Source organism: Paenarthrobacter sp. PPS72 (assembly GCF_048537125.1).
In the GTDB taxonomy this organism is placed as follows: domain Bacteria; phylum Actinomycetota; class Actinomycetes; order Actinomycetales; family Micrococcaceae; genus Arthrobacter; species Arthrobacter nitroguajacolicus_E.
In genome coordinates this window covers 178586-234959 of sequence record NZ_JBLYIE010000004.1, presented here as the reverse complement: position 1 = coordinate 234959, position 56374 = coordinate 178586, and the positions used below count along the sequence as shown (strand labels likewise).

The 56374-nt window shown below is 63.0% G+C and carries 57 protein-coding genes and 1 pseudogene (1 of these 58 only partly in view); 42 read left to right on the top strand and 16 right to left on the bottom strand.

Going from position 1 to position 56374, the window contains the following annotated elements:
- The 15 genes from mmsA to ACLRGI_RS02430 all read left to right on the top strand — a co-directional run.
- On the top strand, positions 1-1509 hold the 3' portion of the coding sequence (mmsA, locus tag ACLRGI_RS02500; protein ID WP_105693694.1) for a multiple monosaccharide ABC transporter ATP-binding protein. The gene continues 21 nt to the left of window position 1, outside the view; 1509 of the gene's 1530 nt are visible here — the last part of the coding sequence; the start codon falls outside the window, past its left edge; the stop codon is at positions 1507-1509.
- Positions 1510-1514: 5 nt separating this feature from the next.
- Positions 1515-2798: a multiple monosaccharide ABC transporter permease gene (gene mmsB, locus ACLRGI_RS02495; protein ID WP_419200134.1), complete on the top strand. Its 1284-nt coding sequence runs from the start codon at positions 1515-1517 to the stop codon at positions 2796-2798.
- A gap of 39 nt (positions 2799-2837) precedes the next feature.
- Positions 2838-3821, top strand: a complete 984-nt coding sequence (locus ACLRGI_RS02490; protein WP_419200133.1) for a LacI family DNA-binding transcriptional regulator — start codon at positions 2838-2840, stop codon at positions 3819-3821.
- Positions 3822-3826: 5 nt separating this feature from the next.
- The gene (gene pyrE, locus ACLRGI_RS02485) at positions 3827-4399 is read left to right on the top strand and encodes an orotate phosphoribosyltransferase (RefSeq protein WP_419200132.1); all 573 of its coding nucleotides are present in this window, start codon (positions 3827-3829) and stop codon (positions 4397-4399) included.
- A gap of 15 nt (positions 4400-4414) precedes the next feature.
- Positions 4415-5539, top strand: coding sequence for a thioesterase domain-containing protein (locus tag ACLRGI_RS02480; protein WP_419200131.1), 1125 nt, complete (start codon positions 4415-4417; stop codon positions 5537-5539).
- A gap of 109 nt (positions 5540-5648) precedes the next feature.
- Positions 5649-6623: an ABC transporter ATP-binding protein gene (locus tag ACLRGI_RS02475; RefSeq protein WP_419200130.1), complete on the top strand. Its 975-nt coding sequence runs from the start codon at positions 5649-5651 to the stop codon at positions 6621-6623.
- Positions 6620-7534, top strand: coding sequence for an ABC transporter permease (locus tag ACLRGI_RS02470; protein WP_419200129.1), 915 nt, complete (start codon positions 6620-6622; stop codon positions 7532-7534). The genes ACLRGI_RS02475 and ACLRGI_RS02470 overlap by 4 nt, the downstream gene beginning before the upstream one ends.
- Positions 7535-7721: 187 nt before the next feature.
- On the top strand, positions 7722-8828 hold the full coding sequence (gene lxmK / locus ACLRGI_RS02465; RefSeq protein ID WP_419200128.1) for a class V lanthionine synthetase subunit LxmK: 1107 nt from the start codon (positions 7722-7724) through the stop codon (positions 8826-8828).
- Positions 8825-9799 (top strand): T3SS effector HopA1 family protein, encoded by a 975-nt coding sequence (locus tag ACLRGI_RS02460; RefSeq protein ID WP_419200127.1) that lies wholly within the window; start codon positions 8825-8827, stop codon positions 9797-9799. Before lxmK ends, ACLRGI_RS02460 begins: the two co-directional genes overlap by 4 nt.
- A 111-nt stretch (positions 9800-9910) precedes the next feature.
- Positions 9911-10084: a hypothetical protein gene (locus ACLRGI_RS02455; RefSeq protein WP_419200126.1), complete on the top strand. Its 174-nt coding sequence runs from the start codon at positions 9911-9913 to the stop codon at positions 10082-10084.
- 112 nt (positions 10085-10196) lie between these two features.
- On the top strand, positions 10197-10370 hold the full coding sequence (locus ACLRGI_RS02450) for a hypothetical protein (protein ID WP_419200125.1): 174 nt from the start codon (positions 10197-10199) through the stop codon (positions 10368-10370).
- Positions 10371-10479: 109 nt separating this feature from the next.
- On the top strand, positions 10480-11118 hold the full coding sequence (locus ACLRGI_RS02445) for a flavoprotein (RefSeq protein ID WP_419200124.1): 639 nt from the start codon (positions 10480-10482) through the stop codon (positions 11116-11118).
- Positions 11115-11981, top strand: a complete 867-nt coding sequence (locus ACLRGI_RS02440; protein ID WP_419200123.1) for a hypothetical protein — start codon at positions 11115-11117, stop codon at positions 11979-11981. Before ACLRGI_RS02445 ends, ACLRGI_RS02440 begins: the two co-directional genes overlap by 4 nt.
- Positions 11978-13231, top strand: coding sequence for a M16 family metallopeptidase (locus tag ACLRGI_RS02435; protein ID WP_419200122.1), 1254 nt, complete (start codon positions 11978-11980; stop codon positions 13229-13231). Before ACLRGI_RS02440 ends, ACLRGI_RS02435 begins: the two co-directional genes overlap by 4 nt.
- Positions 13228-14145: a hypothetical protein gene (locus ACLRGI_RS02430; protein ID WP_419200121.1), complete on the top strand. Its 918-nt coding sequence runs from the start codon at positions 13228-13230 to the stop codon at positions 14143-14145. Before ACLRGI_RS02435 ends, ACLRGI_RS02430 begins: the two co-directional genes overlap by 4 nt.
- Positions 14146-14158: 13 nt before the next feature.
- Here the strand turns inward: ACLRGI_RS02430 and ACLRGI_RS02425 are convergent, their stop codons facing one another.
- The 4 genes from ACLRGI_RS02425 to ACLRGI_RS02410 form a co-directional block, all read right to left on the bottom strand.
- A complete protein-coding gene (locus tag ACLRGI_RS02425) occupies positions 14159-14842 on the bottom strand; it encodes a response regulator (protein WP_419200120.1) in 684 nt (227 codons plus the stop codon).
- A 48-nt stretch (positions 14843-14890) separates the two neighbouring features.
- Positions 14891-16078: a sensor histidine kinase gene (locus ACLRGI_RS02420; RefSeq protein WP_419200119.1), complete on the bottom strand. Its 1188-nt coding sequence runs from the start codon at positions 16076-16078 to the stop codon at positions 14891-14893.
- A 63-nt stretch (positions 16079-16141) separates the two neighbouring features.
- Positions 16142-16855: a tyrosine-protein phosphatase gene (locus tag ACLRGI_RS02415; protein WP_419200118.1), complete on the bottom strand. Its 714-nt coding sequence runs from the start codon at positions 16853-16855 to the stop codon at positions 16142-16144.
- A gap of 13 nt (positions 16856-16868) precedes the next feature.
- On the bottom strand, positions 16869-17690 hold the full coding sequence (locus ACLRGI_RS02410; RefSeq protein ID WP_419200117.1) for an HAD-IIA family hydrolase: 822 nt from the start codon (positions 17688-17690) through the stop codon (positions 16869-16871).
- Between the two features lie 117 nt (positions 17691-17807).
- On the opposite strand from ACLRGI_RS02410, the gene ACLRGI_RS02405 reads away from it, so the two are divergent.
- From ACLRGI_RS02405 to ACLRGI_RS02370, 8 genes are all read left to right on the top strand, one after another.
- Positions 17808-18335: a PadR family transcriptional regulator gene (locus tag ACLRGI_RS02405; protein WP_419200116.1), complete on the top strand. Its 528-nt coding sequence runs from the start codon at positions 17808-17810 to the stop codon at positions 18333-18335.
- Positions 18332-19045 carry an ABC transporter ATP-binding protein gene (locus tag ACLRGI_RS02400; RefSeq protein WP_419200115.1) on the top strand — a complete coding sequence of 238 codons (714 nt, stop codon included), beginning with the start codon at positions 18332-18334 and terminating at the stop codon, positions 19043-19045. The genes ACLRGI_RS02405 and ACLRGI_RS02400 overlap by 4 nt, the downstream gene beginning before the upstream one ends.
- Before the next feature lie 26 nt (positions 19046-19071).
- Positions 19072-21261, top strand: coding sequence for an FtsX-like permease family protein (locus tag ACLRGI_RS02395; protein WP_419200114.1), 2190 nt, complete (start codon positions 19072-19074; stop codon positions 21259-21261).
- Positions 21262-21448: 187 nt separating this feature from the next.
- Positions 21449-22447 (top strand): hypothetical protein, encoded by a 999-nt coding sequence (locus ACLRGI_RS02390; RefSeq protein ID WP_419200113.1) that lies wholly within the window; start codon positions 21449-21451, stop codon positions 22445-22447.
- Positions 22448-22472: 25 nt separating this feature from the next.
- Complete coding sequence (locus ACLRGI_RS02385) at positions 22473-23171, top strand: TrmH family RNA methyltransferase (RefSeq protein ID WP_419200112.1); 699 nt, start codon at positions 22473-22475, stop codon at positions 23169-23171.
- A gap of 132 nt (positions 23172-23303) precedes the next feature.
- Positions 23304-24248 (top strand): putative endonuclease domain-containing protein, encoded by a 945-nt coding sequence (locus ACLRGI_RS02380; RefSeq protein WP_419200111.1) that lies wholly within the window; start codon positions 23304-23306, stop codon positions 24246-24248.
- A 172-nt stretch (positions 24249-24420) separates the two neighbouring features.
- Entirely contained in the window at positions 24421-25440 is a 1020-nt protein-coding gene (gene fbaA / locus ACLRGI_RS02375; protein ID WP_419200110.1) for a class II fructose-bisphosphate aldolase, read from the top strand.
- A complete protein-coding gene (locus ACLRGI_RS02370) occupies positions 25440-25862 on the top strand; it encodes a DUF3151 domain-containing protein (protein WP_011773312.1) in 423 nt (140 codons plus the stop codon). Before fbaA ends, ACLRGI_RS02370 begins: the two co-directional genes overlap by 1 nt.
- A gap of 62 nt (positions 25863-25924) precedes the next feature.
- On the opposite strand, the gene ACLRGI_RS02365 is transcribed toward ACLRGI_RS02370, so the two are convergent.
- The 3 genes from ACLRGI_RS02365 to ACLRGI_RS02355 are packed head-to-tail and all read right to left on the bottom strand — an operon-like array spanning position 25925 to position 28880.
- Positions 25925-26731 carry an ABC transporter ATP-binding protein gene (locus ACLRGI_RS02365; protein WP_419200109.1) on the bottom strand — a complete coding sequence of 269 codons (807 nt, stop codon included), beginning with the start codon at positions 26729-26731 and terminating at the stop codon, positions 25925-25927.
- Positions 26728-27792 (bottom strand): iron-enterobactin ABC transporter permease, encoded by a 1065-nt coding sequence (gene fepG, locus ACLRGI_RS02360; protein WP_419200108.1) that lies wholly within the window; start codon positions 27790-27792, stop codon positions 26728-26730. The genes ACLRGI_RS02365 and fepG overlap by 4 nt, the downstream gene beginning before the upstream one ends.
- On the bottom strand, positions 27789-28880 hold the full coding sequence (locus ACLRGI_RS02355) for an iron chelate uptake ABC transporter family permease subunit (protein ID WP_419200199.1): 1092 nt from the start codon (positions 28878-28880) through the stop codon (positions 27789-27791). Before ACLRGI_RS02355 ends, fepG begins: the two co-directional genes overlap by 4 nt.
- Positions 28881-28969: 89 nt before the next feature.
- Here ACLRGI_RS02355 and ACLRGI_RS02350 point away from each other — a divergent pair, with 89 nt between their 5' ends.
- The gene (locus ACLRGI_RS02350) at positions 28970-30022 is read left to right on the top strand and encodes an ABC transporter substrate-binding protein (protein ID WP_503409054.1); all 1053 of its coding nucleotides are present in this window, start codon (positions 28970-28972) and stop codon (positions 30020-30022) included.
- Positions 30023-30151: 129 nt separating this feature from the next.
- On the opposite strand, the gene ACLRGI_RS02345 is transcribed toward ACLRGI_RS02350, so the two are convergent.
- Complete coding sequence (locus ACLRGI_RS02345) at positions 30152-30784, bottom strand: uracil-DNA glycosylase (protein WP_419200107.1); 633 nt, start codon at positions 30782-30784, stop codon at positions 30152-30154.
- 363 nt (positions 30785-31147) lie between these two features.
- Between ACLRGI_RS02345 and ACLRGI_RS02340 the strand changes: the two genes are divergently transcribed.
- The 5 genes from ACLRGI_RS02340 (at position 31148) to ACLRGI_RS02320 (ending at position 36508) form a co-directional block, all read left to right on the top strand.
- Positions 31148-31867, top strand: coding sequence for a SipW-dependent-type signal peptide-containing protein (locus ACLRGI_RS02340; RefSeq protein ID WP_419200106.1), 720 nt, complete (start codon positions 31148-31150; stop codon positions 31865-31867).
- 9 nt (positions 31868-31876) lie between these two features.
- Positions 31877-32479 carry a signal peptidase I gene (locus ACLRGI_RS02335; protein WP_419200105.1) on the top strand — a complete coding sequence of 201 codons (603 nt, stop codon included), beginning with the start codon at positions 31877-31879 and terminating at the stop codon, positions 32477-32479.
- A 44-nt stretch (positions 32480-32523) separates the two neighbouring features.
- Positions 32524-33288, top strand: coding sequence for a hypothetical protein (locus ACLRGI_RS02330; protein WP_419200104.1), 765 nt, complete (start codon positions 32524-32526; stop codon positions 33286-33288).
- On the top strand, positions 33285-35012 hold the full coding sequence (locus ACLRGI_RS02325) for a choice-of-anchor G family protein (RefSeq protein ID WP_419200103.1): 1728 nt from the start codon (positions 33285-33287) through the stop codon (positions 35010-35012). Before ACLRGI_RS02330 ends, ACLRGI_RS02325 begins: the two co-directional genes overlap by 4 nt.
- 206 nt (positions 35013-35218) lie before the next feature.
- On the top strand, positions 35219-36508 hold the full coding sequence (locus ACLRGI_RS02320; RefSeq protein ID WP_419200102.1) for an adenylosuccinate synthase: 1290 nt from the start codon (positions 35219-35221) through the stop codon (positions 36506-36508).
- Between the two features lie 28 nt (positions 36509-36536).
- Here ACLRGI_RS02320 and ACLRGI_RS02315 read toward each other — a convergent pair whose 3' ends face one another.
- Positions 36537-37211 carry a DUF2306 domain-containing protein gene (locus tag ACLRGI_RS02315; protein WP_419200101.1) on the bottom strand — a complete coding sequence of 225 codons (675 nt, stop codon included), beginning with the start codon at positions 37209-37211 and terminating at the stop codon, positions 36537-36539.
- A gap of 126 nt (positions 37212-37337) precedes the next feature.
- Here ACLRGI_RS02315 and ACLRGI_RS02310 point away from each other — a divergent pair, with 126 nt between their 5' ends.
- Positions 37338-38069, top strand: coding sequence for a TetR/AcrR family transcriptional regulator (locus ACLRGI_RS02310; RefSeq protein WP_419200100.1), 732 nt, complete (start codon positions 37338-37340; stop codon positions 38067-38069).
- Here ACLRGI_RS02310 and ACLRGI_RS02305 read toward each other — a convergent pair.
- Positions 38054-38347 (bottom strand): type II toxin-antitoxin system RelE family toxin, encoded by a 294-nt coding sequence (locus ACLRGI_RS02305; protein WP_419200099.1) that lies wholly within the window; start codon positions 38345-38347, stop codon positions 38054-38056. The two genes, ACLRGI_RS02310 and ACLRGI_RS02305, sit on opposite strands and share 16 nt — an antisense overlap.
- On the bottom strand, positions 38344-38619 hold the full coding sequence (locus ACLRGI_RS02300) for a type II toxin-antitoxin system Phd/YefM family antitoxin (RefSeq protein WP_419200098.1): 276 nt from the start codon (positions 38617-38619) through the stop codon (positions 38344-38346). Before ACLRGI_RS02300 ends, ACLRGI_RS02305 begins: the two co-directional genes overlap by 4 nt.
- A 172-nt stretch (positions 38620-38791) precedes the next feature.
- Between ACLRGI_RS02300 and ACLRGI_RS02295 the strand changes: the two genes are divergently transcribed.
- The 3 genes from ACLRGI_RS02295 (at position 38792) to ACLRGI_RS02285 (ending at position 41469) form a co-directional block, all read left to right on the top strand.
- Positions 38792-40246, top strand: a complete 1455-nt coding sequence (locus ACLRGI_RS02295) for an MFS transporter (RefSeq protein ID WP_419200097.1) — start codon at positions 38792-38794, stop codon at positions 40244-40246.
- A gap of 10 nt (positions 40247-40256) precedes the next feature.
- Positions 40257-41138: an SMP-30/gluconolactonase/LRE family protein gene (locus ACLRGI_RS02290; protein WP_419200096.1), complete on the top strand. Its 882-nt coding sequence runs from the start codon at positions 40257-40259 to the stop codon at positions 41136-41138.
- Between the two features lie 97 nt (positions 41139-41235).
- Complete coding sequence (locus tag ACLRGI_RS02285; RefSeq protein WP_419200095.1) at positions 41236-41469, top strand: DUF6480 family protein; 234 nt, start codon at positions 41236-41238, stop codon at positions 41467-41469.
- Between the two features lie 64 nt (positions 41470-41533).
- Here ACLRGI_RS02285 and ACLRGI_RS02280 read toward each other — a convergent pair whose 3' ends face one another.
- On the bottom strand, positions 41534-43282 hold the full coding sequence (locus tag ACLRGI_RS02280; protein ID WP_419200094.1) for an L-aspartate oxidase: 1749 nt from the start codon (positions 43280-43282) through the stop codon (positions 41534-41536).
- Between the two features lie 71 nt (positions 43283-43353).
- On the opposite strand from ACLRGI_RS02280, the gene ACLRGI_RS02275 reads away from it, so the two are divergent.
- On the top strand, positions 43354-44295 hold the full coding sequence (locus ACLRGI_RS02275; RefSeq protein WP_419200093.1) for a LysR family transcriptional regulator: 942 nt from the start codon (positions 43354-43356) through the stop codon (positions 44293-44295).
- 6 nt (positions 44296-44301) lie between these two features.
- On the opposite strand, the gene ACLRGI_RS02270 is transcribed toward ACLRGI_RS02275, so the two are convergent.
- Both ACLRGI_RS02270 and ACLRGI_RS02265 read right to left on the bottom strand, forming a co-directional pair.
- Positions 44302-45288 carry a malate dehydrogenase gene (locus ACLRGI_RS02270; protein WP_419200092.1) on the bottom strand — a complete coding sequence of 329 codons (987 nt, stop codon included), beginning with the start codon at positions 45286-45288 and terminating at the stop codon, positions 44302-44304.
- A 193-nt stretch (positions 45289-45481) separates the two neighbouring features.
- Positions 45482-46831 carry an MFS transporter gene (locus ACLRGI_RS02265; protein ID WP_419200091.1) on the bottom strand — a complete coding sequence of 450 codons (1350 nt, stop codon included), beginning with the start codon at positions 46829-46831 and terminating at the stop codon, positions 45482-45484.
- A gap of 164 nt (positions 46832-46995) precedes the next feature.
- Between ACLRGI_RS02265 and ACLRGI_RS02260 the strand changes: the two are divergent.
- From ACLRGI_RS02260 to ACLRGI_RS02250, 3 genes and pseudogenes are all read left to right on the top strand, one after another.
- Positions 46996-47175 (top strand): annotated as a pseudogene (locus ACLRGI_RS02260) (TetR/AcrR family transcriptional regulator); the annotation flags it as partial.
- Positions 47176-47214: 39 nt separating this feature from the next.
- A complete protein-coding gene (locus ACLRGI_RS02255) occupies positions 47215-48516 on the top strand; it encodes a cation:proton antiporter (protein ID WP_419200090.1) in 1302 nt (433 codons plus the stop codon).
- A 44-nt stretch (positions 48517-48560) separates the two neighbouring features.
- Positions 48561-49697 (top strand): App1 family protein phosphatidate phosphatase, encoded by a 1137-nt coding sequence (locus ACLRGI_RS02250; protein ID WP_419200089.1) that lies wholly within the window; start codon positions 48561-48563, stop codon positions 49695-49697.
- A 39-nt stretch (positions 49698-49736) separates the two neighbouring features.
- Here ACLRGI_RS02250 and ACLRGI_RS02245 read toward each other — a convergent pair whose 3' ends face one another.
- Positions 49737-50858 carry a LacI family DNA-binding transcriptional regulator gene (locus ACLRGI_RS02245; RefSeq protein WP_419200088.1) on the bottom strand — a complete coding sequence of 374 codons (1122 nt, stop codon included), beginning with the start codon at positions 50856-50858 and terminating at the stop codon, positions 49737-49739.
- Between the two features lie 182 nt (positions 50859-51040).
- Between ACLRGI_RS02245 and ACLRGI_RS02240 the strand changes: the two genes are divergently transcribed.
- From ACLRGI_RS02240 to ACLRGI_RS02220, 5 genes are read left to right on the top strand one after another with little or no spacing between them, the layout of a single operon-like run.
- The gene (locus tag ACLRGI_RS02240; protein WP_419200087.1) at positions 51041-51907 is read left to right on the top strand and encodes an ABC transporter substrate-binding protein; all 867 of its coding nucleotides are present in this window, start codon (positions 51041-51043) and stop codon (positions 51905-51907) included.
- 33 nt (positions 51908-51940) lie between these two features.
- Positions 51941-52729, top strand: coding sequence for an amino acid ABC transporter permease (locus ACLRGI_RS02235; protein WP_172322657.1), 789 nt, complete (start codon positions 51941-51943; stop codon positions 52727-52729).
- Positions 52726-53541 carry an amino acid ABC transporter ATP-binding protein gene (locus ACLRGI_RS02230; protein ID WP_419200086.1) on the top strand — a complete coding sequence of 272 codons (816 nt, stop codon included), beginning with the start codon at positions 52726-52728 and terminating at the stop codon, positions 53539-53541. The genes ACLRGI_RS02235 and ACLRGI_RS02230 overlap by 4 nt, the downstream gene beginning before the upstream one ends.
- 17 nt (positions 53542-53558) lie before the next feature.
- Positions 53559-54602, top strand: a complete 1044-nt coding sequence (locus ACLRGI_RS02225; protein WP_419200085.1) for a Gfo/Idh/MocA family protein — start codon at positions 53559-53561, stop codon at positions 54600-54602.
- 39 nt (positions 54603-54641) lie between these two features.
- The gene (locus tag ACLRGI_RS02220; RefSeq protein WP_419200084.1) at positions 54642-55763 is read left to right on the top strand and encodes an NAD(P)/FAD-dependent oxidoreductase; all 1122 of its coding nucleotides are present in this window, start codon (positions 54642-54644) and stop codon (positions 55761-55763) included.
- A gap of 84 nt (positions 55764-55847) precedes the next feature.
- Here ACLRGI_RS02220 and ACLRGI_RS02215 read toward each other — a convergent pair whose 3' ends face one another.
- The gene (locus tag ACLRGI_RS02215; RefSeq protein WP_419200083.1) at positions 55848-56282 is read right to left on the bottom strand and encodes a hypothetical protein; all 435 of its coding nucleotides are present in this window, start codon (positions 56280-56282) and stop codon (positions 55848-55850) included.
- Positions 56283-56374: the final 92 nt, after the last annotated feature.

Sequence of the window (56374 nt, the reverse complement as noted above, 5' to 3'; positions counted from 1 at the left end):
ATGCGAGGAATCACCAAGACCTTCCCCGGGGTAAAAGCCCTTCAGGACGTCACCCTGGACGTCAACCGCGGTGAGGTTCACGCCATCTGTGGTGAAAACGGAGCAGGGAAGTCCACCCTCATGAAGGTGTTGTCCGGCGTCTACGCGCACAACACCTTCGACGGCGACATCCTCTTCGAGAACGAGCCCTGCGAGTTTTCCAGCATCACGGACAGCGAGAAGCGCGGCATCGTGATCATCCACCAGGAACTGGCGCTGAGCCCGTACCTGTCCATCGCGGAGAACATCTATCTCGGCAATGAACTGGCTAAGAACGGCTGGGTGGACTGGCGGAAAACCAATCTGGAAGCCGCCAAGCTGCTGGCACGCGTGGGCCTCAGCGAAAACCCGGTCACCCCCATCCAGCACATCAGTGTTGGGAAACAGCAACTGGTGGAAATCGCCAAGGCCCTGTCCAAAGAGGTGAAGCTCCTCATCCTGGACGAGCCCACGGCCGCTCTTAATGATGAAGACTCGGACCACTTGCTGGACCTCATCCTGCACCTCAAAGGCCAGGGCGTCACCAGCATTATCATCAGCCACAAGCTCAACGAAATCCGCAAAGTAGCTGACGCCGTCACCATCATCCGCGACGGCAAGTCCATTGAGACCCTTCGCCTGGACCAAGGCCAGATCACCCAGGAACGCATCATCCGGGGCATGGTGGGCCGCGACCTCGAAAGCCTCTACCCGGACCGGACCCCCAACATCGGCGAGGAAGTCCTCCGCATTGAGGACTGGACCGTTCAGCACCCTCAAGACCATTCCCGCATGGTGGTGAACAACGCCAGCCTCAACGTCCGCAAGGGTGAAGTAGTTGGCTTGGCAGGGCTCATGGGCGCCGGCCGTACCGAGCTGGCCATGAGCGTTTTCGGCCGGACGTACGGACGGGCCGTGTCCGGCAAGGTCTACAAATACGGGCAGGAAATCAACACCTCCACGGTCTCGGACGCCATCGACCACGGTATTGCCTACGCCACAGAAGACCGCAAGCACTATGGCCTGAACCTGATCGAAGACATCAAACGGAACATCTCCATGGCAGCACTGAACAAGCTCGCCAAACGGGGCTGGGTGGACGGTAACAAGGAGACCACCGTTGCCAACCACTACCGGAAGAGCATGAACATCAAGGCTCCGTCCGTTGCTGCGATCACCGGCAAGCTCTCGGGTGGAAACCAGCAAAAAGTGGTCCTGAGCAAATGGATGTTTTCCGACCCGGATGTCCTGATCCTTGACGAGCCAACCCGTGGAATCGACGTCGGCGCCAAATTTGAGATTTACACCATCATCGCGGAGCTCGCAGCGGCAGGAAAAGCCGTCATTGTGATCTCCTCTGAGCTTCCGGAGCTCCTGGGCATTTGCGACAGGATTTACACGCTGTCCGCGGGCCACATCACCGGCGAAGTCCCCATCGCCGAAGCCACCCAGGAAACCCTCATGCACTTCATGACCAAAGAGAAGGAATAGCGAACATGTCCGCCCTCAGAGAATCCCTTGGCTTCCTCACAAGCCGCCTCCGCCAGGTTGGCATCTTCGTCGCCCTGATCCTGATCGTCATCCTCTTCCAGGTCCTGACCGACGGCATCCTCCTCCAACCGCAGAACGTCACCAATCTGGTGGTCCAGAACAGCTACATCCTGATCCTCGCCATCGGTATGGTGATGGTTATTATCGCCGGGCACATCGACCTCTCAGTTGGTTCCATCGCGGGCTTCATCGGCGCCGTTGCAGGCGTGATGATCGTCCATTGGGGCTGGGCTTGGTGGCTTGCCATCCCGGCCTGCCTCCTGGTTGGCGCCTTGGTGGGTGCCTGGCAGGGCTATTGGATCGCCTACGTAGGCATTCCGGCGTTCATCGTCACCCTTGCCGGCATGCTGATTTTCCGCGGCCTGACCCTCATCACGCTCAAGAACCAGCAGATCACCCCGTTCCCCAGCGAGCTGCGGGCCCTCGGCGGCGGCTTCCTTCCGGACCTCACCGGCGGCACGTCCGTCCTTGAGTGGCTGACGGTCATCCTCGGCGTCGGCGGCACGGCTGCCATCCTCTTCCAAGCGCTGAAGGAACGCAGGGTCCGCCGCAAGTTCAATCTCGAGAATGAACCCATGGCGTGGTTTGCCGTCAAGAACGGGTTCATCGCAGTCCTGATGCTCATCATCACGTTCCTCCTGGCCAGCTACCGCGGCACCCCGATCGTCCTGATCGTCCTGGCGGTCCTGGTGATCCTGTACTCCGCACTGATGAACAACAGCATCTTCGGCCGCCACACCTACGCCATTGGCGGTAACCTCCACGCGGCCGAGCTTTCCGGCATCAAGACCAAGAAGGTCACCTTCCGCTTGTTCGTCAACATGGGCGTCCTCGCCGCGTTGGCCGGGCTGGTGTTCACTGCCCGCCTGAACTCGGCACAGCCTGCCGGTGGTACAGGCTTCGAACTCGATTCCATTGCAGCTGCCTTCATCGGCGGCGCGGCGGTCCAGGGCGGCATTGGCACCGTGGCAGGAGCCATGATCGGTGGCCTCATCATGGGCGTGTTGAACAACGGTATGTCCATCCTTGGACTGGGTACGGACTACCAGCAGCTCATCAAGGGCCTGGTGCTCTTGCTCGCCGTCGGCTTCGACATCTTCAACAAGAACCGCACCGGTTCCGGTGGCGGATCCTCCGCGGGCCGTCGCTTCAAGTGGAAGACCACGCCTCCGGCAACCGAAGCCTCCACCCCCGCCAAGTCCGAGCCTGTCGCCGTCGACGCGAAATAATCGCTGATGTCCAGAGGGGGAGCGGCGCGACCTCCCGTCATGGGTGACGTGGCCAAGATGGCGGGAGTCTCGCACCAAACCGTTTCCCGCGTCCTGAATAACCATCCGAACGTCAGTGGCCAGACCAAACAGCGCGTGGAATCAGCCATCGCGCAACTGGGGTACCGCCGTAACACCGCGGCCCGCAGCCTGGTGACCCGGCGGTCCCGGACCATCGGTGTGCTTGCTTGTGAGACAGGTCAGTTCGGCCCTGCGAACACTCTCCTGGGGGTGGAACAGGCGGGGCGGGAAGCGGGCTACTTCGTCAGCATTGCGAACCTCCGCGAAGTGACCGACCACAGCGTCAATGATGCGATCGCGCACTTCCGGAATCAGTCCGTGGACGGGATCGTCATCCTGGTTCCGCACCCTGATGTCCTCGCGGTCTTGCGGGACGTTTCGTTTACCGTGCCGATCGTCGCTGTCGGTGCGGGGACGGGCAACCAGCTGACGGGCGCGTCGCTGAACCAGCGGTTGGGTGCCAGGCTCGCAGTTGATCATCTGATCGGCTTGGGTCATCGCCGGATCGCGCACATCTCCGGCCCGCCGCACTGGATCGATGCCGCCGAACGCATCAAGGGATGGCAGGAGTCGCTGGCAAATGCTGGTTTGGGTGCTGAGATCCTGCTGCAGGGTGGCTGGGACGCGGCCTCCGGTTACCGCGCCGGTCTGGACCTCATTGAGCAGCACACCGTCACGGCCGTGTTCGTTGCCAACGACCAAATGGCAGTGGGCGTCCTCCGCGCAGTTCAGGAGGCCGGCCTTCGCGTACCGGGCGACATCAGCGTGGTGGGCTACGACGACCAACCCGAGGCCGAATTCTTCATGCCACCGCTGACCACCATCAAGCAGGACTTCGAAGAACTCGGCCGCCGCTGCATGGAAGCGGTGCTGCAGCAGCTGGAAGGAAACGGATCAACCGGGGACCAGATCGTCAATCCCCGCCTGGTGATCCGCGCCACCACCGCGGCCCCACTAAACTAGGAGCCATGACTTCCACGCCTGATACTGCTGCTGCCCGCGCCCGCCTTCTTGAACTGATCAAAGAACTGGCGGTGGTCCGCGGCAAGGTGATCCTCTCCAGCGGCAAGGAAGCGGACTACTACATCGACCTCCGCCGCGTCACCTTGCACCACGAGGCCTCCAAGCTGGTGGGCCAAGTCATGTTGGCAATGATCGACGACGCCGGCGTGTCAGTTGAGTGCGCCGGCGGACTCACCATGGGTGCTGACCCCGTAGGTACCGCCGTGATGCACGCTGCTGCCGACGCCGGCCGTGCCGTGGATGCCTTCGTTGTCCGCAAGGCCCAGAAGTCCTACGGCATGGGCCGCCAGGTGGAAGGTCCCTCGGTTGAAGGCCGCAACGTAGTGGTCCTGGAGGATACGTCCACCACGGGCGGGTCCGCACTGACCGCCGTCGAAGGTGTCCGTAAAGCCGGCGGCAACGTAGTGGCTGTGGCCGTAATCGTTGACCGTGATACCGGCGCCAAAGAGAAGATCGAAGCCGAAACCGGCGTGCCGTACCTCTTCGCCTTCGGCAAGGATGAACTGGGCCTCGACTAAGCCTATGCTTGCTGCGTGGACGTTCAAGTAGGGAAGCTCACGGCTCCGTCGGAGGTGAACGGAAACCTCCCCGCGCCGGCAAGTGCGGAACCGCAGCAGGCCGAGGATCCGGGCTCATGGGCCCGGATCCTGCCCTACGCTGCCCGGCTGAAGAAGACGTCCCGCCGTAACTTCCTCATCACTGCCGGAGCTTCCGGGGCGCTCGCAGCGGACATGCTTTTCACCCGCCGCGTGCAGGCCGAGCGGCGGGCCACCAAAATCCTCCGGGTCCCGGATCCGTACTCGGACCTGTACTTCCCCAAGGCCAGCTGGATCCTCTTTCCCGGGTATAAAACCAGTTGGGAAGAGGCCCAGTGGATCCTGAACTCACTGCGGCCTGCCCTGCATCAGCGGGGCCGCCTTGCCGCCGTCGGATATTCCAACCTGGGCCTGGACGTGGACGAAATCGTCCGCGAAATCATCCTCCATGTCCGCGAGCTGGAGCTGGAGAAACTCTACTTTTACGGCCACAGCTTCGGTGGGATGCTCGCCACCCAAGTGGCTGCACGCCTGCTTGAGCTGCACGGCGTAGAAACGCAGCTGATCGTCCTGGATTCCAGCCCCTTCAACCGCGCAGACGTGCTGGACCAGAGTTGGTTCGACGGCGTGGTGTTCCTTTATGAGAACGGGTTCCGCATCCCGTCGGTCCTGCGCGGCGGCTACGAGCTGGGGGAGCGTGTGGCGCACAAGGACGAGCGCACCTGGCGGCAAATCCTGGACCAATCCCTGGAGCAGCTCTCGCCGATTGCCCCTTCCAGCGTGCTGATCCAGACGGAATCGGCGTACATCTACCACTTTGACGGACTCCGGCTGGCCGGAAAAATCGGTGGTGCCAAGATGGCATTCATCGGCAACGCCAAGGACGCCACTGTGGACTACGAGTCGGCGCGGGCTGGGTGGAGCAAGGTGTTCGGGGCCAACATGGTGATGCCCACGCTCAGCACGGAAGGCGCGCGGCCTGCCCACGCCAGCCCGCAATGGAACGGCGGCATCTACCGGCCGCTGCTTGAACGCGTCCAGGATGAACTTCAGCCGCTCCCGCCGCAGCCCGAGGAGCCGATCTACCAGGAGCCGAATGGCAGGGTGGTCCGCCCGGCCTAGGTGAACTTTTGTATAAGTGAGCTCTGTACTCGAGTACAGGGTTGGTATGCGCGATCCTCCGTAGCGTCGTTCTTGACAGGAAATAAGAACGAATTTCGAGGAGCGAAGTATGAACGGCCTACAGCTCACGGGCATCAGCCGCAGCTTCGGTGACCGCAGGGTCCTCCACGATGTGGACCTCACGGTCCATCGCGGGGAGATCGTGGGATTCATCGGCGGCAACGGTGCAGGTAAGACCACCACCATGCGCGTAATCCTTGGTCTACTGACCCCGGACCACGGCGAAGTCACTTGGGAAGCCTTGCCCATCACGGCCAAGCACCGCAGGCGCATCGGGTACATGCCCGAGGAACGAGGCCTCTACCCGCAGATGCCAGTGAGGGACCAGATTATTCACTTCGCCTTGCTGGAAGGGCACCAACCCGCCGCCGCACGTGGGGTCGCAGACGAACTTATAGCCTCCCTAGGCCTCCAAGGCCGTGAGCAGGCTTTGGTTCAGGACCTCTCCCTCGGAAATCAGCAGCGCGTCCAGCTGGCCGTCGCCTTGGTTGGAGACCCCGCACTGCTAGTGCTGGACGAGCCATTCTCAGGGCTGGATCCACTGGCCGTGGACACGATGTCCCGTCTCATCCGTGAGCAAGCCGACCGGGGCGTCGGAGTTCTGTTCTCCTCACACCAACTTGAGCTCGTAGAGCGCCTGTGCGACAAGGTTTGCATTCTCGACCGCGGTCGTGTGACAGCGAGCGGCAGCGTGGTGGAGCTGCAGGACGACGGGAAGAGCCGCTGGCGATTCGGCTTCTCCCGCACGGCAGATTCGTTCGCCGCCGAGGTGTCGATGGCCCGCGGCGTCAACGTGGAGTTTTCCGCGGCCGACCGCACTACGGTGCTCGTCTCGGTGGACGGCTCAGGACGGGACGTACCCGGAGAGATCCTTGCAGCAGCGCAAAGGCGCGGCGGGCTGAAAAGCATCGTGTCCGCACAGAGGTCATTGGCAGACCTGCTTGCCGGCAAGTTCATCTCGTCCCATACGATGACCACCCCGGGGGCGGAGCGCTCCCTCGACAAAGTTGGAGTATCGCAATGAGCGCAACAACATTTGATCGCACAACCCGCAGCGCCGCTCCATCATCCGGCAGCGGACTACGCGAGACGCGCCTGATTATCCGGCGCGAGGTCCTTACCAGGCTGGGGAACCGGACCATCCTCACGGCAACAGGACTTCTTGCCCTTTTCGCCGGCGCCGCTGCCGGGATCGGCGGATGGTTTCTGGTGGACTCACTGGGCGGGGCCGGGGCGATGAGCTTTGACCCTCGCGCCATCTTCGCCACAGCCATGATCAGCGCATTGCTGGCCTCCTTGGTCTACTCGGCATCGAGCCTGACCTCCGGGGTGGTGGAGGAGAAGTCCTCAAGGATCGTGGAGATCCTCCTAACCAAGATCGGAATCGTCCCGTTGCTGGCCGGCAAGATGATCGGCATAGGACTGGTAACCCTGGTCCAACTGCTGGCAATCGGCGGAACCGCCGTGCTGGGATTCAGCGTGGTGGGGGGCTGGTCCCTTATCAACGTCGCCGTGGGGCCGAGCCTGCTGTGGTTCCTCCTCTGGTTCCTTCTGGGCTACGTAATCTTCGCGGCCTTGAACACGACCCTCGCCTCGACGGTTTCCCGGCAAGAGGACCTGGGCACTGCGGTTATGCCGCTTTCCGTGCTGCAAATGGTGCTCTTGGTGGTCTCCCTTTACGTCCTGCCCATGAACATGGGGAACCCGTGGCTGGAAGGTCTGTCCTTCGTGCCGCTGTTCTCCTCCTACCTCATGCCGATGCGCTTCGCACTGGAAGACGTGTCCGCATGGGAGATGGTGCTTGCCGCCGGCATTTCGGTGGCAGTGATACCCGCCCTGTTCTGGTTGGCCACCGTGATTTACCGGAACAACGCCCTGCGCACCGGCTCCCGAGTCACCCTGCAACAGTCCCTGACCTCAGACGAGATGGCCTAGCCCCAGCTCGTCACCCAGTTCACGGCCCGGCTCATCGGGTCTCTCCAGATAGGAAAAACATGCCTGACAACAAGCGCAACCAGTCAGTGGCCACCAAGAAACTCGTTCGCAACATAGCCCTTCTGCTCATCGGCATCCTGGCCGCTTACGCGGTAACCACCCTGCTGCTCTGATGGAGACCCTCACAATGACCGCCACAGCCCCGCACCCGCAGTCCACCACTCCGGCGGCACGCCGCGCAGCCGGCTTGGCCAGCACTGTCCTTGCTATCCACGGCAGGGAGGCGGTGGAAGAGATCGCCCCCGCCGCCTTCGCGGGCCGCAATGGCACATGGAACATGAGGCTCAGGAATGGGGAAAAGGTCTTCGTCAAGCAGATCTCAGCACTAGCTTCGGGCCCGATGGCCTTCAACCGCTCGGTAGCCTTCGCCGCATTTGCGGAGCAGTCCGCTGACTTTGCGCCGGCAACGCCACAGCTCATTGGTAGCGACACCGCAAACAACCTCCTGGTTTTTGAGCACTGCCCCGGAACCAGCCTGGCGCACCTGCTGGTGGAGGAGTCCATGCCGGAGAACTTCCCCGAGGAAGCGGGCGCGTTGCTTGCCAGGCTCCACGCTGGGCCTGCAATCGGGTTGGAACGCTCGGCACCTCCAAGCCCGCCTGTGGAAATGCTCGCGGTTGGCGTTCCGCACGCTCGCTACCTTGAGTTCACAATGGCGGAGATGGCCCTCTGGTCACAGCTCCAGAATGACCAGGAGTTGGTGGCCGCTGCTGGCAGGCTGAGGGCATCGGAGCGGAAGCACCAAGAACGTCCCATCCACGGCGATCTGCGTCTTGATCAGTTCCACCTTCACAACGCGAAACTGTGTGTCCTTGACTGGGAAGAGTTCGGACTCGGCGACCCTGCCCGGGACCTGGGAATGCTTGCTGGCGAGTGGATCTATCGAGCGGTGCTGGACACGGTCACCACCCGCGGAGGAGCCTCCGCACCCCCTGCCAGGTTCGACCATGACAGTGCCTCAGCACGCATCGCCGAGCGGATGGCAACTATTGTTCCCTCCATCCGACGGATGTGGACGTCCTATGCCGATAATGCCAACTACGGCGATCCGGACCTTCCGGTTCGGGCTACCGCCCACCTGGGATGGCATCTGGTGGACCGGACCATCACCAGGGCTCCCATGGTGTCCCGGCTACCAGGCATTGAACGGGCTGCTGCGGGCGTGGGGCGCGAGGCACTGCTTGCACCCGGCAACTATGTCAAAGCCCTCGGTTTCGAAAGGACACACCGATGACAGTCACACTGGCCGCTCCAACTCCCACGTCATTCGAGCAGGTGCTGGCGGCCTTGGAACACCGGGTTTCCGTGGACGCCTACCGGCTCACCGCTAGGATAGACGCCACCACACTCAGTGCCACCAGCCACAGCGAGTTGCGTTCGCAATTAGCCGGAGCGATCTACACACACCTCCACGTAGGGCATCCGGGCATCGAGACCGTGCCAGGAACAGGCCACCAGGACCTTGCCGTCGCGCTCATTGATGCCATCCCGCACCGCACGGTTGTTCAGGCGGCCACCGTTCAGGCGGCGACAGTGGGGACGCGGCCGGGGACGTCCGTTCAAGGCGTTCCGCACCAGGTGGTGGAGCTGTCCGGTGTGAAGGTCCTCTTTCCCGCAGAGGCGCTGGTACGCAACCCTCTGGACGAGATCGTGGGGGTGCATGTTCCCAGTTGGCGAAGTCGCGCCACCCCGGGGTTCCTCCTGGCACTCGGTGCCCACGGATCCGTGAACCCTGCGGCTGCTTCAAGGCTCTACCTGTCCTTTGCCACGGCATCAGAAGCACTTGAAATGTGGCCGAAGATTCTTGGAGCCCTTGCCGCCAGCGGGCTTGGCCATCAGGTCAAGACCCTCTCGTCATCCCTGGCTTTCCCACGCAGTGACGCGATGGTGATCTACGTGTCAGCCAACGATTCGGACGCCGCGGTTTCCCTTGTTCGTCCTGCCCTGAGGTCCCTGTCCGAGCGGGACACGCCTGTCTCGGTTTTCACCCATGGCGTGGGCGACCGCCTGGCACTTGCCATGGAACCAAAGGATTCGCGACCGGCGTATCGGGGGCTCAGCTTCGGACAACAGCGCTCGCGGGTTCTGGCGGACGCACTTCTCCGTGCGTCCAAGGAGAAAACCGACCTCGAAGCCGTGTGGGCTGACGAAGCTCAAACGGCCTGCATCAACCCTCACCAGCCCGGCTACAACGCCGGCCAGTGATGAATCCGGGCAGTGGCCTGCCGCTGCCCGGCACCCAAAAACCTCCCATGAGGAACCTAGAAAGAAAAACCCATTCCCACTTAGTGGGAAGCAAACAAAACAGGAGACACCATGTCCAACGCAGTTGTTAACTTCCACCAGGCCGATTTGACCGATCTTGCACGTGCCCACAGCACTTTCGCAGCTGCTGACGAGCTCGGCGGCGACGCTGCCACCGAAGCTCCCGCAACCTCACCGCTGTGCATCGGCATCATTGTTGGCGCCACCCTCGGTGCCGGCTGCTAACTGCCCCGCAGCACCACAACGAAAGCTCTCACAGCACTACAACAACAAGCTTTTCACGCAGTAGCAACCCGGACGCACCCATCACGTGGGGCCAATAAAAGGAGACACCATCATGAATCACGCCATCACCAACATCCCGCAGGCCGACCTCACGGACTTGGCCCGTGCGCACAGCACCTTCGCGGCTGCTGACGAGCTCGGCGGCGACGCTGCCACCGACGCGCCGGCCACCACGCCGTTCTGTGCAGGGGTGATCATCGGCGCAACCCTGACCATGGGCTGCTAGCCAGACATGAACACGGGGAAGGCGCCGGCGAGGTGGTGGAAACATCATCGCGCTGGCGCCTCCTGACCCTTATCCGTCCCATCCACCTTCCTGAATGCTGAGACCTGCCATGACAACCACTGACAGCAGTCCCCGTCCGATATGGGCGGACCTCACCCTCGAAGCCTTCGGATACTCCAAGGTTGCACTGATTCTCACGGGCTCGGCAGTCACCCAAGTTATGCCCTTTTGGATTGAATGGGCGGTTTCCGCGGCGCCGGGAACGGAATTCAAGGTGGTCATGCGGGATTCCGCGCAGCGATTCATCACCCGTCACAGCATTGAGTCACGGTTGAAGTCCCGAGTACAGGCCGATGCCTGGGGGGAAGAGCTCGTTGCTGCACACATCGATTTGGCAGAGTGGGCGGACCTGATCCTGATTTACCCGGCAACTCTGGACTACTCATCGCGCCTGGCTCATGGCATAGCCGATTCGCCGTCTTTGCTGGCAGCAATGACCACGGAGGCCCAGGTCTGCATCGCTCCGGCATTGCCGCCCCGGGCCATGGCGAACCCTATCGTCGCTGAGACACTCAGGAAACTGCGTATGCCGGAAAACTTTCTGGTCATTGACCCCGTCCCTGGCCCCAGCGAGTCCAGCGATGTCGCGCTGGCCTGGGTGCCGCCGTCGTTCCCCTCAGTGCTGCGCCGGTTGGAAGAGGAACGTCTCCTCCGTGCGGGCATGACCAAAGAGGCGGCCAGTGTATGAGCGCCTCGATGGATTCCCGGGAGAAGTCAGTCATCCGTTCCACCCGGACCGACCTGCTGTCCACGGGTGTTTACCAGGTTGGAGGGGCTTATGAATGGGTGCACAGCCTCGGAGTTGGAGCGCCGATTCCTTTCTCTTCCCTACCGATCAGCATCCGTCCCGAGCCCGGAGCTGACCTTGTGGTGGTAGGTGTCGGGGGCGATCGTCACCGTTCATATTCGACGCCGGCCGGGTCCACGGTCTTCGACCTCATCACGGCGGAGGTGCCCGCGAACCTCCGGGCGGCAGGGCGGATATGGGGGACGGCCCTTAGCGTTCTCCATGAAAAGGCCTCCCTGATGGGCGACTTTCCTGGAAGTACTCCACGAACCATCCGGCGCTCGGAGGCCTGGCTGGGAGGTGCGTGGCAGCCGGCCCGCGAAGTTTTGGGCGATTCTGGCTTGCAGGAGATCCGTCGATGGATCAAGCGCGTACTTTCCGGCCCCCACCAAGTGGTTGTGCACGGATATCCCGGGATGGCCCACTGGGTGGTAACTCCTGATGGTGCAGCCGGCTCGCTCCTCACCGGCGAGGACGTGGGGCTCGCCCACCCTGGTTATGACATCGCCTGGGTGCTTGGAGAGATGGCGGAGCTGCACGCCTTCCACCCGGTGCTGCGGGCAAACATCGAAGAATTGCGGAACGGTTTCCTTGAGACCTGCGGAGAAGCTCCCGGATCGTCCGAGATCGGCCCGGCACTGGCCTTCAGGATCGCCCAGCATTCCTACGACTGGCACCACTATGCCGGTGCTGGAGAAGCCCAGGCGAAGGCACTTCTTCACCTGGCGGGCTCTTACATGGACACCACCCCGGAGGCGCGATGACTACCCCGTCAGTTCTTGGCACCCTGGATGGTCGAACTGTGTACGGCATGCAATTGGACACCGGAACCAGGCTGCTCGCCGTCCATGATCCCTCCGCCCGCATCCTCTCCATGAGTCTCGGTGTGCCGGCGGGAATGCGCCATGAAATGCCGGGCGAGGAAGGCATGCTGCACCTCCTCGAACACATGGTTTACCAGGACAGCGAGAACATCACGGCGTTGGAACGGCAGGTTTCGGTTCACAAAGCCGGGGGAATCCTGGGCGGGAACACTCATATGGACTACTCCGAGTTCTACGAGTCCGGTCCCACGGGTCACCTCGAACAGATCTCGAGTCGCCTGGTTGAGCAGGTCTTCCAGCCAGCACTGACGCAGGAGCAGATCGCTGAGCAAATAGATGCCGTTGCCACAGAACGGGCGCAGCGGCTGGCTCCGGCTCCCGGGGGAATCCTGCCCTGGCCACACCTGACAGGACACTATTGGGCGGACCACTCCAACGGTCATGACGGCACCGGCGATAGTGACCTCGCAGCCCGGGTTACCCGTGGAAAACTACAAGCACTGCATCGCCGTCTTTACCGTCCTTCTGCGGCTGTACTGACGGCGGTGACATCTCAAGACCCTGAGACGACGTTACGGCTGCTGGCGGCACCGTTCTCTGGAATTTCAGACCAAGTGCTCGGTGTCCCTGTGGTGCCAGACTCCGTCCGCAGGGGTGGTTCGACGTCCACGATCTACTCCAGCGGGGCCACCTCCACTCGTCTACTTTCCGCCACGGCTGCAGCGGGCGGTCACTCCGCAGGGCCGGATCTCCTCGGTGACCTTGTGGCAGCTGAGATGCTGTCCCAGCAGGATGGCCTGGACGCCAGCGCCGGCTTGTTCGGGCCAGGGGACCTGGCCCGGGACGACCTGTTCGTCCTGGTGGACGACACCGGGCAGGCCATTGATCCTTCCGAGAGATTCCGGGCGCTGGCGATCGCCGATGATGCAGCCATCATCCTTGCCGCCGGTCGCGCCGTACTCCGGCTGGAAAGGTTCACTCACCACGACCAACGGCTCGCCCGGACTGTCACGCGCGACGTGCTTTTGAGGGGGAGACCGACGTTTGCCGTTGAGCTGGCGGATGCCCTCGCCGAAATATCCGAGGACGTCACGCGGCTCAGGCCGTTGGTCGCCGCCGCGGGACGGCGTCTTGCCGGGCAGGACTCCGTGTCACTCACCGTCCAACCCTCCGAGGAGATTCTCCGATGATCACCACTCGCCGCTATTTGGCCCAGGTTGACCGGCGTTCCCGCTTCACCACTGTGTCGATGGGCTGGCGAACAACGTCCGAGGGCGTGCCGCGCCTACGCAGTGCCGTTTCCGGGGCAAGGGATCACTGCGGGCCAGCCAAGCAGCCAGTTGCCGTGACATGGACGCCCGGTGATGGCGCCCTGGTGATGACTGCGACCCTGCCGGAGCTGGCTGTACAGGGCTGGACTGAATATGTCACCAACACCGAACACACGGGAATAGGGGAATTCGGTGATCCCGTGCTTGCAGTTGTGGGTTCTGCCGGCGTTCTGGAAGACCTGGAAGGCAGTTTGTCGGAACGAGGGGGAGAAGGGCCTCCCAGCCCTCAGCCAGCGTTCCGGAGCACCATGCGGCAGACCACCGCACAGAGAATCGAGCAGACTCTTGTCATCGGACAGGACCCCGCTGGCGACGTTGGGTTCGCCGCAACGTTCCTGGCCATCTGCCTGGTGGCCGGAGGGCCGGGAACCCTCCTGTCTGACGCCATTGAAAAGTCCGGGCACCAGGCAATCCTTCAAGCCGGCCGCGGCCTGCAGGACTCCACGCCAACAGTGAACTGGCACATCGTGACGACGCGGCCCAACGGCTCGGCTGTTCTGCAAACGGTGCTGTCCACAGTGGCCGGCTACAGAGTTGCCGAGCACACGGAAGCAGTGGAACAGGCTAAGGAATTTGCCCGAACTAATCTGAACCGCGCGTGGCAGTCCCCCTATGAACTGGCCCGCTCCCTAGCCACTTACGAGGTGATGGGATGGGGCGGCGAGCTCGTCCGTAACCCGGATACCGCCGTCGACCTTGTGGATTCCGCCGCTATCGAGAAGGCTGTAGAAGGCCTGGTTCGGCCTATTAAGGAGGTCCTGGGACGCAGCTAGTGTGTCATGATCCTCAGGAATCCAGCCCTGCCCGGGAACCGGAGCTAAGGTCCACCAGCCCTCCTTCGACGGCGGCCACAAGGATCTGCACCCGGTCCCGCACGCCGAGCTTCTCCATCACGTTCACGAACCGTGCCTTGATGGTGGATTCCGTCACGAAGAGCTCTGCCGCCATCTCGCGGTTACTCATCCCGCGTCCGAGCAGCTGGATCACTTCAAGCTCCTTCTTGGTCAGCGCGTCCACAAGCTTGGGGTCCGGAACAACTTCGGCGGGGACGGACTCCGCGAGCCCGGTCACAACATGCCGTGTCACCTTGGAGGACAGTACGGACTCTCCGGCCATCACGGTGTGGATGGCGGCGGTGATTTCCTTGGGCAGCGTGTCCTTGACCAGATATCCCGACGCCCCCGCCCGCAAGAGGTCCACCACATAGCGATCGGTGGAGAAGGTGCTGAGCCCCAGAATCGCAATTTCGGGAAATTCTGCGTGAATTTGGGCCGTTGCGGCCACGCCGTCCATCACCGGCATCTGCATGTCCATCAGGATTACATCCGGACGAAGCGCTGCTGCCTGCACCACTGCCACGCGGCCATCAGATGCCTCGCCTACAACCTCGATGGACTGGTCCGATGAAAGGTAATCACGCAGGATCTCCCGGGCCAAGAGCTCATCATCCACCAACAACACTCGCGTCATACTGATCCCCCAATGTCAGTCCCGGAGCCAATCCTCCCATATATGCGATCACGCATCCGCAGAGGCCAGCCCTTCCAGGGGGATGGACACCGCCGTGGTCCAGCGCCCCTCGCTGAGGCCCACGTCCATGAATCCTCCGAACACTTCGCAGCGGGCACTCATTGCCTCGAGTCCGGTCCGGGATGACATGATCGGCTCGGCGGTGGAGACTGTGTTCTCCGAGACAAGCTGAACGCGATCGGTCCATACAACCAAACGGAGATCCACTATCCCGGACGGGTCGGCGTGCTTGAGCACGTTGGTCCCCATTTCCCGTACCGTCCGGCGAAGCGCTTGGCGGAGACTGGCCGGGATGCGGGCTACTTCGCCTTCGACGACGAGGCTCACCTGGAAGCCCGCGCGGTCCAGTGCCTCCACAACGCCGTCGAGATCGTGGACCAAGCCAACGGCGGTGGTGGTTTCACCGGACATGGCAGGAGCATCCAGAAAATCAGCGGCCTGCCCGTCACGGTCCGGTGTTTGTGAACCGCCTACCACTTCATCCCTTTCCTCTTCCTTCAAGAGGGTCACCAGGCTGCGCAGGTCCTGCAGGGTCTGCTGCGCCGCATTGCCGATTCCCTCCAGGATTTGGGACGTCTTCGCTTGGTCGTTCACGAACTCAGCGCGCCGCGCTTGCATGGCAATGATGGTCACGTCGTGGGCCACGATGTCGTGAAGCTCATGGGCCAGTCGTGTTCGTTCCTCACTGCGGACTTGCGCCTGCTGCTCCTGCAAATCGCGGATGTGGTGTGTGCTCTGCTCGTAGCGATGTCGGTAGACATTGACGCTGCGCCATGCCGCGGCCGCAAGGAAGACCACCAGAGCCAACAGCACTGCCGGCTGGTCAGCCATCTCCGGCGTTGATATGTACAAGCCCAGCAGGACACTAGGTACGAACAGTGAAAAATTGATGGCCAATTTCCACGGAAGAAGGAAGGAACAGAAAGCCACCACCACCATGGTGGGGAAGATCATCGCCACCACCAGGGATGCGTCTCCACCCATGATCGTGATAGCGGTGAGGGAGAGGCACCAAACAAGAGCGGCCTGCAGGGCTCCGACCAGGAGTGCCAGGAGCGGCAGATACGGGACTACCAGCTCCAACCATCCTTGGAACGATGAAAGATCGTGTTGCTGCCAGCGGATTCCCAACGCGAGAAAAACCAAGGTGGCCAGGACGATCGCCGAGCGAAGCACCCACCCTCCGGGCAAAGGGTTTGACGTCAGCGAGCCAGTTCGTCCTACTCATCCACCCAAGTATTACAGAGCCAGCGATTCAACCTCGACGGCGGTGAGGCCCGACTCGCGCAGAAAGCTCCGAGCGTCGCCGAACTCCTTTGCAAAGCCGGCCAGGAAGTGCCGCATGGCAGCTTCGGGGCTTTGCAGGACCATGAGGTCGGGGCTGAAGTACTCTGCCGGGGTTGAGGGGACGCTCAGCCGCCATGTTTCTGCCATGACTTGCAGAACGTCCGGCAGGTTGGCTGTGGTGGCCGCGTAGTCCGCCACCACGTCGTCTTCGGTTCCGCCGGCGGCGAGGAGCCCAATCGCCGAAACCACACCCGTCCGATCCTTGCCCAGCGAACAGTGCACCAACGTGCGTTTGCCGCGGGCGGCCGGTCTCAGGGCATCGGCCACCCATTCGGGACGAAGCCGGATCCAACCCAAATACAGATCTCCGAGGTCCTCAGCCGTTTCCACGGACTGGAGCGACCCGGCAATGGCATTGGGATCGAGTGGGTTATGGATGAGTTCGACGGCGGGCGGATGGACGGCGGCAGGCGCGCCTCCGCCGTCGTTGTTGTCCTGAACCAGCCACGGAACCAACGAGCGTTCAAGCTCGCTTCGCAGGTCCACAATTGCCTGGATGCCATGCTCCGCCAGGAAACCGGACGTCGCAGCGGCATCCAAGCCGAACGGCTGGCTACCCCTGAGTATCCGGCCGCCGGCCAGGGGACGCAGATTGAGCACAGCCATGGTCTTGTCCCGCTTAGATCTGGCTCTTGAGATCGGCCACGGAGTTCAGGATCTGGTTGGGCCGGAACGGGAAGGAAACAATTTCTTCGCGCTGTGTGATGCCGCTAAGCACCAGGACCGTGTGCAGCCCCGCTTCCATGCCGGCCACGATGTCCGTGTCCATACGGTCACCGATCATGGCGGTGGTCTCGGAGTGGGCGTCGATCTGGTTCATGGCGGAGCGGAACATCATGGGGTTCGGCTTGCCAACAATGTAGGGCTCGCGGCCCGTGGCCTTGGTGATCATGGCCGCGATGGCACCGGTGGCCGGCATGGGGCCGTCCTTGGACGGACCGGTGGCGTCCGGGTTGGTGGCGATGAAGCGGGCGCCGGCCAGGATGTGCCGGACGGCCATGGTGATTGCTTCGAAAGAGTAGGTGCGGGTTTCGCCGAGCACCACGAAGTCGGGATCGGTGTCCGTGAGGATGAACCCGGCCTCGTGCAGGGCCGTTGTGAGTCCGGCTTCGCCGATAGTGTAGGCGCGGTTGCCCGAGTCAGAGGACTGGACCTGGTCCTTGAGGAACTGGGCGGTGGCCAGGGCGGACGTCCAAATATTCTCTTCCGGGACTTCCAAGCCGGATGCGCGCAGGCGGGCTGCTAGGTCCCGGGGCGTGAAGATGGAGTTATTGGTGAGGACCAGGAAGCGCTTGGACGTGTCCACCCAGCGCTGAATAAGTTCAGCCGCACCCGGGATTGCCTGGTTTTCATGAACCAGGACGCCGTCCATGTCCGTGAGCCAGCATTCGATTTCGTGGCCGTTCCGGTAAACCGATGCGGACGTGGTTTCTTCTGCCATATTTGCCTCCGGCTGGGGTTGTACATGCACTGCCACCCAGTCTTTCATTATTCCGGCCGCTGGACATCCCGTTCGCCTGCTGGCGTACGACTATAAACTCAGTGTATAGATGGATGGGTGAACAATTCACTTACCCTCCTGGGTCTCCTGAATCTCGAAGCCAGCTATGGCTACGACCTTAAGCACTCCTATGACCGCTACTTCGGCGCCGGGAAGGCATTGGCATTCGGCCAGGTGTACTCGACGCTGGCCCGGATGGTCCGCGACGAGCTGATCCGGGCTTTGGGGGAGGAGACCGGCGGTGGCCCGGACCGCAAGAAGTACGAGATCACTGTTGCCGGCGAGGCCAAAGTCCGCGAATGGTTGTTCACCCCGGACGTTCCCTCGGAATCCCTGCAAAGCAACCTCTTCGCCAAGACAGTCATCGCCTTGCTCCTCGACGACGATGCTGAGCGCCTGCTCGATGTGCAGCGCAGCGAACACATGGCGCGCATGCGTGAACTGACCCGGATGAAAAAAGACGCCGGGCTGCTCCACGTGCTCATGTGCGATCACGGACTGTTCCACATCGAAGCCGACCTGCGCTGGATCGACCTCACCGGCGCACGCCTCAACCAACTCAAGAAGGAGCTGCAGAGCGCATGAACAACAACACCGGTGCATCACCCATCATCAGCGCCCGCAGCCTGCAGCACTCCTTCGGCCCGACCCAAGCGCTGCGGGGTATCGACCTTGATGTCCATGCTGGTGAAGTACTCGCAGTCATGGGGCCGTCCGGCTCAGGAAAGTCCACGCTGCTGCACTGCCTGGCCGGGGTCATTAAGCCCGACGGCGGTTCGGTCACCTACAGCCCGGCGGGACGAACTCCCTTGGAAATCAGTGCCCTGCGGGAACCTGAACGGGCACGATTGCGGCTGACTGATTTTGGGTTCGTCTTTCAGTTCGGCCAGTTGCTTCCGGAACTTTCGGCAGTGGACAACGTGAGCATTCCGCTCCTACTGGACGGGGTCAAGCGTCCCGAAGCACTCCGCAGGTCCGCGGATCTCCTGGAACGGCTCGGCCTGGACGGACTTGGCGCCAAGTTGCCGGGGGAGCTCTCCGGTGGCCAGGCCCAACGGGTGGCAGTTGCCAGGGCATTGGTGGCCTCACCTGCTGTGTTGTTCGCCGATGAACCAACGGGCGCACTCGATTCCCTCGCATCGGAGAACGTCCTGACACTGATGCTGGACCTCGTCCGTGACGCCGGGACAACGGTGGTGATGATCACCCACGACGCCCGAATCGCCGCGTATGCGGACAGGGAAATCATCGTCCGCGACGGCGCCATGGGTGCCGGCTACCGGGTGTCCGCGTGAATGCCGGGCTGTTTCGCCTGGCAGTAGTGGGCAGCCGCTCCGCCTACGGCAGGCTGGCCGGAATCGCTGGAGGTGTCGCCGTCGGGGTTTGCTTGTTGCTGTTGCTGTGGGGCGGAGCGAACGGGCTGCAAGGGCGTGACGACCGTGGTGCCTGGCTGCGGGAAAGCGGCGTGCCCGCTTTTGCGGACTCGCCCGATGGCTCAGGCCTCGCCAAGCCCATTCCGTTGACCCCGGAAACAGCACTCATGAAGACCCGCGGCACGGAAATTTTCCGCGACCAGCTCATTGAGCGCCGCGATTTTGCCGCCTTGCCTTCGGCCACCGTGAGAATCCCTGGAATCGGCGCTCCTCCCAAGCCAGGCACGTACTATGCGTCGCCGGAGCTGCAGCGCTTAATCGACTCGACGCCCGGAGATCAGCTCGGAGACCGGTTCGGCGAGTTCGCCGGCACCATTGATGACTCTGCCTTACCCGGGCCGGACTCACTGGTGGTCATCACGGGTGCCGGGGAAGCTGAACTCCGCCGCGGAGGGAATGCCTCCCTTGTCTCGGATTTCACCAGCAACCCCTACGGCGGAAGCGCTGCCAGCTACACCACTGTGCTGATCATCGGAGCCATTGCGGTGTTCTTCCCGGTGCTCCTGTTGATCAGCATTGTTACAGGGCTCGGTGCTGCGCAAAGGCGGGAACGCTTTGCTACCTTGCGGCTCATAGGTGCCTCGCCACGCACGGTCTCGCACATCGCCGCCGTCGAAACTGCCATTCCCAGCCTGATAGGTGCGGTGGCGGGTGTGCTGGCGGCCGCTGTGCTGAGCCCCGCCACCGCGCAGATACCCGTCAACGGCACGCGGATGTTCGCAGCAGACCTTCAGCCGGGATGGCTTGCGGCGGCCATGGTGGTTGCAGTGGTGGTGGCGGCCTCCGCTCTGGTGGCGGCAATCCGAACAGCCCGGGCCGACGTCGGGCCGCTGGGCGTGAACAGGGCGGTGCACGAGAAGAGGCCAACAGCTTGGCGAACTGTGCCGCTGGCGTTAGGGCTCGCGTTCATGGCCTTGGCAGTGGTCCTTATCCGCGTCCTGGAATTTCGGTTGCCATGGCTTGAGTCTCCTTTGCTGATGGCCGGCTTCCTCATGGTTCTCGCAGGCATCGTGGTGATCGGCCCTTGGTTGACGTGGGCGGTGAGTCGCGTGGGAGCGCGACACGCGAGTAGCGCCGCAACGGTGATTGCAGCCAGCCGAATCCAGAGGACCCCGGTTGCGACGTTCCGTTCCGTCTCGGGGCTGGTCATCGCGGTATTCGTTGTTTCGGTTTTCGCCGGAGCATCAAGTGTGATCCAGTCCGCGGATGAACCGGTGGCACGGCCGGGACTCCTTCAGCCCACCAGCCTGCACGCGACCATTGGGCAGGGGCAGAATCCCGCTGACGTTCTGGAGACGGCCGCGTCTGCCAAAAACCTGGTGGGCATCCGGAGTGCGGTGGTTGGCTATGGCCCCGCAGTGCTGTCCGAAAGGGGTGCTGGATCCGAGCTCTTCTTCAGTGCCGAAGACGCCCGGGCCTTGGGATTCCTGGACATTCCCGCATCAGAGACAGTTGCCGTAAACAGCGGGTTGCTCTACTTCTGGACAGTTCAACCACAGGAACTGACACCCGTACCAACTGGAAGCATGGAGGCACTGGTGCCGGTTGTCCTGGTGCTCGGCACCGACGGCACGCCCGAAGCCGTGGACCGCGCCCGGACAGCCTTGGACAGCTCGGGTGTTACGGCCACCCCGGCCGCCTCCACCTGGGACTTCCAATTGCAATCATCCCGCCGACTCATCCACGGCCTTGCAGTGTTGGCCTACCTCGGCATGTTCGTGGCTGTCGCCATTGCCGGGCTGTCACTCGCGGCAGGGACTGCTTCAGCCATCCTGGACCGGCGCAGGGTGCTGGGGTTGATGCGGCTCATGGGAATGCCTCCCTTCGTCCTGCGCCGGATCATCACGCGGGAAGCGGCCGTCCCGCTCCTCAGCGTGCTGGCACTCTCCATCGGACTCGGATTCCTCACGGCCTGGCTTCTGGTGACAGCCATCAACGACAGCTATGACGTGACCTGGCCCGACCCCGGCTATTTTGCGGCGCTGGGCCTGAGCCTTGTCCTGGCCTGCAGCGCCGTGGTGGCAACCTTCGGTCTCCTTCGGGGTAGCACGGCCCTGACCGCCACACGGTTTGAGTAACCGCACCGGTTCGACGACGTGACTTGCGTTGGGTGCCTCGGGCTGGACTACTCTTGTTGCGGCGCCGGGCTCATCGCGGCGCTGGCGTGCCAAAACCGTGGGTCGGGGGATCGACGCGGTGAAGTTCTTTATGTCGCGCTTCAGCAGGTCCCCTTGTTCCGGATCGTCCACTGTGAAAGGGCCTGTAATGAGCAACAACAACGGAGCGCCTCAGCCTCCCTACAACCCCGACGGTGTGCCGCAGCCGCGTTACGATACCGGCCAGGACCAGTACAACCAGCGCCAGTACAGCCAGCAGCAGTACAGCCACCCCGGCTTCCCGCCGCCTGGTGACCACAACAAGAAGTCGCTGTTCCTCATCCTCGGTGGTGTGGCGGTCGTCGTGATTATTGCGCTGGTGGTGACGTTCACGTGGTTGGTTCCGTCCATGACCAAGCCCACGGCCGTTGAGTCGCCGTCGGTGACGGCTTCCGAGGCTGCCTCAGAGGCCGCGGCGGAGCCGTCAGCTGAGCCGTCTGCTGAACCTTCCAGCGAAGCCTCGGCATCCTCTGAAATTCCCGCCGACGCCATTGCCCTGCCTGCAGGTTGGGGCGATTTGGCCGGCCCCAGCAACGTTCCGGCCGACGGCGACCCCCTGTTCAGCAAGTGGGTCACCGGCGAATCTTCCTTCCAGTACCTGGCCGAGTGGACGCACGATGAGTCATTCGGGATCACCAAAGACCCCACCACCGGCGAAGAAATCCAGAAAAAGGCCCAGGGCACAGTGGAGACCGACGGCGACGGGATAGCGCTCGCCTACGCCTTCTTCGCGGAGTCCGGGGAAGGTAAGTTCGGCAAGGACCCGGCGGAGGTCAAGAAAGCCATTCGGGACATCGAAGCCCGCTACAAGGGCATGACGGCCACGGAGTTGCCACAGAACCTCGTTGGCCACAAGTGCACGTCCGATTTCCAGACCACCATGCCGGAAATCCGTGAGTTCCGTAGAGGCGAGGCCGTGGTCATTAAGTTCACCTGCACCAACGCCCGCGGAGAAGAGATCCAGGCCGTGAACCTGTTCTCCGTGACACCATGGGGCACTCCGCAGATGCTCGGCGTCAGTGGTCACAAAACGTACTGGGACGCTCATCCCGGGCTCTTAGAGCAACTGGGCAACTCATACCGCATCAACAAGTGGAAGATGGGCTAAGAGCCGTCAGGGCTAAAGTTGAGGGGTGACTGACCTTCCCCCCAAGACAGCCCTGCCCGCGCCTGCCGTCTCTCCTGCCGGGACCACAGCCGAAGGCGAGGCAGAGGCGAAACCCGAGGTCGGCGTCGGGCCCTGGGAAGGCGAGTGGCCGGTTGGCGAGCACTGGGACCCGGACCTGTTGAGGGATGGTGACCGCCGGAACGTGGTGGACCAGTACCGGTACTGGAAGCACGAGGCGATCGTGGCGGACCTTGATTCGAAGCGCCACGATTTTCACATTGCCATTGAGAATTGGCAGCACGACCTCAACATCGGAACCGTGGTCCGGACCGCCAACGCCTTCCTCGCCAAGGAGGTCCACATTATTGGTCGACGGCGGTGGAACCGTCGCGGGGCCATGGTCACCGACCGCTACCAGCACGTCCGCCACCACCCCACCGTTGAGGAATTCGTGCAGTGGGCTGAGGGGGAGGGCCTGGCCGTGATCGGTATCGACATCTTCCCGGACTCGGTGCCTTTGGAGACCTACGACCTCCCCAAGAATTGCGTGCTGGTGTTCGGACAGGAAGGCCCCGGCCTGACGCCTGAGGTGCACGATGCCGCCGTCGCTACGCTTTCCATTGAACAATTCGGCTCCACCCGCTCCATGAACGCGGCCTCCGCGGCAGCCATTGCCATGCACGCGTGGGTCCGCCGGCACGTGTTCCAGCAGCCCGTCGCCTAGCCCCCGCCGAGGTGGCACTTAATGACAATGCCAGTGCGTTGGATTGTCATTAAGTGGCATCTCGATGCGGGGTGGGCGGCATCGGCTGTGGATAACCCCGCCGGGAGCTTGGTGGGCAGGCCAGAATGAGGAATGCGCAGGGCAAACCTTCCGGAACATCTGACTACAGGTTCATTCTCCGTGCGCGCATCGGACAAGGCCGGCGTGACCCGCTCCCGAACCTTCGCCAAGGATCTGGTGTTGGTTTCCCGGGGGATCAGGGTGCCGGTCGTGTCCGGTGCTACCGGGGCGGCAGCCTTAAGGGCTTACACAGACCTGGATGACTACTCTGTGCTTGTCTTGCTCAGTGCCGCACGGATATGGGGTGTTCCGTTGCCCTCCAGCCGGAGTGGTGATTGGAGGATTCACTTGGCCCGGCGGCGGGGATTCAGTTTTCCCCGACGGGTCAACGTGGCAGGACACCTCCTTACTTTCTTGCCGGAGGAGACCGTGGAGTACGACGGCGTCAGGCTCACCTCGCCTGCGCGGACCTGGCTGGACTTGGCTTCCGTCCTGAGGCTGGAAGACCTGGTTGCAGCGGGCGATCACTTGGTGTGCTCGCACGGGCCTGAATTCCCGGTGCCTAAGGACGCGCTATGCAGCATTGACGAGCTGCGGGAGATTGTGGGCCGACACCCCGGGATGCGCGGAGTGCGTACAGCCAGGGCAGCATTGGAACTCATTCGGGTCGGCGCCGATTCGGCTCCTGAAACTCACATGCGCTTGGCTTTGATCGACGCTAACCTGCCGGAGCCGGAACTCAATCATGTGGTCCGCAACCACCTCGGCCTGCCGGTTCTGTGGCCGGACGCGGCCTACCTTGAGTGCAGAGTCTCCCTCCAGTACGACGGCCGGCATCATGGCGGCATTGAACAGCACCTCAGGGACATCGAACGCCAGGAACGTTCCCTGGCCCATGGCTGGCTGGAGGTCAGGATCTCCAAGCATGACCTCGAAGGTGAGAGACCCGCCGTCGTACATAAAGTCCTCCGCGCGCTGCAAAGCCGAGGCTGGAAGCCGCGCCGAGATGGCATTTAACGACAATGCCAGCGCGTGGGATTGTCATTAAATGCCAACTCGGTGGAAGTGTTAAGGCCCCTCAGTGACCCGAAACACGGCGTCCCGGCGGATATCGCTAGGATGGGTGCTAGCCGTAAGCGGTCTACTCCAGGGTTACCAACCCACAGACGAATTCAGCATAGGAGTCACCATGCCCATTGCAACCCCAGAGATTTACTCCGAGATGATCGACCGCGCAAAGGCCGGCGGATTCGCTTTCCCCGCGGTCAACGTGACGTCGTCGCAGACTCTGAACGCTGCGATCCGCGGTTTCGCCGAGGCCGAATCCGATGGCATCATCCAGGTTTCCACCGGTGGCGCAGCCTACTGGTCCGGCGCTTCGGTCAAGGACATGGTTGCCGGTTCCCTCGGCTTCGCGGCGTTTGCCCGCGAAGTTGCCAAGAACTACAACGTCAACATCGCCCTCCACACGGACCACTGCCCGCAGGACAAGCTGGCGGACTTCGTCCTGCCGCTGCTGGCCGCTTCCGAGGAAGCGGTGAAGGCCGGTAACGACCCCATCTTCAACTCGCACATGTGGGACGGCTCGCACGAGGCCCTTCCCGAGAACCTGCGCATCGGCCGTGAACTGCTGGAACGCGCCGCTGCTGCGAAGATCATCCTCGAAGTTGAAATCGGCACTGTAGGTGGCGAGGAAGACGGCGTTGAGAACGAAATCAACGAGAAGCTCTACACCACCACCGAAGACGCCCTCGCCACCATTGAGGCTCTCGGTGCCGGCGAAAACGGCCGCTACCTCACCGCGCTGACTTTCGGCAACGTCCACGGCGTGTACAAGCCGGGCAACGTGAAGCTCCGCCCGGAACTGCTCAAGCAGATCCAGTCCGAGGTTGGCGCCAAGATCGGCAAGGAAAACCCGTTCGACCTCGTGTTCCACGGCGGTTCCGGCTCCACCGAGCAGGAAATTGCTGACGCCGTTTCCTACGGTGTCATCAAGATGAACATCGACACCGACACCCAGTACGCCTTCACCCGCCCGGTGGCCGGCCACATGTTCTCCAACTACGACGGCGTCCTGAAGGTCGACGGCGAAATGGGCAACAAGAAGACCTACGATCCGCGCGTCTGGGGCGCTTCCGCCGAAGCCGGCATGGCCGCGCGCATCGTCGAAGCCGCCCAGCAGCTCGGATCGGTTGGCAAGACCTTCTAATGTCCGACGAATTCCGGAAGAACCTGATGGGGCCGGAGCCCACGCTCCTGCCCGCCGAAACCGAGATCTACCAGCACCTGGCGCTCGGCAACGAAGCGTTGGACCTGGTGGCCAAAAACCCCACGTCGTCTCTTCTGTGGGCCATCCTCGCGGAGGAAGCCTGGGCGGAAGGCCGGACCATCGAGTCCTACGCCTACGCCCGTGTGGGCTACCACCGCGGCCTGGATTCCCTGCGCCGCAACGGTTGGCGGGGCGTCGGGCCCATCCCGTGGGAGCACGAGCCCAACCAGGGTTTCCTGCGTGCGCTCTACGCGCTGGGCCGGGCCGCTTCAGCAATCGGCGAGGCTGAAGAGCCGGAGCGGATCGAGAAGTTCCTGAACGACTCGGACCCCAAAGCCAAGGCAGCGCTCGAAGCCCGCTAAGGCGGACTCAAGCTAAGCAAACGACGACGGCGACCCTCACCGAAAGGCGAGGGTCGCCGTCGTTATAGCCGTGGGCGCCCTAACGGGACCACCAGCGGTGTGTGGGTCACGGGGTCGTCAATGATTCGGCAGGCCATGCCGAACACTTCTTCCACCAAGGATTCGGTGATCACGGAAGCGGGAGGACCCTCGGCCACCACCGCGCCGTCCTTCATGGCGATGATGTGGTCCGCGTAGCGGCTGGCGTGGTTGAGGTCGTGCAGCACGGCAACCAGGGTGTGGCCCTTGTCCAGGTTGAGTTCGCGGAAGAGTTCCAACAGCTCGATCTGGTGTGCAATGTCAAGGAACGTGGTGGGTTCGTCCAGGAGCATGAGCGGCGTCTGCTGGGCGAGCACCATGGCCACCCACACTCGCTGGCGCTGGCCGCCGGACAGTTCGTCCACCAGCCGTCCGGACAGGGCTGCGACGCCGGTGGCCTCCATGGCGTCAACCACTGCAATTTCATCGGATTCGGACCACTGCCGCAGCAATTTCTGGTGCGGATACCGTCCCCGGGCCACGAGATCGGCCACGGTGATGCCGTCGGGGGCGATGGACGACTGCGGCAGCAGCCCGAGGCGCCGGGCAAGTTCCTTCGCCGGAAGTGACGTTACGGATTTCCCGTCCAGCAGAACCTGCCCGCTGCGGGGTTTGATCAGCCGGGCAAGGGCGCGCAGCAGCGTGGACTTACCGCAGGCGTTGGGCCCGACGATCACCGTGAACTGCCCCTCGGGGATGCGCACACTGAGGTTTTCGGAGATGACGCGCTGCTCGTAGCCGATGGTCAGGGCTTCGGCATGAAGCTGTGGCGCGGTAACGGTGAGGCTCATGATTTCCTTGCTTCCCTGGCCAGCAGCCAGACGAGGTAGATACCGCCGATGCACACAGTCACAACGCCCACGGGCAGCTGGATCGGGGCGAACAGGCGCTGGGCCGCGAGGTCGCTGGCCACCAAAAGGAAGGCGCCCATCACCGCGGAGGGCACCAGGGTGATGCCGGCGCTTCGGGTAAGGCGACGGGCAAGCTGGGGTGCCGCCAGGGCAACGAACGCTATGGGGCCGGCGACGGCGGTGACAGCCGCCGTCAGCCCGACGCCCAGGATGAGCAGCAGCAAACGGGTCGGTTCCGCCCGAACACCTAGGGCCCGAGCGGCGTCGTCGCCCATTTCCAGCAACTGCATCCGGCGCGCGACTGCCAGCGTGGCCAAGCCAACCACAACAACCACGACGGCGGCAGGCGCCGCTTGCTCCCAGGTGATGCCGTTCAGGGACCCGGCTCCCCAGACAGCTGCGGCCAAGGCGGCCTCGAGCTCGGCTTGCAGAATCAGCCAGTGGTTGAAGGCGGCCAGCATGGCGCTGATGCCGATGCCCACGATGATGAGACGGAAGCCTTGGGAGCCACGACGGTAGGCGAGCAGGTAGACGGCCAATGCTGTGAGAATGCCGCCAACAAGGGCTCCCGCAGCAATGCCAAGATAGCCGCCGCCAACAGTCAGCATCACGATCAAAGCACCGGTGTAGGCGCCTGTATTGAAGCCGATGATGTCCGGGCTACCCAGCGGATTGCGGGTCATGGATTGGAAGATTCCGCCGCTCATGCCAAGAGCCGCGCCGAACACCAGCGCCGCAAGAACGCGGGGGAGCCGCCACTCCATGACGATGGTTTGGGCCAGGCCCGGGGCATCGCCGGTGAAGGCTTGGAGGACCTGCTGGGCTGAGACGTCGTAGTCGCCGGTCGCCAGCGAAGCGACCGCCACGGCCAGCGCTGCAAGAATGAGCGGAACGCACACCAGGATGCTGCGGAGGTCGACGCGGACGCTCAGCGAACGGTTGCGGAGCAGGACAGTGGGTCGGCCAAAATCGAAGCGGGTCCTTGGGTCCAGGCGCGTCATAGTCCGCTCACTTTCCGGCGCCGGGCCAAGGCGATCAGCACCGGCGCGCCGATGAAGGCTGTCACCACCCCCACTTGGAGTTCACCCGGCGCAGCGATCCTGCCCACCACATCCGAGGCAAGTAGCAGGATGGGGGAGAGCACCACTGTGGTTGCGAGGATCCATCGCTGGTCCGGACCGACAATCCAACGGGCCACATGCGGAATCATGAGTCCCACAAAGCCAATGGCGCCGGCGCCGGCTGTTGCTGCGCCGCTGAGGAGCGTGATGGCCACGACGCCCAGGATGCGGGTGCGGTTCACATTGGCGCCGAGGGAGGTGGCGAGGTCGTCGCCGAGTGCCATGGCGTTGAGCCCACCCACGCAGAAAAGGGCGATCACCAATCCCAAGCCCATAAACGGCGCAACCGTCAGCACGGACTCCATGCTGCGGGTGTCCAAGGAACCGATGCTCCACGAGCGCAGGTGGTCAAAAGCCTTGGAATTCAGGAGGGTGAGTCCCGAGCCGACGCCGGTGAGGACCGCGCCCAACGCAACACCGGCGAGTGTCAGCCGGATGGGATTGACCACGTTCCGGCCGGAGGTGCCGATCAGGTAGACCGCCGCGGTGGTTAGGATAGCCCCGGCAAAGGCGAACCAGATGTAGCCGCTGAGGGACCCGATCCCGAAGACGCCGATGGCAACCACAATGGCAAACGAAGCCCCCGCGTTAACGCCCAGGATGCCGGGATCGGCCAGGGGATTTCGCGTGATCGCCTGGATGAGCGCGCCTGCTACGCCCAGCGATATTCCGACGGCGATGCCCATCAGCGTGCGCGGCAGCCGGTTCTGGAGGATGATCGCGTGATCCGCGGTGTCTCGTGGGTTGGTGAAAGCTTCGAGGACCGTCGAGCCAGGGATGAATTTTGCTCCCACGCTGAGGCTCATGATCACGGCGCCCAAAAGGGCTGCCGTGGCAAGGGCAAGGAAGAGGATCCGCCAGCGGGATTTATTGACGACGCCGGAACTGGCCACTGCGCCTGCGGCCGGAAGGGCGGGAGCGGCTACTTGGGACATGACGCCGTCGATGGGGACACAGCAGGGGACCATTTCGAAGAGGGGCGGTAATAAGACGGCCCATTCCGTGACCGTCATCACAACGTCACGAATGTGTGCCTTAATTAGGTTAGCCTTACCCAGTGAAAAATGACGATTTTGAAGTACAGCCGCGTAAGGCTTCCCGCATGCGTAAGCTCGCGATGAAGGTGGCCGGCGCCGCCGTAGTAGTGGGCCTCCTCGCGGGCTGCGGCACCGGTGGTAGCTCGGCTTCGGGCGCAGGCAACGCCGAGGTTGCCACGGGCGGTTCCAAGTTCACCACGGCGGACCAGGAAACGGCCAAGCTCGGCACGGACGCTGCCCCCGGCGTTTTCCCGCGCACCCTCAAGCACGCCAATGGCGAGACCACCCTGGAGAAGAAGCCCACCCGCGTGGTGGTCCTCGACACCGGTGAACTCGACGACGTGGTCACCCTCGGCATCACGCCGGTAGGCATGGCCACCACTGAAGGCGCCAACCCTGTTCCTACGTACCTGGCCGACAAGGTCAAGGACGTGGCTTCAGTGGGCACCATCCAGGACCTCAACCTTGAAGCGATCGCTGCCCTGAAGCCGGACCTCATCCTGGGCAGCCAGCTCCGTGCGGACAAGCTGTACAAGCAGCTGTCCACCATCGCCCCCACGGTCTTCAGCATCCGCCCCGGCTTCCCGTGGAAGGAAAACTTCCTCCTGGTGGGCAAGTCCCTGGGCGAGGAAGATAAGGCCGTCAAGGCGCTCAACGATTACCAGACTGAAGCGGATGCCCTCAAGGCAGACGTGCAGGGCGACCCCAAGATCTCGCTGGTCCGCTTCCTGCCGGGTAAGATCCGGCTGTACGCGAACAAGTCGCTGATCGGCGTCATCCTGAAGGACGCCGGCCTTGCCCGTCCGGAGAACCAGAACATTGATGAACTCGCTGCCGAGATTTCCGCCGAGAACATCGAGCAGGCCGACGCCGACTGGATCTTCTACAGCAGCTACGGCGATCCCGCAGCCACCGGAGAAACGTCCGTAGTTGAAGGCGCTGTATGGCCCAAGCTGGGCGCAGTCAAAGCCGGCCAGGCAAAGGCCATCAGCGACGACGTCTGGTTCCTCGGCCTCGGCCCGACAGGTGCCCAGCTGATCCTCAAGGACCTCCGCAGCATGCTGGTCGGCTAAGGCACCACCCCAACACCAGCACCCCCAACACCCGCACCCCCAATAACGACGGCGGGCCCCCCCCAAAAGGGGGGGGCGGCAGNNGCCCTCACCAAAAGGTGAGGGCCGCCGTCGTGCGTGCGTTGGTAATTAAGCCTTGCGGGGGATGCCCGTGCGGGCCATGGCCTCGGCGTAGGCACCGTGGATGGCGTCCAGGTATTCCTGCTGGCGGGTGGGAGTGCCGGCGAAGGAGCGGCCGCCCAGCGAGCGGACCTTGAAGGTCTTGAAGCCGCGGCGGGCGATGCTGGCCGGGGCGGCCTTCATGAGCTGATCGGCCAGGCGGTGTGCCTCGTTGCCGTGTGCCACCAATGCGGAGGTGCGCGGCAGGAGCTGCAGGAGGCGCAGGAGGGGCTTGAGGCCTTCGGTGATGTTGGCCGGGGAGAGCTTGCCCGGTTCCTCAGTGGGTTCGATCCACGGGTATGCGTTCCACGGCATCATGAGCTCGGGACGGAGGCCCAGTTGCCACTGCATGCCAAGCATTCGGGTGTTGGCTTCCTCGTCGCCCGGGTTGATGAAACCTTCACCGGTGTTGGTGCGCTGATTGGAGAAAAGGCTGACGATGCGGCAGTCATCCATGCTGTGGGCGGGGTCGATGTAGAGGACCTCGCTGCCCGGCTTCTGCTCCTTGATGGAGTCGCACAGCTCGTTGACCTCGGCAATGTGCGGTTCATAGCGGCGGTTCCAGAGGATTTCTTCGGGTGATTCAGTCGCCAGTTCTTGCATCAGTGGTTAGGTCTCCTAGGTGTTACAGCGCACCGTTCCAAGGTGCCGCGGGCATGCCGCAGCCAAACCTCAAAGGGTGCTGTTGGGGGCTAACTAACCTTACCGGACTATGGAGGTGAACGGGGCCGTTCCGGCGCGCCCTTTTTATGCGACGCGGCGTGTTGCCCGGAAACGTGTCGGGCGTCTCGATGGCGGGTGGCCGCCGTCGCCGTCGGACTTCAGTGTTAACCCTAAAGTGCACTCCAGCAGGAGGCAGCTTTCCCCGCCCACATAATGACTGTGAAACCACCGGTTTCGGGGGAAACCGTATGGCCACCCCACCAGATTCAGGTCTCAGCGTCACCTACCGTGGGGGTAAGAAAAATGGTCGCAAAAACTACATCCAATAAGGCCACAAAAGTCCGGGCACTCCTTGCCGGTGGACTGGTCCTGGGAGTCGGCGCAGCATTCACCTTGGCTGCCTGGACGGACAACGAGTGGGTGTTCGGTAATTCCGGAGGGGACAACGGTCCCGGTACTCTGACCTACCACATGGAGCAGAACACGTTCAGCAACACCAGTGGCGGCGGCCTGGACGCGTGGAGCGACAAGCCCAACATGCCCACGGTGCCGGACTCCGCCACTGATGGCGCCCTGACCTTCGGTGCTATCTCAGCCGCACTGAAGCCCGGCGACACCGCATATGCCCCCATGCAGCTCAGGGCTGCTGCGGGCTCGGAAGCGCTGACGGCAACGTTGGCCGAGGCGGTCAAACTGGCACCGGCTACTGACACTACTGATAACTCCCTGGCCCTCTACAACGCCTTGACAGTCCGCGCGGTGTACGGAGTCACCAAGCAGAACTGCGCAGCGGGAGCCTTGACCGACGGCACGGACATTGTGGGTTCAGCGGTAGCCGGCGTGCCGTTGTCCTCCACGTCAACCACAGCCATTCCCTTGCCCAAGGGTGATGATGCAACCACAGCGGGTGACGCAGTGGATGTCTGCTTCGCCATCACGCTCCCGGCCACCGTGACTGATGTGACCCTGCAGGGGAAGCAGACCATTCCACTGTGGAGGTTCACCAGCATCGCCGGTTCGTAGCCAAGCTCTGTGACAGAGCCTTTGACCCGGACCAGAAGCTCGTCCCCGTTGCCCCCTGCGGCCCCTGCCGTGGGTGGGGCGGGTTTCTGGCCCGTCATGTTCCGGATCCTCAAGATTTCACGTGAAGTCGCCCTGACCGTAGTTGCTCTCCTGGGACTGCTGTGCATTGTGGCGCTGGTCCTGGGATTTATCTACAAATCGTCTTTCGTGGTGTTCAGGACCGGTTCCATGGAACCGCTTTATCCGGTAGGGGCTTTGTCGCTCACCGTTCAGGTACCGGCCGGCTCGCTGGTTCCCGGCGACGTCGTCTCAGTAAAACGCTCCGAATCCGGAGTGTTGGTGACGCACCGGGTGGTTTCGGTTGAGCCGGACGGTTCGGGGGTGACGCTCAGGCTCAAAGGTGACGCCAACAGTTCCGAGGACCCGCTGCCTTACCAGGTAGACACCGCCCAAAAAGTGTTGGCCACGGTACCCGCCGTGGGGACCTGGGTGATGGCGATGAGGGGACCCGGCTTCATTGGCGGAGCTACCTTGGCGGTGGCGGTGCTGGTGGTGTGGGCGTATTGGCCCAAACGGGTCGCTCGGCACAAACACGAGCCGGGCGTTGCGTAAAGAAACAGGGAGGTGATTGGGCAGTGAAACCGTGGACGCAAGCAATGAAGCGGTGGATCCAGGCAGCGAGGCCGGCAGCGGTGGCGTGTGCCGCCGTCGTCTGTGCCATGACGTTCGCCCTCCCCGCGAAAGCTGCCGACCAACTCACTCCGATTCCGGAGAACGGAATGCCCGGCGTGCTGTGGCTTTCTTCATCCGTGTATCCACTTGAGTTCCCTAGGCTCGCCGCGGGCGAGTCCTTCGTGTGGCAGATCGGGTTGTCCCTTGACAAGCCCCGGGCCACGTCCACGCTCCAGCTCACGGCCAGCGGCGAGCTGGCGGGAACCGGCGGCTACGTCATAGCCGTGGACGAATGCGCTTCCCCATGGCAGGGCAGCAGCGGGCTCAACCAGCAACTGGAGTGCCCTATGGGTTCGGCACCCCGGATTAAGGCCACCACCTTGGCGGCGTGGGATCAAAGGGTTCAGATACCGCTCAGGGATCTTGGAACCGGGACCTCGCCCTACCTCCGCTTCACGCTCAGCAAAGCAGCAGACGGTCCGCCTTTGGAAGGTGCCGGCCTCACCTTGGGAATCGGGATCACTGCCATGGGAGACGACGACGGCGGAAGCTCACCTTCGCTGCCACCGGTAGCAGGCGGGGATGCGCCGGCGGACGGCCGCGAGCCCCTGGGGGACACTGGTGCGTCGTCCTTGCCGGCACTGTTCGCCGGTGGTGGGCTGCTGCTTGTGGGCGCTGCAGTCCTGACCATGCTCAAGCGCACTCGTGAGACTCCTGAGCCGCGTGAAGATTCAGGACAGAGTATATGAGAGCACGGCACTTCCTCCGCCGGGTCGTGGACCGGCCCCGGCGCTCCATTCTCGTAGCGGCCGCCGCAGCCATCACCCTCGCTGCCACCACCAGCCTGACCACCGCCGCCTGGACGGACAACGAATGGGTGAGGAGCGCCGTCGGCGTCAGCTCGCCGGGCGACTGCAGCACCAACACCATGTTCACCAACCAGTCCTGGGCGAGGCAGTTGCAGGGCGCTGTGCTGAACACGGACCTGGACACAGTGGCAGGGGTCTCCGGCCTGACTGTGCTGAACAACGGCACCGCAGCTACACCCACGCCCCTGTCCGCAGTCCCCGTTCCGGGAACCACGGATGCGTACGTCACCAAGATCCCCGTGTCGGTCCTCGGCGGCAGCCCGATCTCCGTAGGTTTGGGACTTGGCGTTCCCGTGGGAGGCGTGGGGACCTACACACAATGGGCACGTTCCCGGAACAGTGGGCAGGCCCACGGTGCATCTGGCCTGGTCTCGGATCAGACCGGCGCCGTGGACATCGCGGGAACGGCACAGGGAGCAGCCACTGCGCCGAAATCAGCCAGCATCTCCCTGGGAAACATCGTGCCCGCTTCCCTGGCCGGGGTCACCCTGGACGTGGGGGCGGTGGCCTCTTCTTCACAGCTGGACGGGTGCGTCATGATCAACGGCTGGCCCACACTGGACACGACACCCACCGTCCAGCGCGAATACGGCATTGCGGGTTTGGATCTGAACGCTGCAATACCGGCCGTAGGTACGCTTTCCACGCAGGGGGCGTCTCTGGTGGGGGCCGTGCCGACGCAGCTGAACGCATTGTTGGGGACGGGAGGGTTGACCACGGGCATCTCTGATGGAATCTCGGCGCTCATCAACCCGGTGCTGGGTGGTCTGCAACTAGGGTCCATCAGCACCACTGCCACATTGTCCGCTCCGGACCTGACCAGCGTGACAGCTCTCATGACCGAGTCCATGACCGATGGCATCGTCACTATCAACCTGGGAACGGGCACAGTCAAGGTCAACATCGCCTCGCTTGCCGGGGGCACCCTGGGACTCAACGGCATGGAGCCCAACCATGCTGTGGTCCTGGATTCGGCCATGACAACGGCGGTGACCAACAGAGTGACGGCGTTGCTGGATTCGTGGAAGAACCGGGTACTGACCACACTCACCACGGCATTGCGGTCCATCACCCTGAACGCGAACACCAACATCACGCTCAAACTGGCAGGACTGAACGTGGCCACCATCGGCGTCAAGATCGGGCCGTCCACCCTTGGCCAGTTTCTTGATGGCGCCGCTGTGGCCCCTATGGTCACCGCCGACGTGCTGGGCCTCGACCTCGGAGGCACCGTAGCTGCCCTGCTGACACCCATCACCTCCATTCTCCTGACCGGGACCAACACCGTGGTCAAGAACGTTCTCAACGCCACCATTTTCAATGCCGGCCTCGTTACCAATCTGGGCACAAACCTGCAGCTGCTCATCACGCCGGTGATCAACGCCGTCGGGCCTGTCCTGACGGCGGTCCGGACGCTGGTGGCCATCCATGTCAATGTCCAGCCGGACCAAGTGTGGCCCGGCACCAAGCCTGCGGATGTTACGGCTGTGGAGGGAGAGTTCAAGGTCTCCGCCATCCGGGTGGGGTTGGTGGACAGCGCTGGCTTGCTAAGCCTGAAATTAGGCAGTTCAGCGGCCGGTCCCGTGGCGCTCGCCATTCCATGACTTGTCCACAACCGACGCCCCAACACCGGACGAACACCAGAGAAACCGTTGTCATCGGCTAAACTTGGCTGGTAAGAGCCCCGAAACTCTTGCGTATGCCGTGCCTCGTGCAAGGCTGCACCAGCTATGTCGGGGCATTCTCATGTACGGCGTCTCGTCCTGGTCATCCGGCTGGGTCCGGGCCCGAAAGAATGGGGGAGGATCCCATGCCCGCTATCGTGATCGTCGGAGCCCAGTGGGGCGACGAAGGCAAAGGCAAAGCAACCGATCTGCTCGGTGGCCGCGTTGACTACGTGGTCAAGCCCAACGGCGGTAACAACGCCGGGCACACCGTGGTTGTTGGCGGTGAGAAGTATGAGCTGAAGCTCCTTCCCGCGGGCATCCTGAGCCCCAACGCAATACCTATTATCGGCAACGGCTGCGTGATAAACCTCGAGGCCTTGTTCCAGGAAATCGACGGCCTTGAAGCCCGTGGCGCGGACACATCCCGCCTGCGTGTCTCGGCCAACGCCCACTTGGTTGCTCCGTACCACCAGGTCCTGGACAAGGTGACCGAGCGCTTCCTTGGCAGCCGCGCCATCGGCACCACGGGCCGCGGTATCGGCCCGGCATACATGGACAAGGTGGCCCGCCTGGGTATCCGTGTCCAGGATGTCTTTGACGAGTCCATCCTCCGCCAGAAGGTAGAAGGTTCGCTGCGCCAGAAGAACGAACTCCTGGTCAAGGTCTACAACCGCCGCGACATCATTGCGGACGAGATCGTGGAGTACTTCCTGTCCTTCGCCGAGCGCCTGCGCCCGCTTGTTATCGACAGCACGCTTGAGCTGAACAATGCACTGGATGAGGGCAAGGTTGTGCTGATGGAAGGCGGCCAGGCCACGTTCCTGGACGTGGACCACGGCACCTACCCGTTCGTCACCTCCTCCAACCCCACGGCTGGCGGAGCCTCTGTTGGCTCGGGCATTGGCCCTACCCGCATTTCGCGGTCCATCGGCATCATCAAGGCGTACACCACCCGTGTTGGCGCCGGCCCGTTCCCCACGGAACTGTTCGACGAGATGGGCGTTTACCTGCAGAAGACCGGCGGCGAGTTCGGTGTGAACACCGGACGCCCCCGCCGCTGCGGTTGGTACGACGCCGTCCTGGCCCGCCACGCTTCCCGCGTCAACGGCTTCACGGACTACTTCGTCACCAAGCTGGACGTCCTCACCGGCATCGAGCAGATCCCGGTCTGCGTTGCCTATGACGTTGACGGTGTGCGCCACGACGAAATGCCCATGACACAGACCGAGTTCCACCACGCAGTGCCCATCTTCGAGTACTTCGACGGTTGGACCGAGGACATCACCGGCGCCCGTACCCTGGAAGACCTGCCGGAGAACGCGCGCAACTACGTGCTGGCCCTGGAAAAGCTCTCCGGCACGCGCTTCTCAGCCATTGGCGTCGGACCGGACCGCGATCAGACGATCGTTGTTCACGACCTGATCAACGACTAACTATTTACTGAATTGCGACGACGGCGGGTCACCTTGGTTCCTTACGGAACTGAGCGGTGGCCCGCCGTCGCTGGATGAAGTACTCGGCCACCGCCAGGTTGATGACCCAGGATGCGCCCATGAGGACCGCCCGCGTGGTCTCATAGGTGGGGCCGACCACCAGCATCCATGAAAGAAGCACGAAGGCCTGGGTTCCGGCGCCCAGTGCGATGGCGTAGGCACGTGTCATCCATGCGCCGTGAATGGCGTAGTCCCTCCGGCGGATCGCGAGGATGCCCATGAAGATGCTCGCAACCATTCCGGAACCAAACACCAGCCGAATCACCAGGAGTGCTTCGCCGTCGCCCTCCGGCAGGGCGTAGAACATGGACATCCACAAGCCGGAAAGACCTGCCAGCAGGCCCGCCGGGATAAGGACGCGTCCGGCCATTCGGTGCCAAGACTGCCTGCCTCGTCGGAGTGTGGGGACGAACTGAAAAGCTCCGAGCAGGCTGTACACCGTGACTGTGACAATGTGCGTGACCACGGGGATGGGCGAAGCGAAGAACCTGGCGTTTTGTGGGGTGACGGTGGCGCCGCCCGTCAGTTCGGTGAGGCGGGCAGCGCCGGCGATGACCGGAATGAGGCTGAGGATGATCAGCGCAGTGGGGATGGCCCATGCTGTACGGCGGGTTCGGACGTATCTGGTGGTTTTGGATGTCATGACTCTGCCTGCGTTCCGGATGAATTGTGAGAAAGGTGTACGGCGTACACCTTCATGCCTCAAACATTAGGTGTACGCTGTATACCTGTCAACAGCTTCGGTAACCGTTCGTGCGGAAGGAGTCACATGACCCAGCTGGCGGAGGCCGCCCGGCGCGTACCCCTGAACCGTGATCGCGTGCTGCGCGCAGCCATCACGCTCGCGGACCAGGTGGGCATCGAGTCGCTCAGTATGCGTAGGCTCGCGTTGGAACTGGGTGTTGTTCCAATGGCGCTCTACAAGCACGTTGCCAACAAGGAAGAACTCCTCGGCGGCATGGTGGACACTATCGTGGGCGAGATCGACCCCCCTGTTCCGGATGCTCCATGGAAATCGGCTGTCCGGTTCCGGGTCCTTTCGGCCAGGCAGGTACTCCTGCGGCATTCCTGGGCCCGCCCTGTCATTGAGACCCGCACCAACGTGACGCCCGCCGTACTGGGCTATATGGACGGCTTTGCGGGGATGTTCCTGGCCGGTGGTTTCTCTGCTGACCTCACCCACCACGTCATGCATGCCATGGGCAGCCGTATGTGGGGTTTTACCCAGGAGGTCTTTGATGACACCGCAGGGCGGGATGAGAACCAGCGACCAGAGGTAACCCCGGAAGTCAGGGCCGCCATGGCGCAGCAAATGGCTGAGCGCTACCCCAATCTCTTGAGCATCGCCGGCGCAGCAGCCCATGACGACGGTTCCGTAGTCGGGAGCGGTTGCGACGACCAATTCGAGTTCGAGTTTGCCCTTGACCTGCTCCTGGATGGATTCGAACGGCTCCACCAGGAAAAGTGGACATCAGGGGCTGACGGTTACCGCGGTTTGTAAACGTCAGAACGGTGGTCGATGCGGTGGACATAAAGGACGTGCTCTTCTATGTCCAAAGTGAACAGCACCCGATAATCACCTCTGCGAGCGGTGCGAAGACCGAGAAGTTCGTTCGTCAATGGCTTGCTGAGCCGGTGCGGATTCCCGGCGAGGGCTCCGGTAACAAATTCAATGATCGCGGTAGCGGCTTTTTCCGGTAGCCTCCTGAAGCCGCGTAGCGCCGGGCTTGTGACTTCGATTCTCCATGGACCTGGGTTGGTGGGGAGAGGATCGGTCACTGTGCCGGGAGTCCGAACTCGCGGCGCAGATCGTCGCCACTGGTGGTATTGCCTGAGGCGATGTCTCGTTTGGCCTGATCGAGGTCTTCGCGGATGCCAGGCTGTGAAAGCCAGTGGATAGTTTCCTGCAAGGATTCCAAGTCGTCCGCAGACATAAGAACGGCGGATGGGTGGCCGTGTCGTGTGATCTGAATGATCTCGTGAGTTGAGTCTGCTTCTTCCACAAGTGCGGAGAGCTTGTCCTTGGCTTCGCTAAGCGGCACTGTTCTCATGAACTTATTCTAGCCAGACTTCGGGCTATAAACTAGCCTGGTCTCTGGCCGAATCTCTCCTCATTTCGACTGGCACGCCATGGGGCTTTTACTTCCCAAGGACTAATTTACCGGTCCGCGGGGTTACTCAGTTCGAAAACGAAACCAAGGATACGGCGCTAAAGGAGTGGGCATGAGCACAGCGACGGACGAAGGGGTAGGGTTCCGTTCGCGGCGGGGACCAATCCTGATTGCGTTAATGCTCGCCACAGGCCTGGTGGCGATCGATGCCACCATTGTTGCCACGGCAGTGCCTTCAATCGTGGAGGACATCGGCGGGTTTGCCTCGTTCCCTTGGCTCTTTTCCGCCTACCTTCTGGCGCAGGCAGTTTCCGTGCCGGTCTATGCCAAACTCTCGGACGTCGTGGGCCGTAAGCCGATCATCCTCGGAGGGATTGGCCTTTTCCTGCTTGGCTCGATTCTCTGCGGCCTGGCGTGGAGCATGCCTGCCCTCATTGCCTTCCGGGTGCTTCAGGGACTCGGGGCAGGCGCGGTCCAGCCTGTGGCGATCACGATTGCCGGCGATATCTACACGCTTGCAGAGCGGGCAAAAGTCCAAGGGTATCTGGCCAGTGTGTGGGCCATTTCTTCCGTTGTGGGACCAACGTTGGGAGGGGTCTTCGCATCGCTTGGAATCTGGCGGTGGATCTTCCTGATCAACATCCCGCTTTGCCTGCTGGCTGGGTGGATGCTCCTCCGTACTTTCCACGAGAACGTGGAGCGGACCAAGCACCGCATTGACTACCTCGGTGCCGGGCTGTTGACGGTTTCGTTGAGCCTGCTCATCCTCGGGGCCCTTCAGGGCGGCCAAGCCTGGCCCTGGGACTCCGCCATCAGCATTACCGTTTTTGCCGGCGGAACACTGCTGTTTGTCGCCTTTCTTTTGGTGGAGAGGAAGGCGGCGGAGCCGATCCTGCCACCGTGGGTAGTCTCCCGCAGGCTTTTGGCCACGACGGCGATGATCGCCTTCGGTGTAGGTGCGGTCATGCTTGGCATCACCTCCTACGTCCCCACCTTCCTTGAAGGCGCACTGTCCACCTCACCGCTCCTCGCGGGCCTCGCCTTGGCGGCATTGACCATCGGCTGGCCCATCAGTGCGTCGCAAGCCGGCAGGTTCTATCTTCGAATCGGGTTTCGGAACACGGCCATCATTGGCGTCGTGATCACGGTGATTGGCGCCGCCGTTCTTGCCCTGACTGCGTCCACGCCCAACATTCTGCTGGTGGCCATGGCTTGCTTCATCGTCGGGGTCGGGCTGGGGCTCGTGGCAACGCCGAGTCTTATTGCCGCGCAAACCAGCGTCGAATGGAATGAACGCGGCGTAGTCACAGGAACAAATCTCTTTGCGCGTTCAATCGGCAGTTCAATCGGCGTGGCCGTTTTCGGCGCCATTGCCAACGCCATCTACGCCAGTGGTCCCGGCGGCCCCGATCCGCAAACTACCGTGCACGCGTCCACGGCGGTCTTCCTGGCCGTGCTTGTCAGTGCCTTCCTCACTGTTGCAGCAGTCCTAGCGATGCCCGCCTACGCAAAGCACGGCAGCAAAGAACGGGCCCGGAAGTCCAGCTCGGAACCTGCCAACGATTAGTCTCGAACACATGGAAGAACTGATCACTGGCAGGCTGGAAAAGTTGTTTGAAGGAACCATTTGGGCTGAAGGTCCCCTGTGGCTTCCACAATCGCAGACCCTCCGCTGGAGCGACATCCCCAACAACCGGATCCTCGAGTTCTCACCTTCCACCGCCGCAACGCGCGAGTACGCCACCGGCGTCGAATACACCAACGGGCGTGCGCTCCACCACAACGGCAGTGTGGTGCAGTGCAGCCACGGCCGCAGGCGCGTTGAGCGGGACCACGACGGCGTGGTGTCGCCGATCGTCGAAGCGTTCGGCGGGCATCGGCTCAATTCGCCCAACGACGTTGTGGTGGCCGCTGACGGTACGGTCTGGTTTACCGATCCTCCTTACGGAATCCTGCCCGGCACGGTGGAAGGACATGAAGGCGAACAGGAATACGGTGGTTGCTACGTGTTCCGCTTCGACCCGGCCAAGGAAGAACTGACTCCGGTGGTCACCGATTTGGTGCACCCTAACGGCCTCGCATTCTCCCCGGAGGAATCGCTTCTCTACGTTTCGGACACCGCGGGTGGGGGTTACGGAGTTCCCTTCCGGATCGCTGTCTACCCGGTGGAGGGTGACACCTGCGGAGTGGGCAGGACTTTTGTTGAACTCGAAGACGACGCGGCCTCGGACGGATTCCGCGTGGATGTGGATGGCCGGGTGTGGACTTCCGCAGGGTCGTCCGTGCGCGTGTACGCCCCCGACGGCGGGCTGCTGGCCGCCGTCGAGGTTCCTGGAAAGGTGTCTAACCTCTGCTTTGGCGGAGTTGATGGGCACGACCTCTACATCACGGCCACCACGTCCCTGTACAGGCTGCGCACGTCCACGCAAGATGCCACGGCAGCCCGCCGGCAGTCCTGAGAATCGCTGGGGCCGAATAGTAAGGTTGCTGTAGGTCTGGGCGCGGTGATTCGATACGCTGGCATGGAGCAACAGCGCTGCGATCGAGGGAGTGAAGGTGTCCGGAAGCAACCCCGACCCGTATGAGGATAAGATCACCGGCCTGGAGCCAGGCGGGGGAGTGCCGCCTGGCGAGACCCCTCCCGGCGAGTCGTCAACAGCCGGCCCCCAAGGCCACGATGAAGGCGGTCCCAGGAAGGGGACGCAAGTGGCCTGGCTCGCGGCTATCGGCGCCGGCGTGCTGCTCACGCTGCTGTTCTTCATCGGGTACATCGTCGGTTTCTTCGACTAAGGTCGGGCGTGGCCCTGGTCCTCTACTCCACCAGCTTGGTCCTCTACTCCACGAGCTTGGTCCTCTACTCCACCAGCTTGCCGGCCATGGACTCGTCCGAGTTGGCCTCGGCGAGGGTTCGGAAGGAATCCGGAGCCGGAGGAAGACTTTCGAACGTGACGCCCTCATCCGTTGACCAGACAAAGTTCCCCTGCAGCTCGGGATCTGCCTCCGGGAAGTCGGCACGGTTGTGGGCGCCGCGGGTTTCGCGTCGTTCCAAGGCGCACTCCAGGGTGGCTCGTGCTGCCAGGAGGGAGCCGAGGAGGTCGTAGGCGTGGGCCAGGTCATCGAACCCTGCAATGTCCGGGTGGGCGGTAACCAGCTGGGCGCGCTCCTCCAAGGCGGTCAACTTCTCAAGCCCTTGTTCCAGTCCTTGTTCGGTCCGCACCACCCCGGCGTGTTCAGTCATGAGGTTGCGCAATTCACGCTGCAGCCGCCGCGCGGACTCTGTTCCGCGTTCACTGAGCAGCGACTGCATTTCCTGCCGGGCTATGCCGACCGCGGCGGGATCCCGGACCAGGTGGGTGCATGCATGGACGTAGTCGGCCACGTGCTCTCCGGTAATGCGACCGTAAACGAGCAGCTCAATCAGTGAATTGCCGCCCAGGCGGTTGGCGCCGTGAAGCCCGGAAGATGCTTCGCCGATTGCGTAGAGGCCGTTCACTCCGGTGCCGTGGTCTTCCGGTGCAACCCAGACCCCGCCCATGGAGTAGTGGGCGGTGGGAGCAATTTCGATTTTGGTGGTGGTGATGTCCAGCATCTGCAAGTCGATCAGGGTGCGGTAAACACGTGGCAGCTTTTCCATGATGGTTTCCCGTGGCAGGTGCGAAACGTCCAGGTAGACGCCGCCCTTCGCGGTCCCACGACCTTCGGCGACCTCGGTGAATCCGGCCAGCGCAACGCGGTCCCGGGTGGAAAGTTCCATGCGCTCGGGGTCATAGCGTTCCATGAAGCGCTCGCCCAGGGCGTTCGTGAGAATGCCTCCTTCGCCGCGCGCTGCCTCCGAGACCAAGGTGCCGGCGGCGTCGTCGGGCTCCAAAAGGCCGGAAGGATGGAACTGGACCAGTTCGGCGTCGCGGATCCGTGCCCCGGCCAGGGCGGCCAGCCTGAAGGAGTCCCCGGTGTTCTCATCGCGTCGTGATGAGGTGTGCCGCCAGATGCGGGTATGTCCGCCAGCGGCCAGGATGACGGCATCGGCGTGGATCTGCACAGGGGTGCCGTCCACGATGTCGAACCCGTAAGCGCCGAAAACGGTGCCGTCGGCGACGAGGAGCCGGGTGATGTAGACAGTGTCGATGATGGGCACGTTCAACTCCGCCGCCCGGCGCATCAGCGTGCGCTGAATCTCCAACCCGGTGTAGTCCCCGGCATAGGCGGTGCGGCGATACTTATGCGCGCCGAAGAAGCGCTGGGAGATGCGTCCATCTTCTTCCCGGGCGAACGGCATTCCCCACCGTTCAAGGTCTTCAATACCTCGGGCAGCGTTGCGAGCCACCGTCTCGACGATGGACGGGTCGGCCAGGAAATAGGACTCCCGCAAGGTGTCGGCGGCGTGCTGCTGCCAGCTGTCCTCAGGGTCCATGGTGCCCAGGGCTGCGTTGATCCCCCCGGCGGCCAGGCTCGTGTGGGCGTCGTGCTTGCGGCGCTTTCCCACGGCCAGCACCTGCACCCCTCGCTCGGCCAGTTCTATCGAGGCGCGCAGGCCGGCACCGCCAGTGCCGATAACCAGTACGGAAGTGGACATGAGACGTTCTGGAGTGGTGTTGGGTTTCATGTTTTCAACGGTAGAAGGGCCGCCCCCATGTTTCCAATGAATTGTTCGACTCAACCCGATGCATTTATGCTATGACGATGAAGCTGGAGCAGTTACGCTCATTCGAAGCCATCGCCCGAGTGGGCCATTTCACGCGCGCGGCCGAGCAACTGTATCTCGCGCAGCCTTCTTTGAGCAGGCAGATCGCAGCACTTGAGGCCGATCTTGGAATGGCCCTTTTCCACCGGGGACCGTCCGGGGCGACTCTGACGAATGCGGGGGAACTCCTCTTGCCCATCGCCCGGCGCATGCTTGGCGACGCGGAGACCGCGCGCGAACAGATGGACGAACTCGCAGGGTTGCGGCGGGGCCGTATTCGCTTGGGCGCCACCCCAACCCTGTGCGTCTCGCTGGTGGCCGATGTACTGGCCTCTTTCCGAAGCGCACATCCCGGGGTGGAATTGCACATCACTGAAGGCGGTTCCCGTTTCCTGGTAGACGCCCTCAACGAAAGCGCGCTGGACCTGGCTTTGGTGGTCACCCGCGGAGTAGACCCCGCCGTGCAAGGCACTGAACTGATACCGCTGCTGACCGAGGAACTGGTGGTTGTCTCCGCCGCCGGCTCAGCGTCACCGGAAGAGTACACGCTGGAGCAGTTGGCACACATTCCGCAGGTCGCCTTCAACCGAAGCTATGACCTGCGCGTAGCCACCGAGGCTGCGTTCTCTGCCAAGGGTTTGGAACCTGTGATCGCCGTCGAGGGCGCCGAAATGGACGCCGTGCTGCGGTTCGTGGAACGGGGCCTGGGTGTGGCGGTGGTGCCGGCCATGGTGGTCATCGACCGGCCCGGACTGCGTAGTGCCCGCCTGGTCAATCCTTCGCTGACAAGAACCGTCAACCTGGCCCGACGCAACGACATTGGACCTTCAGCAGCCGCAGCAGCAATGCAGGAGTTCATCTTCAGCACAGTGGACCGGCTAGCAGCGCCCGGCACCGATCTTGCGCGCCTGGTCACGCCAACACCCCGTCATTGATAGGGATCAGATCAGGCCGAGTTCAGCCACTGCAGCCCGCTCGTCCAAAAGCTCAGCAGCGGTCGCGTCCATCATCCTGCGGCTGAAGTCGTTAACCTCCAGGCCTTTCACAATCTCCCAGTTCCCGCCTGAGGTGGTCACCGGGTATGAGTAGATGAGACCTTCCGGCACCCCATACGATCCGTCCGATGCAACCGCCATTGAAACCCAATCGCCCTCGGGGGTGCCCAGTAGCCAGTCGCGGGCGGCGTCGACCGTTGCCGACGCTGCCGATGCCGCGGAGGATGCGCCCCGGGCCTCGATGATCGCTGCACCTCGCCGAGCAACCGTGGGGATAAATTCGTTCTCGATCCAGGCCTGATCGTTCACCACCTCGGCTGCGTTCCGGCCGGCGACCTCTGCGTGAAAGATGTCCGGATACTGCGTTGCGGAATGATTGCCCCAGACCGTCATTCTGCGGATATCCCCAACCCCCACCTGGGTCTTTTTGGCAAGCTGTCCAAGGGCGCGGTTGTGATCGAGCCGGGTCAAGGCGCTGAATCGCGACGCGGGGATGTCCGGGGCGTTGGTCATGGCAATCAAGGCGTTGGTGTTCGCCGGGTTGCCCGTCACGCCGATACGGACGTCGTCGGCCGCCACCCGGTTCAGCGCCTTGCCTTGTGCTGTGAAGATAGCGCCGTTGGCACTGAGCAGGTCGCCGCGCTCCATGCCCTTCGAGCGCGGACGGGCGCCGACGAGCAGGGCGAGATTGACGCCGTCGAAAATATGATCGGCGTCGTCGCCGATCTCCACCGAGTCGAGCGCGGGAAACGCGCAGTCATCGAGCTCCATCACAACACCCTCGAGTGCCTTCAAGGCGGGCGTGATCTCCAGGAGCCTGAGTTGCACTGGAGTATCGGGGCCAAATATGGCGCCGCTGGCGATCCGGAAGAGGAGGCTGTAGCCGATCTGGCCGGCCGCGCCGGTCACGGCGATCTTGACGGGTGTCCTCACGTAACGTTCTCCTCGCTGATCTGAAATATCCAGGGCTTGGCAATCTGTCTGCCATAGTGCCACATAGCTGGCCTGGATTCAGGGCTGGCTGCGAGGTCGCTGGAAAAAAGCGAGATCGCCGGAAGCGACCAGCGAACTGGAGACTTTCCGGCGATCTCGGTGCAGGGATTGCGATCTCGACGGCGGAACAGCGTCAGCGGGCCTCGAGGTCCTCGAGTGTTTTGCCCTTGGTGTCCGAGGACAGGAGGGTGGCCACCGCAGAGACGGCGCAGATTCCCAGTGTGGTCAGGCCGATGACCATGGGGATGTTCGCGGATCCCGGAGGCGCGATAGCGGTGAACATGCTCGGGAAGAAGGATGCAATCATGAGGCCGATGTTCTGCGAGACCGCGAAACCGGTCACCCTCATCCGCATGGGGAACTGCTCCTGGAAGAACGTGGCAAACGTGGCGTTCCACATCTGGAAGAGGATGCCCTGGACGATCACGACGCAGACGAACACCAAGGGGAGGCTGCGCTGTTCGATCGCCCAGAGGTAGCCCACGGTCAGCAAGCCGCCTGCAATGCCACCGGCCACCATCAGTGCTCGCCGGCCGATCTTGTCGGACAGGGCACCGAACAGCGGGATGGTCAGCACGGCGGCAACGTTGGCGGCCAGGGTTACCCAAAGGAACTCGCTGCTGGAGAAACCGATGCCGTAGCCCTTTTGGGTGGCGAAGGAGACGCCGAAGATGAGGGTGGCCATGCCGATCACGTTGGTGAACGTCATGATGATGCAGCGGAGCAAAACCCAGGGGTGGGTGCGCAGGAGGTCTACCAGGGGGAAGCCTCGCTTGGCACTGGCGTCCTCGGACTGGGCCAGATATGCCGGAGGCTCTTCCACGCGGCGGCGGATGACGTAGCCTGCGATGATCACTACGGCACTGAGCAGGAACGGCAAGCGCCAGCCCCAGGAGTGGAACTGCTCTTCAGGGAGGAGGGCCGCGAGCGGAATCAGGACGGCTGTGGCCAGAATGGATCCCACTTGGGTGCCCTGCAGGCTGAAGCTCGCGAAGAACCCGCGCTTGGCATCGGGGGAGTGCTCCACGATCATCGCGCTGGCACCGCCGAGTTCCCCTGCGACGGCGAATCCTTGGATCAACCTGAGAATCACCAGGAGGACGGGAGCCAGGAGGCCCACCTGTCCGTACGTGGGCAGGAGTCCGACGGCAAAGGTTGCGAAGCCCATGAGCAGCATCGCAAAGACGAGCACTTTCTTGCGGCCGTGCCGGTCACCGTAGGCGCCAAGGATTACGGCGCCGAGCGGGCGGGAAACATAGCCCACGGCATAAGTGGCCAGCGAGGCGATGATGCCGACTGTGGGATTCTCCGTGGGAAAGAAGATGGTGGGAAACAGCAGCGTCGCCGCCAGTGAATACAGGGCGAAGTCGTAGTACTCCAGCGCGCTTCCGATCCAACCGCTCATGGCGGCTTTCCGGGGATCTTTGTGGCCGATTGCGGCGTTGGGGGAGGTGGTTGAATCCCTCCGGTGCGTGACTGTCACGTCGCAGTACTCCTCTGGCGTCGTTGGCAAGGAACAAGAACTCTTCCCATCCAGGACTGAACAAAGTGGTCATTCAGCGTGAGGAAGGTTACATCTTGAATCGATTCATAAATCATAGAACGTGACGCGCGCTACGTCAACGCACGACGGCGGCAGCTCACTGCGAGGAATACGTGGCGCGCTTGGCGGCCGAGGCGGGCGCACCGGCCTACTTGGCACCGCAACTCGCGATCCTTGCCGAAGGAGCTCAGACTACTGCGGCCATTGCCGGAACTTCGGACGCCGCCGGGCAGGCGCGTCAAGCAGCCCAAGTCCTGATCGACGCAGCCCTGGCAGCCGACTAGGCTTCTGAGACGCGCGTCGTACGCTGCAGGAAGAAGACAATGTTTGAAGCCCCCAGCATCCTGTTCCTCTCGGCAGGCTTTGCGGTGTTGGCCGCAGCAGTCCTGCCGAAATTGTTGCGCAACATGCCGCTTTCCATGCCCATGGTCTTTGTGGGCAGCGGAATTCTGGCGTTCACCCTGCTTCCCGATTTACCGGACCCGGACCCCGTCCAGTATGCGGATTTCACGACGCACCTGACGGAGGTGTGCGTCATCATCTCCCTTATGGGCGCTGGACTGGCCTTGGACAGGCCCTTCCGTTGGCGCGGATGGACCACAACCTGGCGCCTCCTCGGGATCGTCATGCCCTTGTGCATCCTGGTGATGACGCTCCTTGGCCTGTGGGTGTTGGGCCTGGGCCTGGCGGCCGCCATCCTGGTAGGGGCTGCGATCGCTCCCACCGATCCTGTGCTGGCATCCGAGGTCCAGGTAGGAAAACCTGCAGACACTGAGGACGACCCGGACGAGGACGAGGTCCGCTTTGCCTTGACCTCCGAGGCAGGCTTGAATGACGGGCTCGCCTTCCCCTTTGTGTATCTGGCCATCCTCATCAGCCTGGTGGGGGCCTCCCCGGACGCCTGGTTGGGGGAGTGGCTTGCGTTGGATGTCCTCTGGCGCATTGGGGCGGGGGTATTGCTCGGATTTGGAACCGGCAAGCTTCTGAGCCTGGTCTTTTTCGCCGCCAAGGGTAAGAGCTTCCGCTTGTCCGAACACTCCGAGGGCTTCGTGGCGCTCGCGGCTACCTTCCTGGCCTATGGCGTGACGGAGATGGTGGAGGGTTACGGGTTCGTCGCGGTTTTCCTCTGCGCCCTGACCATCCGGTCCGCTGAGCACAACCATTCCTACCATCAGGTGCTGCACAGCTACGTGGAGCAGCTGGAGCGCCTCATGACGGTGGTGATCCTGGTGCTCCTTGGCGGTGCCATAGCCCGTGGACTCCTCGAGGGGATCGGCTGGGCGGAACTGCTGGTTGCTCTGGCGTTCCTCCTGCTGGTCCGCCCTTTGGCTGGATGGCTCGGGTTGATGGGCGGCAAGACCGGTCCTCGCGAACGCCTGGCCATTTCCTACTTCGGCATCCGCGGAATCGGGTCTCTCTATTACGTGGGATACGCGCTGACCCAGGGAAACTTCGACGCCGAGGCACGCGAACTCTGGGCCATGATCGGCTTGGTGGTGGCACTGTCCATCGTGGTCCACGGGGCCACCACTGCGCCCCTGATGAACCGGCTGGATCGGCTCCGGGCCGCTGAAGCACGCAAGCAGCACGGTGATGAAGGCCGGGCGCCCACCACAGCTGTTTAGCAATGAAACTCGTCCCCAATGTCCCGCCGTGGAAGACTGGACGCATGTCTCCCCGTCCCATGAAACCGCGCCCCCAATCCGACGCCGCTGACACTGAAGGCCCCACGCCACTGAGCAAAGGACGCCGCCACCTGGCCATGAGGCTCGACGACGCGTGGCTTGGTTTCCAGACGCGTCTCGCTATCCGGCGTGGCCGGGTGGAGACCGTCATCCCTTACACCGGATACGGCAGCACGTCCTGGGTCCGGGTCCTGGCTCGAGTGGTCCGCAGCGATCCCAGGGATGCCGCAGGTCACACAAATCCGTTGCAGGAAAGCATGCGCGGCTGGCGAAACTTCACCAGCGCCCCCGTGGCCCATGCCCGGGTGAACGTGACCATCGACGGCACCGTTTTCAATGTCAGGGCTGACCGTGGAGGTGTGGTCGATGCTCGTATTCCGGTGGCCCTCGACGCCGGCTGGCACACCATCACGCTGCAATCCGGGGAGTCCGAAACCGTGGAGGCTCCCGTGGAGATCGTCGCGGACGATGCCGATTTCGGCGTCGTGTCTGACATTGACGACACCGTCATGGTCACCGCGCTGCCGCGCCCGTTCCTGGCAGCATGGAACACCTTTGTCCTCAACGAGCACGCGAGGACCCCCACACCGGGTATGGCTGTGCTGTATGAGCGGATCGCCAGGACAGCGCCGTCCGCACCTGTGCTGTATCTGTCCACCGGGGCATGGAACGTGGCCCCAACACTGTCGCGCTTCCTGTCCCGCAACTTGTACCCCGCCGGTCCCAAGCTCCTGACCGACTGGGGCCCCACTCCTGACCGCTGGTTCCGCAGCGGCCAGGAGCACAAGAGGACCTCGCTGGAGCGCCTCGCGGAGGAGTTCCCCAATATGAAGTGGCTGTTGGTGGGCGACGACGGACAGCATGACGAGGCGATCTACTCCGAGTTCGCCCAACGTCACCCCGCCAATGTCCGGGCCATCGCGATTCGCCAGCTCTCCGTGGGTGAAGCGGTCCTGGCAGGTGGGCGGTCGAAGTCCGGAGGCCAGCCCACTCCGGGAGTCCCGTGGATCTATGCTCCGGATGGTGCGGGAATGTCTGCCCGGCTCGAGGAACTGGGCATCATCCGGAATGAGGTCCGCTCCGCCGACGACCCCGAAGAAGGCGAAGTCCACACGGCATAGGCGGCGAGATCGCGGGAAAACGCCGAGACCACCCCAAAGCTACCGGCGATCCGGCAGCATTCCCGCGATCCCGGCGGCGGGCACCAGCACCTCCGCATCCCTGGGTACCCCCACGGATCCCCGCTGTATCAAAGTGGCCACCAACTCCGGGCCGGGTCCGGCAGCTTTCCGTCCTTCGATCTGCCGAATCAGCGCAGAGGCCGCGGCAATTCCCATGTCATAGACCGGCTGGGCGATGACGGTGAGCGGGGGAGTGGTGAGGCGGGTCCAGGCGAAATCGTCGTACATGAGGAACGAGACGTCGTCCGGGATGGAGCGCCCGGATTCCTGGATGGCTTCCACAACGCTCAAGGCGATCAGGCCGTCCGAGGCAATGATGGCCGTGGCGGCACCCGGTCCACTCAACAGGTCCTGCGTGATCCGCATGATGGAGTCTGCGTCGCCTGCATTGAGCCGGATGAGGTCCGCGGGATGGGGAAGGCCCGCGTCATCGAAAGCCCGGCGGATCCCGTCCAGGCGATCTGAGATCTGCGAGGAATCCAGCGTCATCCCGGGTACATAGGGGGCGTCGGTCCGGACGGTGGAGACGAAGGCAATCCGTCGGTGCCCGGCCTCGATCAAGTGCTGGGTTGACTCGTAGGAAATGCTTCCCATGTCCACGGCAAACGTCTCAACGTCCACCCCTGCGGCGGCGCGGTCCAGAAGGACCAGTGGGCGTCCGGACTCGCGGACCTGCTGCAGGTGCGAGGTTTCCACGGACGACGCTGGAGCTACGATGAGTCCGTCGACACGCTTGTCCAGCAGCACGCGGACGGCGTCCACTTCGGCGGCCCGTTCCTCGTCCGTGTTGATGAGGATGACGTTGTAGCCGCTCTTCTTGGCGGTGTCCGTGATTCCCCTCATCGCGAGCCCAAAGTGGGGGTTTTCGATGTCACCCACCACCACGCCGATAGTGTTGGATTTGCCCGTGTTCATGCTGCGCGCGAGCTCGTTGGGCCGGTAATCCAGCTCCTCGGCCGCTGCGAGGACGCGCTCGCGGACGTCGTCGCTGACGGCGCCGTAATTGCCCAGCGCGCGGGCGGCTTGCGCCTTGGACACTTTCGCGGCTTTGGCGACGTCGGCAACCGTTACGTCCCGCCTTCGGGATCCGTCAGTGCTCATGTTCACCTTTCAAGAGGGGTGTTGACGCGGCTTTGTGAGTTCCGCTACATTTCATATCAATCGATGTGAGTCCGGTCTCAATCCTAGGGGCTGAGACCGGACTCAACAAGACCCCCCATCGAGCAAATAACTTTCAGCGGCTCCTGACAGCACCGCTTTCCCTCCCACGATTGGACAACGCTGTGATCAAACTGAACTTCCGCCCGGCAGCGCTCGCAGCAGCAGCCCTGGCGGCCCTTCTCGCCCTTTCCGGCTGCGGCGGATCTCCCGCCAGCTCATCTCCCTCCGCAGAGAACCCGTATGGCCTGATTGAACCCGGCACCATCAGGGTGGCCAGCCTTGGCGACTCCAAGCCCTACACCTTCACGGACGGCTCGGGTAACTTCACCGGCTTTGACGTGGAACTGTTCAAGGACGTAGCCCACCGCGCCGGCGTAGACAACGTTGTCTTCACCGGACAGGACTTCTCCGGACTCCTGGCAGCCGTTGCCAACGGCCAGTTCGACGTAGGTGTGGCAGCTATCGGCATTACCGACAAGCGCAAGGAAACCGTGGACTTCTCCAACGGCTACCTCGCCGGATACCTGACGGTCATCACCACCAAAACCTCAGGCATCAACGACGCCGATGGCCTCAATGGAAAGCGCTTGGGCGTGGTGCAAGGCACCCTGCAGGAAGCCTACGCAGTCAAGAACTTCACGTCCGCGCAGCTGGTTCGCTTCCCTGACAACAACACAGCCATCTCGGCAGTCAACAGTGGTTCCGTGGACGCCCACTTCCTGGACTACGAGGCAGCCAAGGAATACCAGGAGCAGTTTGGGCTGGTCAGCGCCGCGGATATCCCATCCTTCGACGCCCCGGCCGGTTTCGCGATAGCCAAGGACAAGCCCGCCTTCAAGGACGCCCTGAACAAGGGCCTCGCCGAAGCGATGGAAGACGGCACCTGGAAGAAGCTCTACGAAAAGTGGTTCCCTGGTTCACCGATGCCGGAGCAGTACCTCCCGAAGGCCGAGCAGACCTCCAGCCCGGCCCCAACCGCCAGCAAGTAAGCCGCCCGCACAACCAACGTCTGAGAGCATTCAATGGATTGGCTCAATACCATCAGCCGCACCTTCTTCGACTTTGAAGCAATGGTGGAAGTGCTGCCCCAACTCCTCGGAGTCGGCCTCCTCAACACCCTGATCATCTCCATCGCAGCAACCATCCTCGGCGTAGTGATGGGCATGGTGGTGGCGGTCATGGGCATCTCGCGGTCCAAGTGGCTGCGCATCCCGGCCAGGATCTACACGGACCTCTTCCGGGGCCTTCCCGCCATCCTCACCATCCTTCTTATTGGCCAAGGCTTCGCACGGTTGAGCCAGTCGGTCTTCGGGCCCTCTCCTTACCCGCTGGGAATCATCGCCCTGAGCCTCATTGCCAGCGCTTACATCGGAGAGATCTTCCGGGCCGGCATCCAGAGCGTTGACAAGGGCCAGGGGGAAGCATGCCGCGCCCTGGGCATGAGCTACTCCAAGTCCATGGCCCTGGTGGTGGTGCCGCAAGGCATTCGCAGGGTCCTGCCGGCCTTGGTGAACCAGTTCATTGCAATCGTCAAAGACTCATCGCTGGTCTACTTCCTTGGACTCCTGGTCAGCGAGCGTGAACTGTTCCGGGTGGGCCAGGATGCAGCAGTACTGTCCGGCAACCTTTCACCGCTGGTCATGGCGGGCATCTTCTACCTGATCATCACGGTGCCCCTGACCCACCTGGTCAACTACTTCGACAACAAGTTCCGCACCGGCCGCCGTCGTCCCACGGCCCCCACCAGTGGCCTGAAGGAAGTCAAGGAACTCGATGCGGCCTCGCCGCTCATCACCGGGAGCAACACGTGAACCTCACAAGCAACAGCCCTACCAGCACCAACCAGCCCAGCACCAAGCAGCCGAGCACCAACAAGAGCCAGGACATCGAGAAGTTCCACGGCTCCAGCCTGGAACTGCGAAACCTGACCATGGCCTACGGGGACGTTGAGGTGCTCCGCAACGTCAGCCTCAACGTGGCGCCGGGAACCACCACCTGCATCATCGGCCCCTCGGGTTCAGGCAAGTCCACGCTCCTGCGCGGAGTCAACCGCCTGCACGAACCCAAGAGCGGGGATGTACTGCTGGCCGGTGAAAGCGCCCTCAAGGTTAAGCCGGACATCCTCCGTGCACGGATCGGCATGGTGTTCCAGCACTTCAACCTTTTCCCGGACCACACCGCCCTGGAAAACGTGGCGTTGGCTCTGTGGAGCGTCAAGGGGATGTCCAAGTCCGAGGCCAGGGAACGCGCCCAACGCCGCCTGGCCGAGGTGGGCCTCGCCGAGCGCGCTGATCACCGGCCCCGCGACCTCTCCGGCGGACAGCAGCAGCGGGTCGCCATTGCCCGGGCTCTGGCCATGGAGCCCGAAGTCATGCTCTTTGACGAGGCCACCAGCGCCCTGGACCCGGAGCTGGTCAAGGGCGTCCTCAACCTCATGGCCGGACTTGGCCGCCGTGGCATGACCATGCTGGTTGTCACCCACGAGATGGGCTTCGCCCGCAAAGTGGCCGACCAAGTGGTGTTCATGGACGAAGGCGAAGTGGTGGAAATCGGAACCCCCACCGAGCTCTTCGACAACCCACGCAGCGAACGCCTGCAGCGCTTCCTCTCGGAAGTGCTGTGATGCGCGGGACTCCTGGGATGGGCGAGTCAACAGCGGCACCCATCCGGACCGCCGTCGTCGGGTTTGGCGTCTCGGGCAAGGTGTTCCACGCTCCGCTCATCGAAGCGGACCCGGGCTACTCCCTGGACGTCATTGTCACGGCAGATCCACAGCGCATGGCCGAAGCGCGGCGGCTGTACCCCGGGGCGCGGATTGTCCCCACTCCGGAGGACATGTTTTCCCTCGCCGCGGACCTGGACCTCGTAGTCCTGGGCACGCCGCCGCTCACACATCTTGAACTTGGTGCCACGGCGATCGCCCATGGCCTCAACGTTGTGGTGGACAAGCCTTTCGTCACCACGGTGGCCCACGGTGAGGAGCTTGTTGGGCGGGCGTCCGACGCCGGTGTGCAGCTCACGGTCTTCCAGAACCGCCGGTGGGACGCCGACTTCCTCACGCTACGGAAGCTGCTGCAGGAGGGAGCCTTGGGCGAGGTGCGGACGTTCGAGTCGCGCTTTGAATGGTGGCGTCCGGAAGGTTTCGGGAACTGGCGCGATTCTGCCACGCTGGCTGAAGGCGGCGGCATCCTCCACGATCTCGGTGCCCACCTGATCGACCAAGCCATCCAGCTGTTCGGCCCTGTGGAGGAGAGCTACGGCGAGACCGCCAACCATGGCCCCCACCCTGAGGCCGCCGACACCGAAGCGTTCATATCCCTGCGTCACGAATCCGGCGTCCGGACCCGTTTATGGATGAACGGGATGGCCGCCCAAGTGGGCCCGCGCTTCCACGTCCTCGGCTCCAAAGCCGGCTATACCAAGTGGGGACTCGACGGTCAGGAACCCGCCCTCGCGGCCGGAATGACGCCGTCGGACGCCGCATATGGCATAGAACCCCAGGAGTCTTGGGGGCTTCTGGGAGTAGACGGATCAGCGACGCCCGCCCCGGCCGAAAAGGGCAACTATCCGCAGTTCTACAGGGAACTCGCAGCCTCGCTCCATGGGCAGGGGCCTCTTCCGGTGCAGCCGACCGAAGCGCTGGAAACCCTCAGGATCATCGAAAACATCCACACGTTCGCCTAGGCGCGACTCACAGCATCTACCCAAAAGAAAGGGAGAACCATGTCCTCCACCAAGCACGTCGCCGTCATCGGAGGCGGCATCCTGGGCGTCTCCACCGCCGTCCACCTGCTCCGCCAAGGCGCGTCAGTCACCCTCCTGACCGAGCAGGGCCTGGCCAGCGAAGCCACCGGCCGGTCACTCTCTTGGCTCAACTCTGCGGGCGAACGATCCACGCCGTATCACCAGCTGCGGGTGGCCGGCGTTGACCGGTACCGCACACTCTTTGCCGCCGATCCCAGCCGTGAGTGGCTGCAGTTCGGGGGCGGACTCATGTGGAATGCGGCCGGGCAGGGCGAGGTTACCGAAGCGCGCCACGCCTACGAGAAGTCCATTGGCTACGATTCCAAGCTGCTGTCCCCTGAAGAAATTGCCTCGGTGACGCCCGGCATCGATTCCAGCGCCGTCCCCGAGAACGCCATTTTCAATCCCGGCGAAGGCTGGGTCAGCCTGCCGGACCTGGTGAACTTCCTGATGGAGGAATTCCACGCCTTGGGCGGCCAATTGGTCCTTAATGCCGGCAAGGCCTCGGTGATGGTCGACGGCGGCCGGGCCACCGGCGTCGAAACTGCCGGCGGTGAAACGTACCCCGCTGACGCCGTGCTGGTTGCCTGCGGGGCGGCGACGCCCGCCGTCGTGAAGCCGCTGGGGGTGGAGATCCCCAACGGTTCGCCGGTTTCCATGTTGGTGGTCACCAAGCCGGTGGAGCACCAGGTCACTGCCGTGATGAATACGCCGCGGGCTGCTGTTCGTCCCAATCCGGGAAACACTTTCGCCCTGGATCACGATTGGTACGAAGAGCAGATCACCGAGCATGCCGATGGTTCCTTCACCATCCCGGATGACGTGGTCCAGGAGCTGGCCGACGAGTCCTCCAAGCTCATTGCGGGCAACCCCGAGCTCAAGCCGGCATCCTGGAAGATCGGCTACAAGCCCATCCCCGGCGACGGCGAACCGGTCTTCGGGGAACTCGGCCAAGTGCCTGGCTGCTTCGTGGCCTTCACCCACTCAGGTGCCACCCTGGGCCTCATCGCAGGCGAATTGCTCTCCGGTGAAATCCTGAGCGGCGACAAGCACCCGATGCTGGCCACGTTCCGTCCGGGGCGTTTCTCCCAGGCCGTTTGAGGGCTGGTTTCCGGAAAGTGCCAATGGCCCCGATACGCCATCTGCATAAGCGTGTCGGGGCCATTGGAGTTTAAGGTGACCTGATCAGCAGGTCATGGTGCCCTTGAGGGGCTTGCCGGTCCAGGAGTTGTTGGTGCCGGGAACTTTGTAGTAGCCGCGGATTTCGTAGCTCCAGGTTCCGATGATCTCGATGCCCGAACTGTACGTTCTTCCCGCGGCGTGGCTGAGGTCGCCGGTGAACTCGAGGTTGCCGGAGCGGTCGTAGACCTTCACCTCGTAGTAATTGGCGTTCGCCACCGTTCCGTAGGAATTCACGGTGACCGTGGTGTGGAGTCCCAAGGTGCATCGCATCGTAACGCTGGCGCTGGCAGGGGCAAGGATGCTTGCTGCCGAGAACTGCGGAGTAGCGCGGTCACTGCCCGTGAAAGCCGCAACTGCGGCCGTTGGCCCGGCCAGCAGGCCAAGAACGACGACGGCGACGATCACCAGGGCGCGCCGGAAACTGTTCCGCGGTGTCATGGTGATCATTCTCTTTCTGCTGTGCCGGGCTTTGCTGTGGCGGTGCTGAACGGCTGTTGTTGTTGCGCTCTATTTGGTGGTTTCGGTGCGTT

Coding starts and splice junctions, on each gene's coding strand:
- fbaA (WP_419200110.1), top strand. CDS start 24,421: ATGCCCATTGCAACCCCAGAGATTTACTCCGAGATGATCGACCGCGCA.
- ACLRGI_RS02220 (WP_419200084.1), top strand. CDS start 54,642: ATGTCCTCCACCAAGCACGTCGCCGTCATCGGAGGCGGCATCCTGGGC.
- pyrE (WP_419200132.1), top strand. CDS start 3,827: ATGACTTCCACGCCTGATACTGCTGCTGCCCGCGCCCGCCTTCTTGAA.
- ACLRGI_RS02365 (WP_419200109.1), bottom strand. CDS start 26,731: ATGAGCCTCACCGTTACCGCGCCACAGCTTCATGCCGAAGCCCTGACC.
- ACLRGI_RS02245 (WP_419200088.1), bottom strand. CDS start 50,858: ATGAGCACTGACGGATCCCGAAGGCGGGACGTAACGGTTGCCGACGTC.
- ACLRGI_RS02445 (WP_419200124.1), top strand. CDS start 10,480: ATGACAACCACTGACAGCAGTCCCCGTCCGATATGGGCGGACCTCACC.
- ACLRGI_RS02275 (WP_419200093.1), top strand. CDS start 43,354: ATGACGATGAAGCTGGAGCAGTTACGCTCATTCGAAGCCATCGCCCGA.
- ACLRGI_RS02325 (WP_419200103.1), top strand. CDS start 33,285: ATGAGAGCACGGCACTTCCTCCGCCGGGTCGTGGACCGGCCCCGGCGC.
- ACLRGI_RS02455 (WP_419200126.1), top strand. CDS start 9,911: ATGTCCAACGCAGTTGTTAACTTCCACCAGGCCGATTTGACCGATCTT.
- ACLRGI_RS02255 (WP_419200090.1), top strand. CDS start 47,215: ATGTTTGAAGCCCCCAGCATCCTGTTCCTCTCGGCAGGCTTTGCGGTG.
- ACLRGI_RS02250 (WP_419200089.1), top strand. CDS start 48,561: ATGTCTCCCCGTCCCATGAAACCGCGCCCCCAATCCGACGCCGCTGAC.
- ACLRGI_RS02390 (WP_419200113.1), top strand. CDS start 21,449: ATGAGCAACAACAACGGAGCGCCTCAGCCTCCCTACAACCCCGACGGT.
- ACLRGI_RS02215 (WP_419200083.1), bottom strand. CDS start 56,282: ATGACACCGCGGAACAGTTTCCGGCGCGCCCTGGTGATCGTCGCCGTC.
- ACLRGI_RS02415 (WP_419200118.1), bottom strand. CDS start 16,855: ATGGCTGTGCTCAATCTGCGTCCCCTGGCCGGCGGCCGGATACTCAGG.
- ACLRGI_RS02340 (WP_419200106.1), top strand. CDS start 31,148: ATGGTCGCAAAAACTACATCCAATAAGGCCACAAAAGTCCGGGCACTC.
- ACLRGI_RS02400 (WP_419200115.1), top strand. CDS start 18,332: ATGAACAACAACACCGGTGCATCACCCATCATCAGCGCCCGCAGCCTG.
- ACLRGI_RS02410 (WP_419200117.1), bottom strand. CDS start 17,690: ATGGCAGAAGAAACCACGTCCGCATCGGTTTACCGGAACGGCCACGAA.
- ACLRGI_RS02355 (WP_419200199.1), bottom strand. CDS start 28,880: ATGGTCCCCTGCTGTGTCCCCATCGACGGCGTCATGTCCCAAGTAGCC.
- ACLRGI_RS02235 (WP_172322657.1), top strand. CDS start 51,941: ATGGATTGGCTCAATACCATCAGCCGCACCTTCTTCGACTTTGAAGCA.
- ACLRGI_RS02310 (WP_419200100.1), top strand. CDS start 37,338: ATGACCCAGCTGGCGGAGGCCGCCCGGCGCGTACCCCTGAACCGTGAT.
- ACLRGI_RS02290 (WP_419200096.1), top strand. CDS start 40,257: ATGGAAGAACTGATCACTGGCAGGCTGGAAAAGTTGTTTGAAGGAACC.
- ACLRGI_RS02315 (WP_419200101.1), bottom strand. CDS start 37,211: ATGACATCCAAAACCACCAGATACGTCCGAACCCGCCGTACAGCATGG.
- ACLRGI_RS02475 (WP_419200130.1), top strand. CDS start 5,649: ATGAACGGCCTACAGCTCACGGGCATCAGCCGCAGCTTCGGTGACCGC.
- ACLRGI_RS02425 (WP_419200120.1), bottom strand. CDS start 14,842: ATGACGCGAGTGTTGTTGGTGGATGATGAGCTCTTGGCCCGGGAGATC.
- ACLRGI_RS02345 (WP_419200107.1), bottom strand. CDS start 30,784: ATGCAAGAACTGGCGACTGAATCACCCGAAGAAATCCTCTGGAACCGC.
- ACLRGI_RS02320 (WP_419200102.1), top strand. CDS start 35,219: ATGCCCGCTATCGTGATCGTCGGAGCCCAGTGGGGCGACGAAGGCAAA.
- ACLRGI_RS02435 (WP_419200122.1), top strand. CDS start 11,978: ATGACTACCCCGTCAGTTCTTGGCACCCTGGATGGTCGAACTGTGTAC.
- ACLRGI_RS02440 (WP_419200123.1), top strand. CDS start 11,115: ATGAGCGCCTCGATGGATTCCCGGGAGAAGTCAGTCATCCGTTCCACC.
- ACLRGI_RS02300 (WP_419200098.1), bottom strand. CDS start 38,619: ATGAGAACAGTGCCGCTTAGCGAAGCCAAGGACAAGCTCTCCGCACTT.
- mmsB (WP_419200134.1), top strand. CDS start 1,515: ATGTCCGCCCTCAGAGAATCCCTTGGCTTCCTCACAAGCCGCCTCCGC.
- ACLRGI_RS02460 (WP_419200127.1), top strand. CDS start 8,825: ATGACAGTCACACTGGCCGCTCCAACTCCCACGTCATTCGAGCAGGTG.
- ACLRGI_RS02280 (WP_419200094.1), bottom strand. CDS start 43,282: ATGAAACCCAACACCACTCCAGAACGTCTCATGTCCACTTCCGTACTG.
- ACLRGI_RS02295 (WP_419200097.1), top strand. CDS start 38,792: ATGAGCACAGCGACGGACGAAGGGGTAGGGTTCCGTTCGCGGCGGGGA.
- ACLRGI_RS02430 (WP_419200121.1), top strand. CDS start 13,228: ATGATCACCACTCGCCGCTATTTGGCCCAGGTTGACCGGCGTTCCCGC.
- ACLRGI_RS02450 (WP_419200125.1), top strand. CDS start 10,197: ATGAATCACGCCATCACCAACATCCCGCAGGCCGACCTCACGGACTTG.
- ACLRGI_RS02330 (WP_419200104.1), top strand. CDS start 32,524: ATGAAGCGGTGGATCCAGGCAGCGAGGCCGGCAGCGGTGGCGTGTGCC.
- lxmK (WP_419200128.1), top strand. CDS start 7,722: ATGACCGCCACAGCCCCGCACCCGCAGTCCACCACTCCGGCGGCACGC.
- ACLRGI_RS02490 (WP_419200133.1), top strand. CDS start 2,838: ATGGGTGACGTGGCCAAGATGGCGGGAGTCTCGCACCAAACCGTTTCC.
- ACLRGI_RS02225 (WP_419200085.1), top strand. CDS start 53,559: ATGGGCGAGTCAACAGCGGCACCCATCCGGACCGCCGTCGTCGGGTTT.
- ACLRGI_RS02470 (WP_419200129.1), top strand. CDS start 6,620: ATGAGCGCAACAACATTTGATCGCACAACCCGCAGCGCCGCTCCATCA.
- fepG (WP_419200108.1), bottom strand. CDS start 27,792: ATGACGCGCCTGGACCCAAGGACCCGCTTCGATTTTGGCCGACCCACT.
- ACLRGI_RS02380 (WP_419200111.1), top strand. CDS start 23,304: ATGCGCAGGGCAAACCTTCCGGAACATCTGACTACAGGTTCATTCTCC.
- ACLRGI_RS02370 (WP_011773312.1), top strand. CDS start 25,440: ATGTCCGACGAATTCCGGAAGAACCTGATGGGGCCGGAGCCCACGCTC.